This window comes from uncultured Jatrophihabitans sp. (assembly GCF_964252635.1).
In the GTDB taxonomy this organism is placed as follows: Bacteria; Actinomycetota; Actinomycetes; order Mycobacteriales; family Jatrophihabitantaceae; genus Jatrophihabitans.
In genome coordinates this window covers 1-43,853 of sequence record NZ_CAXUNP010000035.1, presented here as the reverse complement: position 1 = coordinate 43,853, position 43,853 = coordinate 1, and the positions used below count along the sequence as shown (strand labels likewise).

The following is a 43,853-nucleotide window of genomic DNA, read 5'->3' as shown; positions in this document are numbered from 1 at the left end:
CCCCCCCCCCCCCCCCCCCCCCCGGGTGTGGCCCGCGCGCTCCGGCGACAGACCGCGGCGAAGCGCGGACAACTCACGGTGGTCAGGCCGGGACGCGTCGAAGCGCGGACAACTCGTGGTGGTGACCTCGTGGTGGTGATCAGGTGGGGATGTCGGACGCGGTGGGCACCACGACGCCGAACAGGTCGGCGATCGCGGCCAGGCTCGCGACCTGCAACGCGCTCGCCGACACCGCCGACTGCCCGTCGGTGCCGGGGAGCTCGCGGGTGGCGGTGGCCCCGGCGACGACGGACGGCGCGTAGCCGAGGCTGAACGCGCCGCGGGCGGTCGAGTCGACGCACATGTGGGTCATGAAGCCGGCGAGCACCAGGTCGCGACCCGGGGCGGCCTGCAACCGGTCGTGCAGGTCGGTGCCGACGAAGGAGTTCGGGTAGTTCTTGACGACCACCGGCTCGCCGTCACGAGGAGCAACCCGCTCGACGATGCGACCGATGTCGTCCTGCACGTCGTACAGCGAGCCGGGCCCGTCGTCGTGCATGACGTGCACGATGGGGATGCCGGCGTCCCGCGCGTTCGAGAGCAGCTCCTCGGCCTGGTCGAGGGCCGCCTGCACGCCCTCGAGCTCCAGGACGCCGCGGGTGTAGGTGTTCTGCAGATCGATCATGATCAGCGTCGACTCGGAGAGCGGGGCCGGTGTCGCCGGCATCCCGCTCATGTTGCGCATCGTCGGGTGTTCGCTCATGCGGGTGTCCCGTCCTCGTGCTGTCGGCGCACAGATTCTCGGTGCAACCGGATCCGGTGCACCCGGCGAACGTTAGTCCCGAGCAGGCTGCGGACCCGCTGCGGTGCGGTCCTCACCGGCGGGACTGCTCCAGGTAGTTCACCATGCGGTTCAGCAGGCCGCTGGCCCGTCCGAGGTCGGCCGACGCGGCAGCCGGGTCGCCGTCCAGCATGCCGTCCAGCTGGGGCCGCAGCGACGGCACGAACGTCTGCGCCAGGTCGGTGCAGATCTCGGCGGCGTCGCGCACCACGCGCGGGTCGACCGACCACACTGCCTCGAAGCGTCGCTCGGCATCGGGCACGCCGTCCTGGCCGGGGTGCTCCCACCCAGCGACGCACGCGGGCAGGTCCCGGGACTCGCAGACCACGGCCCACTCGCGCCGCAGGGGCACGTCAGGGGGGATGGGCACCGTGAGCAGGTCGCCGCCGACCTTGTCGTCCGGCTCGCGGGTGTCGCCGAAGTCGGCGAAGACGACGGCCACGCGCGCGGTACTGGCGAGGTCGCGCCACCGGTCTCGGGACTCCAGGAAGAACGAGGCGTTCTGGAACAGCGTGAACAGCGCGGGTCGCTGGGCGCGGGCGCAGCACTCGTCCTCGACGGCCCGCGTGAGCGCGAGCAGCGTCGCCTTGGACATGGCCTGCGGGGTGAGGTCGGGTCGCCGCCGCATGAGCTGGGCGAAGATCGACGGCTCGGGGTCGTCGGTGCGGGCGCCCGCCCGCTCGATCGCCGCGGGCAGGCCGAGGCCGCTCTCGCGCAACCGGACGACCTGCTGCACGAAGTCGACGTCGCTCGTGGCGTACCGACGGTGCCCTCCGGGCAACCGCGCCGGCTTGGGCAGGCCGTACCGGGTCTCCCAGCTGCGCAGGGTCGGGGCCGGGACCCCGGTGCGGCTCGCCAACTCGGTGATGGACAGCCCGTCATACATATCTGTCCACCACCTTTTCTTGTTCACTTTGCCGAGGTAATCTTCCACTGCGTGCATAACAGAGTGCGCGGCAGGCGGTCAGGGCGCGGTGTCGAGGCACCGACCCCCCCGCGATGGCGCCTTCAACCGCGCTCTGACCGTTTGCACCCCTTATACCCAGCGCGCCCCGCCACCGACGGCGCGGCCGGATCCGGTGTGGACCTCGGCCGCGCCGCGGCTGCTAGCGGGTGACCGTGTAGGAGTAGGTCAGCGCCCTGACCTCCTCGGTCAACGTCGAGTAACCAGCGGGACCGAACGGCTGCGCGATGTCCACGTACAGCGTGCCCGTGTGCCGGCTGCCCACCGCCCCGTGCGGCGTGAAGTGCACGGTGATCGTCGCGTGGCGGCCCGGCGCGATGGTGATCGCGTGGGTCGCCGGCGCAGCCGCTCGTACGGTCGCGAGCAGCGGGTCGCCGGTCGAGCTGGTGACGTCGCCGTCGAAGGCCCGGGCGCGGACCGCGGCCGACATCGTGACCGAACCGGAGGGCTGGCCGTCGGCCGGGACCGGTCCCAGCGGTGATGGGAACGCCGCCCACTGGGTCGAGCCGACCTCGGGTGCCGAGTGCGTCGCGGTCGCCGACCGGCCGGACACGGTCGACTCGGTGTCCGGGTTGTTCGGCGCGTTCAGCGTGGTCGGCGAGTCGAGCGGCATGAGGTCGAACGTGATCGGGTCGGTCGACGAGGACCCGACGGTCAGGCTGCGCACCTGCGTGGGCACCAGCCAGGCCGGTACGACGTCGTCGCTCGCCAGCGGGAAGGGGACGGTCCGGCTGTACGGGTTCGTCTTGTCCGGTGCCTCGCCGGCCACGTCGCTCGCCACCAACGGGTACGTCACCAACGAGTTCGTCCGCCCGTCCACGAAGTAGGTCTGCGGGGTCGGGCTGGTGTTGGTGATGCGGATGGTCGCCGTCGCCGCGTGCCGCTTGCTGACGCGCACGTTGTGCGGCACGGAACCCGACACCGCGGCGCCGTTGAGCACGAACGAGCCGCGGAAGGTCAGCGGCAGCGCCGCGCCGGACGACTGGTTCTGCAGCTCCAGTGTCAGCTGGTAGCGGCCCGGCCGCGGGTTGGCGTGCACCAGCTGCAGGCCGCCGTAGCTGCGGCCGGTCGTGGCCGTGCCCGTCGGGGGCAGGTCGTTGCGGCCGGTCGAGACCGGCTCCCCGCTGGGGTCGGACAGGTGCGCGATGATCTGGTTCGACGGCACCCCGCTGACCGCGACGTTGACGTCGAGGTCCCGCGCGCCCGACGGGACGTCGACCAGGTAGGTGAAGCTCTGCGCCGGGCTGAAGTCACGCCCGTTGGCCTGGTCGAAGGTGCCGCTGAAGGTGGCCGGACGGCGGGTGGTGACGCTCTGCACCGCACGGTCGACGATCGGCACCGTCGTGGTGAGGCCGAAACGGTGCGTGAACACCAGCGAGGATGCGGCGGCCTCGTTCGCGGGGACGGTGGTCGTCACCCGGAACTTCTGCGAGCCGCCTTGCGGGATCGTTGCCGACGCGGGAGACACCGAGCCGGCCGAGGTGGCCGTGAAGTAGGTGGTGCGCAGCGAGATGGGCCCGCTGACCGTCGAGGCGTCCGGGGGTCCGGCGCTCCAGACGATTGCGGTCCAGGTGCCGGGTGCCGGCTGGTGCACGTCGACGTGCCCGTAGTTCCCGGTGCCCTGCGGCAGGGTGTAGGCCGTGAAGGTCTTCTGCGGGTCGAGCAGGCTGGCCCGGACGTACTTGGTGCCGTCGCCCGCGATGCTGACCGCGGCGTCCAGCCGGTCGGTGCCGACCGGCACGGTGAACGTCTTGAGTACGTAGGGCCGCGGCCGACCCAGGGCGTCCTGGAACGTGGGCGCGGTCTTCGGGTCGAAGGCGACGCTCTGCACCTGCCGGCTGCTGACGTGCGACACCTGGCGCACCGCGGCGGTCACCCGCTGCGGGCCGGTGCCCTGGTTCGTCAGGGTGACGGTGTCGGTGACGTGCTTGCCCGGTGCCGTCACGTTCTTCACCTGCGGGGTGCTGGCCGACAGCTCCTGCCCCGCCGGCTGTGCCGTGCGGTAGTCGTGGGCCAGCTGAACGGCCCGGTAGGTGTTCAGCAGGCCCGCGCCCTGCTCGTCGGCGGGCAGGCCGAGGTCGTCGGCGGAGCTGGTCAGGACCGTGCGCACGACGGCGGGCGTGGGGGTCGCACCGTCATGTCCCGCGCGGTAGGCCTGGATGACCAATGCCGCGGCGCCCGCCGTGAGCGGCGCCGACTGGCTCGTGCCGCCGAACACCTGGATGTTGCTGGGGTTGCCGTTGTAATCCGTGCAGTCGACGTACTGCGGATCCCCGCTCGGCAGCGTGGCATTCGAGCACAGCGACCAGCCGAGGTCACCCGGGGCGAGCAGGTCCTGCACCCGGTTGGTCTGCGAGATGCCGCCGGACGACAGCCCCGACACCTGGTTGCTGGTGTACTTCCCGTTCGACAGCGGGAACGCGTAGTTGTCGGTCTGGGCGTAGACGCGTTCGGAGGTGCTCGCGCCGGCGGCGATGACGTTCGGGTCCGTGGATGCGGTGCCCAGCGTGTTGCCCGTACCGGAGTCGCCCGTCGACGCCGTGACCGCGACACCCGCGTCGATGGCGTCCTGGTTGGCGATGCTGATCGGGTCGGTCGCGTTGTCGGGGTAGGGGTTCGAGCCGAACGACTCGTTGAGGACGTTCACGTGGTCGACGTTCACCGCGTAGTCGATGGCCTGGACGATCGTCGACGTCGGCGCGGTCAGCAGGTTGTTGGCGAAGACCTTGAGGGCCACGACGGACGCGCCGGGCGCCATGCCCTCGATGCGGATGTCGCACCCTGCCGGCAGCGGGTGGGCGGGGGTGACGAACGAGGAGATGTCGTAGCTCGTCCGGCCCTGCGCGGCGATGCTGCTGACGTCGCCCATGGCCTCGGCGCCGCTGGTCGGCGAGGTCGTCCCGTCACCGGAGAAGTCCCGGTAGTCCGTCACGACGTGGGAGCCGTCGGCCCGGATGAGGTCGGGCTGGTTGATGTCGGTGCCGTCGGCGATGAAGCCGACCTTGACGCCGCTACCGGTGTAGCCGAGGGACCGGGCGGTGGGGGCGGTGCCCTGGTCGCTGTCGGTGTGGGTGAGTTCGAGCGCCTCGGGCTCGAGCTGCGGCGTGCTGCCGGACGGGCAGTAACGCCCCTGCGGCGTCGCCGCCTTGCTCTTCACCGGCGCGCCGGTCGCCGCCCGCGAGGGAAGGGCGATGGGCAGGTCGGGCACGACGGCGGTGACCGCCGGGTTGCTCCTGAGCGCGGCGAGGCCCCCGGCCGGGACGGTGGCCGCGACGGCGTTGACGGCCCGGTAGGCCTTGGTCGTGCGGCCGCCCAGCTTGCTGATCTGCGCCCGTACCGGTGACTGGTCGGCCTTGACGGCGGCCCGTCGCTTGCCCAGATCCCTCGTGGTGGCCGGGACGTTCTGGTGCTGGCCGAGGATGACGATGACCCGCTCGGGCCTGCCCGAGGGCTTGGCCGGCGCGGCGGTCGCCGCGGGCAGCACAGCTGCCTGGGCGACGGTGGCGAGGGCGACGGTGGTCAGAGCGATCAGGGCTGTGCGCAAGGGTGTTCCGTTCTGCCGGGCGCGTCCCTTACGCGCCACCCAGGCCTTACCTAACCGCTCCCTAGGAGAACCTGGCAAGGGCCCGACGTGCCCGTGTTCGTCGATTCGCTGCCATGCGAACTACGTGCGGTTCAGAGCCCCAGCAGCTGGTCGCGGAGCATGGTGCTCAGCCACTGCTGGTAGCGCCGTGGCGGCCAGCCGCGGTCGACGACGAGCAGGCGGTAGACCTCCGGCGCGAGCAGGGCGTAGACGATGTCCGCTGCCCGAGGCTCGGACAGCCCGTCGCGCAGGGCGTGCCGCCGGGCGAGTGTCCGGGTGAGCTGCCGCTGGCCGCGGCGGCGCTGTTCGGTGATGTTCGACCACAGCTGCGCCACGGAGGCGTCCGATCCCGCCGCGGCGGCGAGCACGTGGAACAGCGCGTTGCCGCGGCGGTTGATGCCGGTGGTGACGGCGACGACGCCCGCGATGATCTGCTCGGGTTCGGCTTCGGCCAGGGACGCGACGACGGCCGGTCGGTCGCGCACGGCGACGTCGCGGTCGTCCCCGCCGATCGACGTGTCCAGCACGGCCTGGAGGATTCCGAGCTTGCTGTCGAACAGGCGGTACGTGGTCGCCGGCGGAACGCCCGAGCGCGCGCTGATCGCCTCGACCGTCGTCGCGACGTAACCGCTCTCGACGAACAACGCCGCCGCGGCGTCGACGACTGCGCGCCGGGCGATCCGGGTGCGCGACTGCTCGCGCGACGACGCGTCGTCGCGCTTGACAGCTGGGTTCCGACGCGCCACATTATTGATAGTAACGCTCTCGTTTCGGAGTTGACCGAAGAGCACAGTGAACGTCGTAAGAAGAGTGAGGTCGACGATGAAGACGATGACCTGCCGGCAGCTCGGTGGACCGTGCGACGAGCTGCACCGCGGCGAGTCCGCCAACGACGTGATCAAGGCTCAGGACCGGCATCTGCGTGATCGCGTGCGGGACGGCGACGACGTTCATCGGCCGGCGCACGAGGACATGAAGAGTCGGTGGCGCAACCCCGTGGGCGGCATGCGCTGGTACCGAACGGCGAAGAAGGACTTCGCGGCACTGCCCGAGGATTGACCGGCGACCGGGACGGGATCGGCCACCCAGGACACGAGGAGAACGGTATGGCGAAGGCGAAAGAGGCGCCCCGGGGTGCGGCGGCGGCGAAGCGCATCGACGCGCTCATCGCGCGGACCGACGACTGGCGTGGGCAGCGTCTCGCCGAGGTGCGGCGCCTCATCCTCGACGCGGTCGACGGCGTCGAGGAGACCTGGAAATGGATGGGCAGCCCCGTCTGGGAGAAGGACGGGATCATCGCTGTCGGTGACGCGCACAAGAGCAAGGTCAAGCTGACGTTCCCGCACGGTGCCCAACTCGCCGACCCGAACGAGGTCTTCAACAACGGTCTCGGTGGCAAGTCCTGGCGATCCATCGACCTGTTCGAGGACAGTGAGCTCGACGTGGCGGCGTTCCAGCAACTGGTTCGCGCCGCGGCCGAATACAACGCAGCGCACTCCACCTCCCGCTGACGACGGCCTGCGGCTCGGGCCGGTCGGATGCGCGGCTTAAGTACCTTGCCAGTTACGTAACCATCTTGGTACGGTCGGGAACGTGGAAGCGGTCCTGCACGCGCTGGCCGATGCAAGTCGGCGGACCATGCTCGAGGCCCTGGCCGACGGACCGGCGACCGCGGGCGAGCTGGCCGCCCTCCTGCCCATAGCCCGGCCCGGCGTCTCACGCCATCTGCGGGTGCTGCGCGAGGCAGGCCTGGTCGAGGCGCGCTCGGAGGCGCAGCGCCGCATCTACGAACTCCGCCCCGATGCGCTCGCCGAGGTGGACGACTGGCTGGCGCGTTGCCGGCGCACCTGGGAGCAGCGGCTGGACGCCCTGCACACCGAGGTCGCCCGCGGCGCCCGCGAACGAAGGAGCAGATCATGAGCGACGACGGACCCGTCACGACCGGCGTTCTGGGCAGCCTGCGCGTGGTGTCTTCCGGCCGGGGCGCGGTGCGTCTGCAGGACCGCTTCGACACCGACATCGACGACCTCTGGTCGGCCCTGACCGATCCGGCACGCCTGGCCCGCTGGCTCGGGCAGGTCGACGGCGACCTCGTCGTCGGCGGTCGGTTCCGGGCTTACTTCCTCGCCAGCGGGTGGGAGGGTTCCGGACGGGTGGTCGCCTGCGAGCAGCCCCGGCACTTCCTGCTCGCGACCCAGGAGGCGGGCGAGCCGGACGAGCACGAGGTCGAGGTCACGCTGACCGCCGACGGACGACAGACCGTCCTGGTCGTCGAGGAACGCGGTATGCCCCGGGACCAGCTCGCCGGCTACGGCGCCGGAACGCACATCCACGTCGAGGACCTGGCGGCCTACCTCGAGGGCCGGGGCCGGTGCGAGGCCCGGCTGCGCTTTGACGAGCTGTTCCCGGCCTACCAGGATCTCGCGACGACCGTCGACTGAGGCACCGGCGTACTCCTCCCGTCCTGATCGAAACGATCCGAAAACTGACCGTTATGGTCAATTAGTGATCGGTATTGACAAGTCTGCGGTGGGCCGCTTGACTCCGAGGCGCAGAAGCGTGCGATAACGCGCGAAAACGGCCAAACGGGGGGACGAAGGAGTCCTGATGCCTCAAGCCAGTGCCGCGTGGCGACGCACCCGACGGACCAGTCTGTTGCTGGTCGTCCTCGCGCTCGCCGCCTCATTCCTGTCGGTCTACCGGGCCGAGGCGGCGCCGGCCGCCGGGAGCTCCGGCCTGCCGGGCCTGCGCGGTGACTACTACACCGCAACCGGCGGAGGCCAGGGCTCGACCGACTGGACCTTCGGTACGTACAAGGCCACGATCGTCGACCCGAACGTGTGGTCCGACGACCTCACGGGCCGGCTGAAGATGCTGACCGGCTCGGACACCAGCGCCGCGATCCGGTGGACGGGCAACCTGGACGTCCCCACGACAGGTACGTACCGGTTCAACTGGTACGGCGACAACGGCCTGCGCCTCTACATCGACGGGCAGGCGGTCATCGACCACTGGATCAACGACTGGAACGTCAACGTCCCCGGCTCGGTGGCGTTGACCGCCGGCCGCCACACCTTCAAGGCCGAGTACTTCCAGGGCGACGGCGGTGCCTTCGCCAACCTGAGCTGGGCTCCGCCCGGGCAGGCCGAGCTCAGCCGCATCCCGGACGCCGACTTCACCCTGCCGGACGGTTTCGTGCCGACCGTCGCGAAGGCGGCGGTGGCCAAGAGCGGCACGACCGTGCGCATGACCTTCGGCAAGCCGCTCGCCTCCTGGCCGGCCGGCGCCACCTCGCACCTGTCATTGGGGTTCCCGGTCCGTTCGGCCTCGATCGACCCGAAGGACCCGTCGACCCTCGTCGTCACGTTGGACGGCACCGTGTACCGCACGTGGTCGGAGCTGACCGCGGCCTACGACGGGACGGGCGGTGCAACCTACGCCGACGGTTCGACGGTGCCGAAGTTCTACGCGTCCGTCACCAACGGATCCACGAAGGACCTCGAGACCAAGTGGGCCAAGGACGTCAACCCCCGCAACCCGCTGCCCGACTACCCGCGGCCCGAACTGACGCGGTCGAAGTGGAAGTCGCTCAACGGCACCTGGGACTTCACCGGCGCCGCGTCCGCCAAGGCGGTGAGGACGGTGCCGGCGCGGACCGCGAAGTTCGCGAAGAAGATCGTCGTCCCGTACCCGATGGAGTCCACGCTGTCGAAGGTGCGCAAGCACTACGACTACTCCTTCTACCGCCGTACGTTCACCGTGCCGCGCGGATGGACGCAGCGGGTGGTCATGAATTTCGGTGCCGTGAACTACCGCGCGACGGTGTGGGTCAACGGCACCCAGGTCGCGACGCACACCGGCGGCTACCTGCCGTTCAGCGTCGACATCACCAAGGCGCTGCATCGCAAGGGGACGCAGACGGTGACGGTCGGCGTCACCAACACCGGCGCACCGCAGCAGCCCCAGGGCAAGCAGAGCCTCGACCCGTCGGGCATCTTCTACACGGCGTCCTCCGGCATCTGGCAGACGGTGTGGCTGGAGCCCGTGTCGGCAAAGCACATCGACCAGGTCGTGTTCACGCCGAAGCTGCCGAACGCACCGAGCACCACCGGGGCATCGGTGACGGCCCGGGTCAACAGTGCGACCTCGCCGTCCGGCACCGTCGTCGTGAAGATCAAGAACCACGGCAAGGTGGTCGCGCAGGGTCGGGGCACGGCCAATAAGGCCTTCAGCATCGCGCTGCCCCATGCGCGACTGTGGAGCCCGAGCGATCCGTTCCTCTACCAGGCCTCGGTGACGCTGCGCGACGGTCGCCGGTCGGACACGGTGGGTTCGTACTTCGGTGAGCGCACGGTCAAGACCGGGCTGGTGAACGGGGTGCCCAAGATCCTGCTCAACGGTTCGCCGACCTTCGTCAACGCGACCCTGGACCAGGGCTTCTGGCCGGACGGTGCCTACACCGCGCCGACCGACGCCGCGCTGAAGTGGGACGTCGCCGAGACCAAGGCCATGGGCTTCGACGCGATCCGCAAGCACATCAAGGTCGAACCGGCTCGGTGGTACTACCACGCCGACCAGCTCGGCATGCTGGTCCTGCAGGACATGCCGTCGATGCAGAGCGACTACACGCCGACTGCGGCGCAGGACATCGCGTTCCGCAACCAGTTGCGGCAGATGGTGCAGTACCTGAAGGGCACCACCTCGATCATCTCCTGGGAGCCGTACAACGAGGGGTGGGGCCTGGACCGCAACGACGTGGGCAACGCGGTCAGCGAGGTGAAGCTCGCGGCGGCCACGGTCTCCCTGGCCGATCCCAGCCGGCTGGTCGACGCGGAGTCCGGCTTCAACTGCTGCGGCAGCGTCAACACCGACACCGGTGCCGGCAACATCGTCGACTGGCACACCTACACCGGTCCCGCGACGCCGAAACCGGACACGGCCCACGATCGTGTCGCCATCGACGGCGAGCACGGTGGGTGGGGCCTGTCCATCCCGCAGCACAGCTGGACGCAGGGCTTCATCAACTACGCGGGGGCCAGCACCAGCGCGGAGTTGACGGACAAGTTCGTGCAGACGCAGACGACCCTGGCGGGTCTGGCCGCGTGCGACCTGTCCGGCGGCGTCTACACCCAGACCACCGATGTCGAGGGTGAGATCAACGGGCTGTGGACCTACGACCGGCGGGTTCCCAAGATGGACATGGCCCGGGTCCGTGCGGTGAACCTGGCCGTGATCAAGGCCGGGATGAGCGCCGGCCACTGCTGAGCCGACGTCGGGGGGCGGTGCTCATCGCGCCGCCCCTCGACGCGCTCCGCGCTTGCCGGCCTGAGCCGCAGTGGGCCGGTAGGCGAGCATCGCCTCGACGCCCGTCTTAAGACCGGCACACGGGATGATCCTGACGTGGCATCTGCGCGAGAACCCGGGTGCGCCCCATTGTTCGTCAGCGACCTCGACTTCACCCTGCTGCGCAGCGACGCCACGCTGAGCGAGCGCACGACCGCAACCGTGAACCGCGTGCTTGCGTCCGGGCAGCAGTTCACGTGCGCCACAGCCCGGTCGTACTCCTCGACGCTGCGCGTCACCGCCGGCCTCGAGCTCACCCTGCCGCTGATCACCTACGGCGGCTCGGTGCTGTACGACCCCGTCGCCGGCGAGGTCACCGACGTCGCCGCCCTTCCGGATGACACCGTCGCTGCAGTCCTGGACGCCACGGCGCGGCATGACCACGTCGAACCCCTGCTGTACGTGATGCTCGACGGCCGCGACCGGGTCTGCTGGCGGGAGGCGCATGCCAACCCGTTCATCGACTCCTTCGCGGCCAGGCGCCGGAACAACCCGCGCCTGATGCCCCTGCCGGACTGGTCGGTGATCGCCGATGCGCCGGTGTTCTACGTGACCCTGATCGGGGAGCGACCCGCCATCGATCAGCTGCGCGTGGACCTCGAACCCCATCTGGCCGACTGCTTCGACACCGTCGGGCCCGACGGCTACCACCGCGACCAGACCTGGTTCGAGATCACGTCAGCGGACGGCACGAAGGCTGCGGCCGCACGTCGGCTACAGGCACGACTCGGTGCCACGCAGCTCGTGGCCTTCGGGGACAACCTCAACGACCTGCCGTTGTTCGCGGCTGCCGACCACAGCTGCGCGGTGGCGAACGCCGTCCCCGAGCTGCGCGCGATCGCCACCGAAGTGATCGCGGACAACGACTCCGACGGTGTGGCGGCGTGGCTCGAGCGGCACGCCCTGATCTGACTCCGGCACCGGTATGTCCCGCCCCGGCTCAGAGCCAGCCGTGGTCACGAGCTCGGTCGGCGGCCTCGAGCCGGTTGTGTACCCCGAGCTTGTGCATCGCCGATGACAGGTAGTTGCGCACGGTCCCCGGGGCCAGGTTGACGGCCTGGGCGATGTCGGTCGCCGTGGCAGTCGGCCGGACGTGACGCAGCACGTCGAGCTCGCGATCGGTCAGGGGACTGTCTCGGGTGTCCAACGCCGTCAGCGCCAGCTCCGGATCGACGTAACGGCCGCCTCGATGGACACGCCGAATCACGTCGGCCAGCGTGGCGGCCGGGACCGTCTTGGACACGAACCCTGCCACCCCGGCGGCCAGCGCCCGCCGGAGCACACCAGGACGGGCGTGGCGAGTGACGATGACGCAACGCAACGTAAGGGCTTGGGCGGCGAGGCGCTCGACGACCTGCACCCCGTCCATGCCGGGCATCTCCAGGTCCAGCAAGGCGACGTCCGGACGATGTTCGCGTACAGCGGCGACGGCGTCGATCCCGTCGGCCGCGGTCCCGACGATGTGCAGGTCCGGCTCCATGCCCAGCAGGCTGACGACGGCGTCACGCATCAATTGCTCGTCCTCGGCCACGACAAGCTTGATCATCGTGTCGCCAGTGACGAGACGGCATTCGCGCGACGCGGCTGGGGTGCTCGTGCGGGCACGGCTGCGACCTCGGCGGGAGCACGGGTGGCCACTGTCGCGCGCACGGCGAAGTACCCGCAGCCGTGGTGGCCGGCGCTCAGACCACCGCCGTGTTCGGCGAGCAACCGTGACAGCCCGGCCAGTCCCGAGCCGCCGGACGACAACGCCGTGCCCGCTTCGGCGCCGTCGTTGACCACGGTGACACTGGCCTCGAAGCAGTGCTCCTCCACCGTGATGGAACACCGCGTGGGGGCCGAGTGCCGCAGTACATTCGTCACGGCTTCGCGCAACGTCCGCGCCAAGGGGTCTCGCGCCCGGTGGGAGACCGATCCCGCGTCGCCGGAGACCGCTACCTCGACCCCGGCCGAGTGGAAGAGCGTTACTGCGCCGGCCAGTTCGTCGGCGAGGTCAGTGGGTCGTCGGCTGCGTGCCAGACCGCGGACGTCGTTCATGGCCGAGCGAGCGACCCGCTGAATCTCGATCAACTCTCTGCGCGCCCGCCCTGCGTCGGAGCGGACGACCCGGTCGGCGAGTTCGGCCTTGAAGGCGACCACTTCGAGCGCATGGCCCAGGATGTCGTGCAGGTCATCGGCGATCCGCGCCCGTTCCCGTGCCTCTGCGGTAGTCAACGCGACCCGGGCAGCGGCCAGTTCGGCCTCGAGGCGGTCGTTCTCGGCGGCCAGTGCGTCTGGGGACATGGCGAACGGCTTCCTAGCTTTCAGCGACGGGGTCGCCCACGGCCCCGCCGGTGCTCGTTCGGACTGCGTGGGCAAGCCGCTGCGACAGACGGCGCGCATCGACGCGGTCGTAGCGTTCGGCGAGCAGCTCCCGGCTGATGTCCTCGTTGACGACCCGCACCACGGCTGCGGCTGCGGCGGCGTGCAAGCGGACCTGCGGGTCGTCCAGGGAGGCCCTCAGCCGGCTTCCGATGACGACGGCCATCTCGCGCTCGACCCGGTCGCACACCATGAGCCAGCTGGAACGCAAAGCAGGTTCGGTGTCTGCGAGTCCCACCATCTGGATCGAGATCAGGTCGTCGGTCGAGCGGCGGACGTCCGGCTCGCGGACGCGCTCGGCGAACTCTGCCGCGAAGTGATCCTCGAGCGACAGGTGCGCCGGCCACCGACGCAGCATGGCCATCAACGCCTCGACGTTCTGCTCGATGATCGGCTCCGCGCAGCTCTCCTTGTTCCGGAAATGCCGCCACAGTGTGCGGACCGACAGGCCCATCGCGTCGGCAATCTGCTCGCCGGTCGTTGCCGTGACGCCCTGCTCCCAGAACAACCGGGCCGCTTCCCGCGAGATGTCCAACAGGAGCCTTCGCCGCCGGCGTTCACTCATCGCGCCGCTCCGACGCTCGGAGACGGGCGTCGGCGGCGTCATCACGGGCTCTGACGTCACACGCCACTTTGGCATTAAGTGACAGAAAGCGTCAAACGGTGACAACTCTCGAGCCCGGTCGCCAAGGGGCGCCGCCGCTCCAGCACGGCCATGAGCGTTCCGCGCGGTAGGCGAGATGACGCCATGGAGCACCGTCTGCGACATCCTGAGAAGATACGAACCGGTTCGTCTCGTGTCAAGACGGCCCGTCTCGTCTTGGGTAGGGTCTGACCATGCCGTCAGAAGGTCCCGACCCCAGCCGCCGGAACGAACGTTCCCGGCGAGCGATCCTCGATGAGGTCGTGAACCTCATCGGCGAGGTGGGCTACGCGCGAGCGTCGGTCGAGGAGCTCGCCCGCCGAGCCGGAGTAGGAAAACAGACGGTTTACCGGTGGTGGCCGTCCATGGGGGCGGTGGTGCTGGAGGCGATCACCGAGCGGTCGGCCTCGGTTGTCCCCTTCGCCGACACCGGCGACCTCGTCGCCGATCTCCGCACCCAGATGATGAGTGTCATCGACCTGTTCACCACCAGGTTCGGCGCGGTCTACCGGGCGTTGATCGCAGCGGCACAATCAGACAACGCGCTCTCGCAGGCGCATCTCGACCAATACATCTTCCCGGCGACCGTTGATTGTCGCCAACGATTCGAGACGGCGATCGAGCGCGGCGAGATACGCGGCGACATCGACATCCAAGCCACGATCGACCTGCTGTACGGCGCCATCTACTACCGATTGGTGTTGCAGACCCGACCCCTCGACCCGGCGCAGATCGATGCAGCGTTGGACATCGTCGTCCGGGGGCTGAAGTAGCCGACGCCACGGGAAGCAATAGCACTCCCTCTGTGAACCGCACGTCCGTCAGGGTCGGTGTCATGTCGACACGTGACGCTCGGGACTACAGCGATCTCGGGCGCGTTGCCAGTCTCGTCATGGCAAAGCTCGAATCCGATCGCACCGGCTACCCCGCCGGCTGAGTCTGCGCACTGCACTCGCCCCTGCCTCGAAGGAAACGTCGTGAAGCCCGTCTCGAAGTCGGAGATCCAGCGTGCGCTGGTCAACGTGACGAAGAGTGAACGAGCCGCTCTCGGCGTTCCCGCTGATTTCACCGACGTGCAGTGGCCGGTGCTCGACTTCTACGGCTGGCGTGACCCCAAGTTCCCGCAGCGCGGCTACCTCGTGCACAGGCAGCAGGACACGCTGGTCGCCATCGCCGTCAGCACCAGCGGCGGCGGGCTCGCGCCGGGACGCAAGGCCATGTGCGGGATCTGTCACGCCGTGGACAACTCACGCGCCGTCGAGCTGTTCACCGCTCGTCGCACCGGGCCCGCCGGACGTGCCGGCAACACCGTCGGTACCTACATCTGCGCCGGTCTCGACTGCTCGATGCAGTTGCGCGACCCGACCAACAAGGTGGGTCGCTCCAGGTTGGACACCGATCAGGACCTCGACGTCATCGCGGCGAAGATGCTCAGCCGCCTCAACGCGTTCCTCGACACCGTCCGGACGAACTGAACCTCACCGGCGGCCGCACCCCGTGGGCGACGCCGAACCCGATCATCACCAGGAGTGGACATGAACCAGGCCATCACCGCACGCGGGCTGCGCCGCACCTACGGACGGGGGCGGGACGCGTTCGAGGCTGTCAGGGGCATCGATCTCGACGTCGGTGACGGTCAGATCTTCGCCCTGCTGGGCACCAACGGGGCGGGCAAGACCTCGACGCTGGACCTGCTCGAAGGCCTGACCACCCCCGACGCCGGGCAGGTGCAGGTCCTCGGCCTCGACCCCAGGCGGGAGCGCCGGCGCGTTCGACCACAGGTCGGGATCATGCTGCAGTCCGGTGGGTTGCCCGGCGAGCTGACGGTCACCGAGACGCTGCAGATGTGGCGCGGTACGTGCACCGACCCGACGACCGTCGATGAGGTGCTCACCGCGACCGAATTGCGACACCGCCGCGACGTGCGCGTCGGTCACCTCTCAGGCGGCGAACAGCGACGCGTGGATCTGGCGTGCGCCCTGCTCGGCCGACCCCGCCTGTTGTTCCTGGACGAACCCACCACTGGACTCGACCCCGAGAGTCGCCGCGCGACGTGGCGGCTGCTCGCCGACCTCAACGCACAGGGCATGACGATGGTGCTCACCACCCACTACCTGGACGAGGCCGAGGCTCTGGCCGACCAGATCGCCATCGTCCACGAGGGCGCCGTCGCCCGCCGCGGCACGTTGCGCGAGATCGTCCGCGATCACCCCGCGACGATCGTCGTCGACAACCCGGGCGCCGGTGCACCGCCGCTGCCGTCCTTCGACGGGGCGACCGTCGACGTCGGTCCGCAGCTCTCGCTCAAGACGCATCAGCTGCAGGCGCACCTGTACGAGCTGCTCATCTGGGCGGAGCACAACCGCGTGCAACTCACCGGGCTGGACGCACGTCACGCCTCCCTTGAATCCGTGTTCCTGGACATTGCCGCCGACCACACCGCCGACCCGCATGACGCCCACGGCCGAGACGCCGCTGCGTCTGCACTGGGCCCGACTGGAGCCAACCGATGACCACCATGCAACGCCCTGCCGAACACCGTCGGCACCCATTGCGGGCGCTGGCGACCGCCGAGTACCGGCAGTTCCGACGCAACACCACGCTGCTCTATCTCGGCACGCTGTTTCCCGTCGGCATTCCGCTGCTGACGTTCTTCGTCGAGCGCCATGCGTCGATGGGTGGTCGGGAGACCAGTGCGTTCGAGCTGTTCGCGCTCATCGCACTGCTGTTGGTGCAGTACTACTCGGTGCTGTCCCTGGTCACCACCCGCCGCGGCGAAGGTGTGTTGAAGCGCCTGCGCACCGGCGAGGCCGCCGACTGGCAGATCCAGGCCGCGCCCACCGTCCCCGGTGCTGTGCTCACCGTGATCGGTGCGGTGATCGTGGCCGCTGTCGTCTACGGCGCTGGTGCTCCGGCTCCGGTCAACCCCGTGGCGTTGGTCCTCGCGGTGGTCGCCGGCCTCGTCATCTTCTCGCTGCTCGCGCTCGCCACCAGCGCCGTCACCAAGAACGCTGAAGCCGCGCAGATCACGTCCATCCCGGTCATCACGCTGGCCGTCATCGGCCTGGCTTCGATCCGCACGGTGCTACCCGACCGTCTCGCGACCGTCGCGGACTGGACACCCTTCGCGGCCGTGTCCGACCTGGTCTCGCTCGGCACGGCCGGAAAGCCCGCGACGGCCGGCAAGTCGTACATCGCCCTGGACTTCGCCGGCACGTTCCACCACTTCGGACGCCCTGTCGCGACGTTGGTGATCTGGGCGATGCTCTCGCTCGTGCTCGCCCGCGTCTACTTCCGTTGGGACATCCGCGACTAGAACACTGCCCCATTCACACCGACGACATCAGGAAGAGGCACGGGCCATGGCAGATCAGTGGCAGTACAAAGTCGCGACCTACAAGCTGAAGTTCAAGGGCTTCGACTACACCGAGATCGAGCGCGATCTCAATGAACACGGCAGTCAGGGGTGGGAGATGCTGAGCACCATCGCCCCCAGCTTCGGTGCCGGCCAGGCGGTCGAGATCGCTGTCGTCCTCAAGCGGCCGACATGAGGTACGTACTCATCGGTGCCGGAGCCGTCGGCAGTGCCCTCGGGGGGCTGCTGGCCCATGACGGGCACGCCGACGTCCTGCTGGTGGGCCGCGGGGACCACGCCCGGTCCATGCTCGACCACGGCCTCACCGTGCGTTGCCCGGACACGACCTTCACGGTGTCCGTGCCGGTGACCACCAGCTCCGACCACGTCGAGTTGTCCGTCGACGACGTCCTGGTCCTGACGACCAAAACCCATCAAGCCGAGGCGGCCCTCACCGAATGGGCCGACGTCCCCGTCCGCGACATCGCCGGTGAGGTGGTCGGAATCGCCGCCGACGTCCTGCCCGTCCTCGTCGCGACGAACGGGGTGGCGAGCGAGCAGATCGCGCTGCGGTACTTCGCCCGGGTGTTCGCGGTCTGCGTCTGGTTCCCGGTCGTCATGATCGAGCCCGGCGAGGTGATCGTTCGAGGCGCACCACTACGCGGGGTCTTCCACGTCGGGCGCTACCCCGGCGTCGATGTCGCGAGCGCCGCAGACACCGAGCTGCTCGACCGTCTCGCCTCGGGTTGGCGCGCGGCCGGCTGCCTCGTCGAACTCCCGACAGCAGTCACACCGTGGAAGTACCGGAAGTTGCTGTCCAACCTCAGCAACATCGTGCAGGCCCTGCTCGGAGATGCGTCGGATGCAGCGGACATCGAGAAGGCCGCCGAGGACGAGGCGCACGACGTTCTGCGGCATGCGCACATCCCTGTCGTCGCTGAGCAGGAGGCCCGATCGGGGTGGCACCCACCCGGGTTGTCCTTCTCCCCCGTCCCGGGAGAACCTGAACAGCTCGGCGGATCCACCTGGCAGTCCCTCGTCCGCGGCACCGGCACGATCGAGACCGATTTCCTGAACGGCGAGATCGTGCTCATCGCACGACAACACGGTCGGGCCGCACCCGTGAACGCCCGACTGACCGTCCTGGCCCGCCGCGCGGCACGACAGCGCATGCGACCCGGAGCCATCACCGCCGACGAGTTGCGTGGTCTCGTCCGTCCTCGACGTCGGACGCAGTACTGGGGGCGCCCGGTGACCGGGTCGACGCAGGCCGAGGACGGCCCAGCGGTGCTGATCGTGGGCGCGGGCCCGACTGGGCTGACGCTCGGCGTCGAGCTGGCGCGTCGTGGTGTGTCGTTCCGCCTGATCGACGCCGCCGGCGGCCCACAAACCGGTTCGCGCGGCAAAGGGGTGCAACCGCGCACCTTGGAGGTCTTCGAGGACCTGGGAATCGCAGCACGCGTCCTCGCCAACGGTCGGTTGGCCATGCCCATCCGGGTCAACGTCAGCGGCGGCCAGGTCATCCTCGGTGGCGCCGAACCGGAGGCGCTGAAGAACCGCCCCGACATCCCGTACACGACAAGCCTCATCACGCCGGAATGGCGCGTGGAGGAGGCGTTGCGGCTGCGGTTGGCCGAACTCGGCGGCCATGTCGAGTTCGGCACCGCACTGACCGGCTTCGAGCAGACGGAGGATGGCGTCTTCGCGACCGTCGTGAACGGCGGGAAGGCCGAGACGGTCCGCGCCGGCTGGCTGATCGGGTGCGACGGCGGCCACAGCACGGTCCGTAAGCAGGCCGGCATCGCGTTCGTGGGGAGACCCGCGAGTCGGTGCGCATGATCGTCGCCGATCTCCACGTCGACAATCTCGACGCCGACGTCTGGCACATGTGGCGCCACGACGACGGCCCGGTGAGTCTGTGCGCGCTGCCCTCCACCGACACGTTCCAGTACCAGGCTGGGATCTCGCCGGGGCAGGACCCTGGGCTCGGCCTCGCGAACCTGCAGACCATCCTCGACCGTCGCAGCGGCCAGTCCGACATCCGCCTTCGCGACGTGGAATCGGTGTCGCTGTGGCGCGCCAACGTCCGTCTGGTCGAGCGGTACCGGGAGGGTCACGTGCTGCTGGCCGGCGACGCGGCCCACATTCATTCGCCCGCCGGCGGCCAGGGCATGAACACCGGCATCCAGGACGCGTACAACCTGGGGTGGAAGCTCGCCGCGGTCATCTCCGGTGCTGCGCCGGCCTTGATCGGCACCTATGGGGACGAGAGGCGGCCGGTCGCGGCCGGCGTACTTGCGCTGTCGGATGAACGGCTGAAGCAGACGCTGGAACAGCACGCCGTCCCCATCAGGCGTGATGTCGACACCACGCAGCTCGGGGTCAATTACCGAGGCAGCCGGCTGGCGCATGACGACCGCGACAGCGTTGCGCTGCTCCGTGCCGGCGACCGCGCCCCCGACGCGACCCACCTCCGGACCATCCGCGGCGAGCGGCGACTGTTCGACCTCCTGCAGGGCGTGGCGTTCACGGTGTTGAGCTTCGCCACCACCACCACCACCGCCGCCCGACTTGTGTCTGCGGACGTGACCGTGCTGCACGTCGTCGACGAACCGACCAAGCCCAACGAGGTCGAGGATGTAGCAGGTCATCTCCGTGACGCCTACCGCGCGACGCCGCACACACTCGTCCTGGTCCGACCCGACGGGTACATAGCCGTGATCTCCGACGCGGGGGACGCGTCGGCGATCACGGGATATCTCTCGGATGTCGCGGGGACCGGGCGGCCGTGGAGCTGAGGACGCCGGGCCCGGCGTGTCAGACTCGGCCGATGAAGGCGGTCGAGGTCATCACCAACCTGCACACCGACGACGTCGAACGGGCTCGGGAGTTCTTCGCGTTCCTCGGGCTCAGCCAGGACGGGATGGACCAGGGCTGGGTGGCCCGTTTCGTTTCGCCGACCTCCGGTGCGTCCGTTCAGGTCGTGACCCGCGACGCGACCGCCCCGGAGGACTCGGTCATGACCGTGAAGGTCGACGATGTGGACGAGGCGTACGCAGAGGCGCAACGCCGCGGGTACGAGATCGTGCATCCGATCAGCGACGAACCATGGGGCATCCGTCGCTTCTTCGTCCGGAACCCCGACGGACACGTGATCAACGTGGCCGCTCACCGCGAGTAGGGCGACCCGGTCCTTTCACGAATGCCAGCGGGCCGGTTGTCGAGTCAGGGCGAGCCAGGCACCACGTCAGCTGGGCATGTCCGCGAAGCGCGAGTACCGGCCCTGGAAGGCTACGGCCACCGTCGCGGTGGGCCCGTTGCGGTGCTTGGCGATGATGAGGTCGGCCTCGCCGGCCCGCTCGGTCTCGGGTTCGTACAGGTCGGGCCGGTGCACGAGCAGCACCATGTCCGAGTCCTGCTCGATGCTGCCGGACTCGCGCAGATCGGACAGCATCGGCTTCTTGTCGGTGCGCTGCTCGGAGCTGCGGTTGAGCTGCGAGAGAACCACCACCGGCACCTCGAGCTCCTTGGCGAGCAGCTTGGTGGCACGGCTGAACTCCGACACCTCCTGCTGGCGGGACTCGACGCGTTTGCCGCTGGTCATCAGCTGCAGGTAGTCGATGACGATGAGCTGTAGATCCTGTCGCTGCTTGAGCCGACGCGCCTTGGCCCGGATCTCCATCATGGTCAGGTTCGGTGAGTCGTCGATGTACAACGGCGCTTCGGCGAGCTCGGACGAACGCCGAGCGAGACGCGTCCAGTCCTGGTCGTTCATGTGCCCGGACCGCATGTTCTGCAACGCGACGCCGGCCTCGGCCGAGAACAGCCGCATCATGATCTCGAGCTTGCCCATCTCCAGGGAGAAGATGGCCGTCGGCTTCTGGTGCTTGACCGCCGCGGAACGCGCGAAGTCCAGGGCGATCGTGGAGTTGTGCGTGGGGATCATGGTGGGTCCGGCGAGATACAGATGATCGTCGTTGTCGACCTGGATGCAGCGCACAGGAACGGACCGGATCCGCCGCACGGCCGTGATGAAACGGCGGCTCGTGCTGGGCCGGATCGCCGTAACCTGTCGTGCTGCCTTCCGGTCGAGCCCGAAGACCCGGTCGTTGGTAGTGAATGCGACCGTGAAACAGGTCGACGACGCCGGCGTGCGGCCGGGCACCGCTTTCGTGCGGAGACTTGCCTTGTAGCCGAGCCCGACCACGAGGTCGCGAACGTCGTACGCCAGGCGCTTGTTGGTAACCGCGAACTCGATGGACCCCGTCGCGGTCGCGTAGCCATCCGTGTCCAGCAGCCCGCGCAACAGAGCGCGACGCTGCTCGACGCCGGCGCGCAGGTACCTGGTCGGGATGTGCTTGTTGCCGAGAACACCCACTGTGCGCAGACGAGCCTGGACCGTGCCGCGAGTGGTGCGGCAGGTCGCGCAGCGATCCCAACCGTTCACCGGGCCGCCACAGTCCGAGCACCGAGGCGCAGCGACCGGTCCCGAGCGGAACCGCACCTTGCCGCCGCACGACTGGCCACAGGTACGGACCTGAGGCAGGGCGGGTTGGAATCGTGCGCCGCACACCTCGCACGATCGTGGCGAGACGATTGAGGCCGGCAGGGACAGCCGGTAACGGAGCGGAGCGCCGGTTGCCACCACATCGATCCCCTCGGCACGGATGAGGTCGAGGATCTGTTCATCGGCGCACGTCAGGGTCGCCGAGGCCGACGTGCCGTCGCCCAGCCACGCACCGAGAAGGTAGGGCGGCACGAGAAGGTCCGCGTCGTCGAGCTGGAGTGGCGCTGCGCATGCGACGGAATGGTTGAGGCGGCGGTCAGCCGTGGGGCAGACGACACTGGCCGCGATCTGCTCCGTGGTACGCACCTGAGGACCCGGCTCGCACCCCACGCTCCGAACGGCCGAACCGGAAGCACGACGCTCCAGCTCGGCCAGGACCTGTAGGCGGAGGTAGACCGGGGTGCGCCAGTCGTAGGCGCGTTGCGGCCCCGCAACGGAGCGTGTCGCGCGGCCCACGCTACCCGCGCTCCACGCTGCTCTCTCGAGCATCGTCCGTGCGTCGGGACCGAACTCGGCAACCAGTTCGCGAACACTGACCAGAGCGTCGTCGCCTGCTGCGGGTACCAGCTCGGCGAGATGAGCGGCCACCTTCGTCCGAACGCCGCAGGTGGGCATCACCGGTGCCGACCGAACGGTGCGGCGGTCGGCACGGGTCTTCGTCAGCCACTGGTGCTCAGCGTCGGCGACGATCACGCTGCCGTCGGAGAACGTGACCTCGTAGCACGGGCGGTCAGACATGACGTCCGTGGTCGCGACCACCCGGGTGGGGCGACCGTCGGCCCCCATGACGTGGTCCCCGACCTGGACGTCGCCCATGGTGGTCCACCCCGTCGGCGTGACAAGTGGCGTGTCGAGGGCAAGGGCCTTGCCGCTACCCGGCCGTCCGGCCACGGTGACCATCTGTCCGGCGTGCAGGCCGTTGGTGATCTCGTCGAGTTGCTGGAAACCGGTCGGGATGCCGGTGCCGATGCCACCGGTCGCCGAGATCCGCTCGATCTCGTCGAGGGTGTTCTCGAGCAGCGACCCGATGTGGACGTAGTCCTCGGCCGTGCGCCGCTCGGTGACGTCGTAGATCTCGACCTGAGCGCGGTCGACGACGTCGTCGATGCTGCCGTCGAGGTCCTCACCGCTGCCGGAGGACGCGTCGTACCCCATCTGCACGATGCGCGTGCCCGCGGTCACCAGCCGCCGCAGGGTGGCCCGGTCGGCCACGATCGCGGCGTAGTACCCGGCGTTCGCCGCAGTGGGCACCATCGAGATCAGCGTGTGCAGGTACGGCGCCCCGCCGACCCGGTTCAGCTGGCCGACACGGGTCAGCTCGGCCGACACCGTGACCGCGTCGGCCGGCTCGCCACGGGTGTAGAGGTCGATGACGGCGTCGTAGATCTGCTGGTGCGCCGGACGGTAGAAGTCACCGGGCCGGATGCGCTCGATGACGTCGGCGATCGCGTCCTTGGACAGCATCATCGCCCCGAGGACCGACTGCTCGGCCTCGATGGCCTGCGGCGGGGTGCGGTCGAACTCGCCGCTGCGCGAGGTGCTCTCGCGCGCATCGCCGACCAGCGTCATGGCCGCCTACCCTCCGGACAATCGTGTGCGATCTGACCGCACGAAGATCTACCGCGCAGGTCTGACAGTTCTGCGCGGCCGACGGGAACGAGGCGGTGTCAGGACCGTATTGCTCCGCGGGCGGCACCACAAATGCACCTGTGGGACACCCGGTGGGCAACTTGTGGAAATCGCCGGGCGGCGTGTGCACACAGGTGTGGACAAGGGTGGGGACAAGTCCCGCTCGGGCCTGCCATACCCCCGGAAACACTGGGCTCCGGCGGTCAGGATCGTGTGGAGAAAAAGATTCTCGACCTGACTTCTGCGGACCTTTCAGGTGTCGTAGAGGTTAATGGCGACGGGGAGGACACCCGGACCTGGTCCGAGAGTCCTCCCCGTGGGCAGGTCGGTTCGACTAGCCGGCGGCCGTGACCGTCACCGGCACCGAGGCGACGACGTCCGGGTGCAGGTCCACCGTCACGGTGTGCGTCCCGGTGGTCTTGATGTGCCCGTCGATCTGGATGCGCTTGCGGTCCAGCGTCGGGCCCCCGGCGTCCTTGACGGCCGAGGCGACGTCGGCCGCAGTGACCGAGCCGAACAGCCGGCCGTCCTTGCCGGCGCGGGCGTCGAGCGACACCGACAGCTTCTCGAGGTCGGTCTTGATCTCGCGGGCGTGGCCCAGGTCGCGGATCTCGCGGGCGTCACGCGACCGCTTGATCTGGACGATCTGCTTCTCGGCGCCCTTGCTCCACAGGATCGCGGCACCACGGGGCACGAGGAAGTTGCGGCCGTAGCCGTCGGCCACCTCGACGATGTCACCGGCCAGTCCGAGGCCGGCGACCTCGCGGGTCAGGATGAGCTTCACGGTGTCCCTCCTCAGCGAGCGGTCGAGGTGTAGGGGAGCAGCGCCATCTCGCGGGCGTTCTTGATCGCCTTGGCGATCTGGCGCTGCTGCTGGGCGGACACGCCCGTGACGCGCCGCGCACGGATCTTGCCGCGGTCGGAGATGAACTTGCGCAGCAGGTTCGTGTCCTTGTAGTCGATGTAGGTGATCTTCGCTGCGGCGAGCGGGTTGCCCTTTTTCTTGGGCTTGCGGATGGGTGGCTTGGGCATGTCTGTGTCTCCAGGACTGATTCGTGAGTGAGGGGAGGTCTAGAAGGGCGGTTCGTCGGAGTAGCCGCCGCCACCGCTGCCGGACGCCGGGGCGGAACCCCACGGGTCGTCCGAGGCGCTGCCGCCGCTGCTGGCACCGCCGCCGGAGTCCGAGCCGGACGAGCCGAAGCCGCCGCCGCCGCCGGAGGACGATCCACGCTGGGTGCGGTTCACCTTCGCGGTGGCGTACTTCAGCGACGGGCCGACCTCCTCGACCTCGAGCTCGACGACGGTGCGCTTCTCGCCCTCGCGGGTCTCGTAGCTGCGCTGCTTGAGCCGGCCCTGCGCAACGACGCGCATACCGCGCTGCAGCGACTCGGCGACGTTCTCGGCCGCCTGGCGCCAGATGGAGCAGCGCAGGAACAGCGCGTCGCCGTCCTTCCACTCGTTGGTGTTGCGGTCGAACTGACGAGGGGTCGACGCGATGGTGAACGAGGCGACCGCCGCACCCGACGGGGTGAAGCGCAGCTCGGGGTCGGCGGTCAGGTTGCCGACGACGGTGATGACTGTTTCGCCGGCCATGATCAGCGCTCGTCGGGGCGGAGGACCTTGGTCCGCAGCACCGATTCGTTGAGGTTGAGCTGGCGGTCGAGCTCCTGCACCGCAGCCGGGTTGGCCTGCAGGTCGACGACGGCGTAGATGCCCTCGGCGTGCTTGTCGATCTCGTAGGACATCCGGCGACGGCCCCACACATCGACCTTGTCGACGCTGCCACCGTCGTTCTTCACGACGGACAGGAACGCATCGAGGGAGGGAGCGATGGTGCGCTCTTCGAGGGTGGGGTCGAGGATGACCATGACTTCGTAATGACGCATGAGTGCGCAAGTCCTCCTGTGGACTGGTCGGCCGCGGACGATCCGCGGCAGGAGGTGTGCGCCGGTCACGGCGGGCGGACGCATCGTGGGAGCGTCGCCCAGGATCGGCGGACGTTTCCACAGTACCGGGCAGGGCTGACCGATCGAAAATCGAGCCGGCCGGTCCCGGTCGGCCCGGGGTCAGCTGTACGGGGTCAGCTGGAGGAAGTCTTGCGGCCCAGCAGGTACAGGCGGGCGTAGATGCCGGCCACCGTGGCCAGGGTGAGCACCGCCAGGATGGCCAGCAGCACCGGCAGGGACCCGGAAGGCGAGCCCGACGAGGACGCGAGGTCGACCGTCTTCTGCGTGCCGCCGTTCTGCGAACCGGCACCGCTGGTCGACGTGGACCCGGAACTGCCACCCACGCCGCCGACCGACAGGTTGCCGTTGGAGCTGTTGCCGGCGACACCGAGCCGGAACCCGCCGTTGCCACCGCTGCCCCCGCCGACGTCGCCAGCGCCTTCGCCACCCGGGACGACCTGCTGCGGGACGCTCACGGCCGGCGGCCTATAGGTCACGCCGGGTGCGGGTGCCTTCGTCGTCGCCTTGCCGCCGCCGCCACCGGAGCCGCCGCTCTTGCCGCCACCGCCACCGCTGCCGCTGCCCGGGTTCAGGTTGGGCACCGAGGTGGGGATGGTCGGCGTGTTCACGCCCGGGATGCTGATCGTCGGCAGGGCGACGCCGCCCACCTTCGGGGCGGCCTTGACGCCAGGCACCTGGATCGACAGCCCGCCCTGGGGCGGGTGCGTCGCGGCCACGATCTTGCCGACGTACTGGTTGCTCGCGTTGAGCGTGATGCCGAGCTTCTTGAGCTGGTTGCCGCTGAAGTCCAACGGCGGCAGCGGGGAGTACTGCCCCAGGATGTTCGCGGACTGGAAGGACCAGGTGAAGGTATAGGTGCGCTTGGCCGAGAAGGTGAAGGTGCGCTTCGTGCTGCCGGACAGGATGGTGTTCTTCGCGCCGCCGGGCAGCCCGGAGAAGTCGGCGCTCACGCGGTACTTGGCGAGCAGGTTGCTGAGCCCGCTGACCAGCCCGCCGAGGCCGGCCTTGTCCAGCCCGGCGGTCGGCGCGCCAGCGGCGGAGAAGCTGACCTTGTCGCCCGGGCGGACGCCGATCACGCTGCCGCCGAGCGGGTTGTCGGCGCTGGCAAGCCCGCTGAGCGACAGCTGGGCGTTCACGGTCTTGGACGAGGCGTTGGCCGGGCCGGCGAAGGCGGCGATGAGGGCCGCGACGAGCCCGACGGCCAGGGCTGCGAGCCAGAGGCGCGTGCGTCCGCCGGCCGCGGCGTGCACATGACGTCCGGACATGGCTGCTCCTCGAACGGCGTGCGACGGCGTGCCGCACGGTACCGGTATCGGCGTGTGCAGGGTATCCACGTCGACGCTGGACGAAACGAACGTTACTGGCGGGTAGCGACGACCGCAAAAGATGCGTCCGGACCCCGACCTATCGTGGGGCCCATGTCGTCCGCCACCTCGACCGGTCCCGCCACCGAGCGCCGCAGCGCCGCGATCGGCGCGCACGTGCCGCCCGAGGACCCGCTCGCCGCGGCCGAGGCCACGGGGGCCGGCGCCGTCCAGTTCTTCCTCACCGACCCGCAGGCCTGGAAGGCGCCCGCCGAGCACCCGCACGCCGAGGCCATCCGCGCCAGCGACCTGCAGGTCTACGTGCACGCTCCGTACCGGATCAACGTCGCCACCACGAACAACCGCATCCGGGTGCCCAGCCGCAAGCTGCTCGCCCAGCACGCTGCCGCAGCCGCCGCGCTCGGGGCGACCGCCATCGTGGTCCACGGCGGCCACCTCGGCGAGCACGACGACCCGGCGGTGGGCGTCGAGAACTGGCGCAAGACCTTCGCCTACGCGCGCAACGACGGCGGGTTCCCGCTGCCCGTCCTCATCGAGAACACCGCCGGCGGCACCAACGCGATGGCCCGCCGCTTCGACCGCCTGGCGCAGCTGTGGGACGCCGTCGGGGAGTTCGGTGCCGGCTTCTGCCTGGACACCTGCCACGCCCACGCGGGAGGTGAGGACCTGTCCGGCATCGTCGACCGCGTCCTGGGCATCACCGGGCGCATCGACCTGGTCCACGCCAACGACAGTCGCGACGCGTTCGACTCCGGTGCCGACCGGCACGCCAACTTCGGCGCCGGACGGATCGACGCAGGCCTCATTGCCGACGTCTGCCGGGCCGCAGGCAGCGACGTGATCGTCGAGACCCCCGGGGGCCCCGACGGTCAGGGCGCCGACATCGCCTACCTGCTCTCGGCGCTCTGAACCGACCCGTCATCGGGTCCGTCGTGCATCTCGACCAGCGGCTCTGCTGAATACAGTCGGCGGTGCCGGTCCGGGGCGCCGTCGAAGATGCCCCCGCCCGGGTCGTCGGAGCCGTCGCTGCGTACGACGTCGAGCCAGGGGCACCACATCTCGCGCACGATCAGGCCCGCCAGCACCAGCAGGAGCACGTCGCGGAGCAGCAGCGCCACGACCAGCCCGCCGTAGCTGACCCCGTGGGCCGGGGCCGAGTAACCGAGCAGCACCGTCAGGGTCAGCATCCACACCGCGATCTCGCTGAACTGCCAGACGAGGTTCAACCGCCAGCGGGGCCGGGCCAGCGCGAGCAGCGGCACGAGCCACAGCGAGTACTGCGGGCTCCACACCTTGGTGGTCAGCAGGAAGGCGAGCACGGACAGGAACGCGAGCTGGGCGAGCCTCGGGCGTTCGGGGGCCAGCAGACCCAGGGCCAGGACGACGCCGAGGGCCAGGACGAGGGCCAGGGTCACCGCCAGCCCCGGCGGCACCCAGGTCGGTGCGTCCTGGTCGCTGAGGGAGGCCACCTTCAGCGTGCGGCCGATCGCCCAGAACGTCGATCGCTCGGTCGGCCGGTCGATGCTGAACTCGTAGAACTCCCACCAGCCCCGGTGGAAGGCCAGCCCGAGCGGCACGTTGACGGCGATCCAGACCAGGCCGGCGGTGACGACGGTCCAGAGCGGGTCCGCGAAGCGGCGCGTCCGTACGGCCAGGATGCCGATGGCGACCAGCAGGAAGACGGGGTACAGCTTGGCCGCCGTGCCGAGACCGATCAGGGCGCCGGCCAGCACCGGTCTTCGCCGGGCCCACGCCCACAGCCCGCCCGACGCGAAGGCCATCGCCAGCAGGTCCCAGTTCGAGAACGCGTGGAAGATCAGCAGGGGGGACAGCGCGAAGATCGCTGCGTCCCAGGGTCTGCGGCGTGCGGTCTGTGCGGTGGTCGCCGTGACGAACAACGCGCACACCGACAGCAGCAGGGCGGTCAGCACGCCGAAGACGACGAGCTCGTCGGGGCCGGAGGTGATCGCGTGCACGCCTCGCGTCAGGTCGGCCGTCAGCCACATGAAGCCGCCGGTGAGCACCGGGTACTCGACGGCCGTGTCGCGGTAGGGGACGGCGCCGATCGAGAGCCGCTCGTCGGTCCACAACGGCACCACGTCGGAGTAGCAGAAGTGCGTGTACTGCTTGTCGCCCGACCACTGCCCCGTCGTGCACGGCGACTTCTGCGCGAACCCGAGCAGCAGGGTCACGATCGTCATGGCCAGCAGCCAGCGCAGCGGCGTCCACCAGGAACGCCGATCGACGGCGGCGTGCCGACCCCAGGCGCCGCCCAGGCCCCGCGCCGCGCGCCACGCCATCGGGTCGCCGCGGCTCGGCAGCCGCGGGGGCGGCTCGTCGACCGCCGTCGTCGTGCCGGCCACGTGGGTCGGCCTCACTCCGTTCGGCCCGGGCCGGCCGCCAGGACCCTGGTTCGCTCGCAAGCTTCGCTCACGGGGTCATCCTGGCACGCTCACCCGCCGGGGCAGGGTTGCAGGACGGCTGGGGTACAGGTGCTCGACGGCGGCGTGGGCGTCGTCGTCGTGCGCGACGGCGGGGGGCTGATGGTGCGGGAGCTCGGGGGCGCGGACGGCGTGCTCGGGAACCCGGTACTGGGCTCGAAGGTCGGCTTGCCGGTGTCCGACGGCGGCGCGGAGATCGTCGGCGGCGGCGTCGGTGCCTGCGTGGTCGGGGCCGGTGTGCCGCCGTCGCTCGCGATGAGCGTCTTGGTCGGCAGCTTCACCTTCTTCGCGCCCTTGAGGTAGTCGTCCATGAACGTCTTCCACGTCTTTCCTGGCAGGTCCGAGCCGTACAGTGGTTTACCGTTCGCGTCGTAGATCGGCTGCGACAGGCCGCTGCCCACCCACACCGCGGCGCTGACCTGCGGGGTGAATCCCACCATCCACGCGTCGCTGTTGTTGACGCTGGCTCCGCTGACGCCCTCGGTACCGGTCTTGGCCGCCGACTGGCGGTCGCCGTCCAACCCGTCGTCGGAGTAGGCGGCGATCGGCTTGAGGGTGAGTGTCACGTCGTTGGCCACCCGCTTGTCGACCGCTTGCTGCGGATCGGCCTTGTGCCGGTAGACGGTGTTGCCGTCGGAGTCGGTGACCTGGGCGACGAGGTACGGGTCGTTGCGGACGCCGCCGTTGGCCAGGGTCGCGTAACCGCTCGCCTGGTCCATCGTCGACACCGGGTAGTCGCCGATGCCGATGCCGAAGCTGGTGGAGCCGTTCTTGTCCTGCAGGGTCTTCTGGCCGTTGCTGTCCTCGACCGAGACGCCGAGGGCGTGGGCGGTGTCGGCGACCTGGTCGGGGCCGGCCTCGGAGGCCAGCAGGTCGAACGTGGTGTTCAGCGAGTACTTCATCGCCTTGCGCACGCTGATCTTCGAGCTGCTGACACTGTCGTCGCCCGGGTCGTTGCAGATCTTGGTGCCCTCGATCTCCAGGCACTTGCTGCCGTTGACCTGGCTGTTGATCGTGTAGTGCGGTTTGCCCTCGGCCTGCTTGATGGTCTGGGTCAGCACGGTGGCGAGCACGTACGGCTTGAACGACGAGCCCGGCGGGCGGTTGCCCCGGCTGGCGTAGTCGTTGAAGTCGATCTTGCCGTCGTTGCCCTTGACGTCCGGTCCGGTACCGCCGTAGTACGCGAGGACGCCGCCGGACGTCGGGTTGATGGCGACCAGCGCGTTCTTGAGGTTGCGCTGCTTCTTGGTGAGGTGCTTGAAGTTCGTCGAGATGGCCGACAACGCCGCGCGCTGGGCCTTCGGGTCGATGGTCGTGCGGATGGTGAGGCCGCGCGCCGAGATCTCACTGGCGCTGATGCCGTGGGCCTGCAACTCGGCCATGACCTGGTTCTTGAGGAGGTACTTCCACCCGGTCGTGCCGATGCCGTTGCCACGCGGCGGCTTGACCGTCGGGAAGCGCAGTGCGTCCTCCTGGGCCTGGGTCAGGTGCTTGGTGTCGACCATGCCGTCGAGGACGTAGCGCCAGCGCTGCTTCGCGGCCGTGAGGTTGACGGCGGGGTCGTAGTAGCCGGGCGCCCGCAGCAACCCGGCGAGCAACGCACCCTGCGCGGTGTTCAGCTTGTCGACGCCGACCCCGAAGTAGGCCTCCGACGCAGCCTGGATGCCGTAGGTGTTGCGGCCGAAGTAGACCGTGTTGAGGTAGAACTCGAGGATCTGGTCCTTGCTGTACTCGCGCGTCAGCTTGACCGCGATCATGAGCTCCTTGAGCTTGCGGCTCAGGGTCTGGGAGTTGCTGAGGTAGGCGTTCTTCACGTACTGCTGCGTGATGCCGGAGCCACCCTGGGTGTTGCCACCACCGATGTCGGACAGCGCCGCCCGCAGCGTGCCCCTGACCGACACGGCGTTCTCGTCGTAGAAGCCACGGTCCTCGGCGGCCAGCACCGCCCAGCGGACCGTGGCGGGCACGTCCTGCAGGTGCACGGTCGTGCGGTCGACCGTGCCGATCTTGGCCAGGGTCGAGCCGTCGGCGTACTGGATCGTGGCAACCTGCGGCAACGGCAGGTCCTCGGGCCGCGGGACGTCGGTGAGCGCGTAGAACAGCACCACCGCGACGACCATCACGCTGGCGAGCGCCCCGAGGCCCCAGGTGCCCAGGATGAGGGTGCGGCGCAGCACCCGACGGCGCATGGGCATGGCCTTGATGCGGGCCTTCTTCGCCCGGCGCCGGTCGAGGTGGCGGTGCCACTTGACGGCGAACCAGTTCGCGCCGTCCTCGTCGAACGGCGGCTTGGCCGGCTTGTGCGGTTTCGGCCGCCGGCCGCCGCCGCCGTGTGTGCCTCCGTGGCGGGGCTCAGACATGGGTCTCCGGGTGGGACGAGGCGCTGGGCACGGCTACGGCGTTCACCGCGGACACGGTAATGGGCCGAGATGGGTAACCATGACGCGTCTCAGCCTCGGCTACGCATCCGCACCGGGCAAATTCTGTGCCCCTGCGGCGCGGGTACGGAGCTCGACGGCGCCCGATCAGCCGGTGGGCGCGGTCTCGGGGTCCGTGTCGCGCGGGTCCGGTGCGCCGGGCGTGTCGCTGGCCTCGGGTGCGGGCCCGCGCATCGACTGCCGCAGCAGCTGGGCGACGTCCAGCACCTGCACGTCCTCGCGCGCCTCGCCCTCACCGATCTTGGCCGCGACCGCGTCGGACAGCATGACCATGCAGAACGGGCACGCGGTCGAGATCACATCCGGGTCGAGGCCGAGCGCCTCGTCGGTGCGTTCGACGTTGACCCGCTTGCCGATCTTCTCCTCCATCCAGAACCGCGCCCCGCCGGCGCCGCAGCAGAAGCCGCGGTCCTTGCAGCGGTGCATCTCCTCCGAGCGGAGCCCCTGGATGGCGCCGAGCACCTCGCGCGGCGGCGTGTAGACCTTGTTGTGCCGCCCCAGGTAGCACGGGTCGTGGTAGGTGACCTTCTTGTCGATGGCCTCCACCGGCACCAGCTTGCCCTCGTCGACGAGCTTGGCGAGCAGCTGCGTGTGGTGCACGACCTCGTAGTGACCGCCGACCTGCGGGTACTCGTTGGCCAGGGTGTTGAAGCAGTGCGGGCAGGTGGCCACGATCTTCAGCGGCTCCGCGCGGGTGATCGAGTTGATGGTCTCGACGTTCTGCATGCCCTGCATCTGGAACAGGAACTCGTTGCCGAGGCGGCGGGCCGGGTCACCGGTGCACGACTCGGACTCACCGAGCACGGCGAACTCGACGCCCGCGGTGTGCAGCAGCTCGGCGAAGGCCACGGTGACCTTCTTCGAGCGGTCCTCGAGGGCACCGGCGCAACCCACCCAGAACAGGTACTCGACCTCGGGGTCGAGCTTGCTGCCGGGCTCGGCGACGCGCACGTCGAACGAGAGGTCGGAGAACCACTCGCTGCGTCCGCTGTTGGCCATGCCCCACGGGTTGCCCTTGTTCTCGATGTTGCGCAGCATCACGCCGGCCTCGGACGGGAACGAGGACTCGATGAGCACCTGGTAGCGGCGCATGTCGACGATGTGGTCGATGTGCTCGATGTCGACGGGGCACTGCTCGACGCAGGCGCCGCACGTGGTGCACGACCAGAGCACGTCGGGGTCGATCACGCCGCCGCTGGCCGCGTCGCCCACCAGGGGCCGGGTCGCCTGCTCTACGCCGGAACCCTGCACGCGCTCGAACCCGGACTCGGGCACGCCGTGGCCGGGCTCGACTCCCTCGTCGGTGAAGTCGGGCTCGTGGGCCTTCGTCGAGCTCTCGGACTCGGCCTGCCCGTCCGCGGGGACCGACTTGCCACCGATGATGTACGGCGCCTTGGCGAACAGGTGGTCGCGCAGGTTCATGATCACGAGCTTCGGCGACAGCGGCTTGCCGGTGTTCCAGGCCGGGCACTGCGACTGGCAACGACCGCACTCGGTGCAGGTGGCGAAGTCGAGGTAGCCCTTCCAGGTGAAGTCCTCGATCTTGCCCTTGCCGAACAGGGTGTCCTCGGACAGGTTCTCGGCGTCCATGAAATCGATCGGCTTGCCGTCGTCGTCGGTGACCGGCAGCAGGGCGCCCAGGGCGTCGGGCTCGCGCTTGGTGAGGACGTTGAGCGGCGCCGTGCCGATGTGGAGGTGCTTGGAGTACACGACCAGCACGGTGAAGGCGAAGATGACGGCCATCTGCGCCACGATCCAGAAGGTCTCGAAGCCCGTGAGGTAGGAGCCCGACGGCAGCGCCTTGCCGATGGCCCAGGACACGAACGGGGCCTTCGAATCACCCCACGGGAAGTGACCGGAGGCCGACTGCGCGCCGCGGTACATGAACAGGGTCAGCACGACCAGGAAGATGAAGCCGAGCACCAGCCACGCCGGGCCGGTGTGCGAGCCGTAGAACCGGCTCTCGCGCTTCTTGCGCTCGGGAGCGTTGCGCAACCGGTTGATCGCGAAGTAGACGATGCCGAGCAGCACGGCGAGGCCGAAGAAGTCCTCGAGGAAACCCAGCCAGCGGGCGTGGCCGAAGATCGGGAAGGCGAAGTCGCGGCTGACGACGAGCGCGCCGTAGGCCTCGATGATGGTCAGGCCCAGGACGATGAAGCCCCAGAACGTCAGGAAGTGGGCGACGCCCGGGACGTTCCACTTGAGCAGCTTCTTCTGCCCGAAGACCTCGACGACCTGGTCGCGCGCCCGCTCCTCGATGCCCTCGAGCCGGGTCTTGTCGGCCTTGCCTGAACGGATCAGCGTGACCAGCCACGCGATGCGGCGGCCGGCGATGGCCGCGGTGATCACCAGCATGGCGATCGCGAGCCCGATCCGGACCCAGCCCGGGTCGTGGTACTGCCAGTCGACGAACCAGTTCTCCGCCATGACGTCGTGCTGCACCGGCGTTCTCCTTGCGGCTCCGTGGCTGCGGGGACGACCGTGACGTCCACCGGACTGACCTGAGACTATGCGTGACTACCGACAGGTAACCACTTGATGGCCGGGGTGTGTCCGGTCCCACCCGATGGCCCGCACGACGAGAGGACCGCCATGCCGAGGAAGCCTCCGCCGTCGTCGCGTGTCCCCGCCGCGGTGGGCGCGATCCCCGTCGTGGGCGGGATCGCCCGCACCGCCGACCAGCAGGCCCGCTGGATGCAGGACATGCTGGAACAGAACGCCCGACTCGTGGGGCAGTTCCCGGAGACGATGAGGTCGTTCAACGACGCGCTCGAACGCTTCAACCAGACCGTCGGTCGGCTGGACGCCGCGGTCACCCGGTTCGAGACCACGAGCCGGACGCTGACCGGGCCGCTGGAGAAGGCCGCCGGCGCCCTCGACCCGAGGGTGCTGCGGGAGATGCCGGAGACGCTCGAGACGTTGCGGCGTGAGACCGTGCCCGCCCTGCGTGCCGCCGCGGACACGCAACGTCAGGTCGCGGTGCTGGGGGCGACCGTCGACCGGATCGTCTCGGTGATCTCCGAGCTCCCCGGCGCGGGGCTGCTGCGCCGCAGACCGGCGGACTGACCGGGCGCGCTGATAACGATCCGGCTCGGCGCCTGGGCTGTGCGACCCTTGCATGTTATGAGCACGGTCGCCCACGATCGGGCAGCCAGCGCGGCGACGTCGTCGCCGCCGGTCGAGCGACCCGATCGTGCTGGGCGCCGGGCGGTGTGGCGGGTCGACCGGAGCCGGTCCGCCCCGTTGTGGCCCGTGCTCGTCGCGGCGCTGAACGCTCTGTGTTTCTGGATCGCGCGCCCGAGCGTCGGCGACCTGCAGGCCGCACTGAGCCGGGCCTCGGGTGCCACGCACGGCGTCGGTCTCGGGTACTGGTTCGCCTGGTTCGGCGGGGGATCGACGCCGGGCAACTACTCGGTCGTCACCCCCTACCTGTCGGCGCTGCTGGGCGCTCTCGGCGCGGGCGCGCTGGCGACCGTCGCCATCACGGTGCTGGCGCGTCGGGCCGCCCTCGGCACCAGCCACATCGCGGCCGCCACGTGGGTGGCCACGGTCGCGGCCGGGCTGAACCTGTGGAGCGGGCGCATCCCGTTCGCCGTCGGCACGGCCGCCGCCCTGATCGGCCTCATCGGCGTGCGCGAGCGTCGCGGCTGGCTGGCCCTGGTCGGCATGGTCCTCGCGGCGCTCTGCTCCCCGGTCACGGGCGCGTTCCTGCTGTTCGTCCTCGGCGCGGCGTTCCTGGTCGAACCGTCCTACCGGCGACTGATCTTCTGGCTGTGCGCCGCCTGCGGGCTGGCCCTGATCGGGATCGCGCTGTTCTTCGGCACGCCCGGGCCGCAGGGGTATCCCGCCCAGTCCGCGTTCTTCGCCGCGGCGACTGCGCTGTTCATGCTGATCGCCCGGCCGGCACCTGCGGTGCGAGTGGCGTTGTGGTGCACGGCGATCGCCGCGCCATTGGTGTTCGCGGTCCCGAACGGGCTCGGGTCGAATCTGAGCCGCCTGCCCTGGCTGTGCCTGCCCGCCGCGGTGGCCGCGACGGCGGCGGCGCGCCCTCGCCTCGTCGCCCTGGCGCTCACGCCCGCCCTGGCGTGCGCCGCCTACGCGACCACTGCCGACCTGGTGCACTCCCGCAGCCCGGCGGCAGCGGCGTCCTACTACCAACCGCTGATCAGCCAGCTGGACCGGGTGTCGGGCCGGGCCAACTACCGGCTCGAGGTCGTGCAGGACCCCCAGGTCCACACCGCGGCGTACGCCCTGCTCGGGCACGCCGCCCTCGCCGGCGGTTACGAGACCCAGGAGCAGCACAAGCTGAACAGGATCCTGGAGGACAAGGCCCATCTGAACGCGACGAGCTACAAGGTCTGGATCGACAACAACGCCGTGGGCTACGTCGCCTACAACGTCAACGACGACACGGATGCGCCCGAGTACGCGTTGGTGAAGGCCGGCGGCCTGCCGTACCTGCGCGAGGTCAGCAGGCAGGGCGACTGGGTGCTGTACCGCGTCCTGCACCCGACGCCCATCGTCGCGCCGCCCCAACGGCTCGTCCACGCCGGCCAGGCCACGATGGTCATCTCCGTGCCCTGCGCCTGCACCTTCCCGGTCCGGGTGCGCTATTCGAAGTTCCTCACCGCCGAGATCGCGGGCCAGCCCGGCAGCGCGGCGCGGGTGCGTGACGACGGCCTGGGGTGGACGACGGTGATCACGCGGCGCCCGGGCACCTACACCCTGCGCGGCGACGTCACCCGCCCCCTGCGCTGACCCTCCGCCCCGCCCGGTCGGCGTGAATGGCCGTTCCGGCCGGGTGCAGGGGGCCGCAACGGACCGTCATCGCACGGCCAGCTCGCGGGTGCGCGCCGTCAGCCAGGCCTCGACGTCCCGGGTGAACTCCTGCGGTCGACGGCGCACCAGTCCGGGGCGACGGCTGATGGTGGCGAAGCCGGCCGTCATCAACGCGGACTGCCGACGGGTCGTCGCGTCACGATCGCCCGGGCTGTTCCAGTGGTGCTCGTCGCTGTCGATCTCCAGGACGGCGCGCAGCGCGCGCCACAGGAAGTCCACGATCAGCGTCCTTCCGTCGGGCAACCTGATCGGCACGTTCTGCTCGAAATCCGGGAACGCAGAGCGACGGAGGATGGTCGCCGCCCGACCTTCGGGGGCCGACCACGCTCCCCGGTCCGCGTCGAGCAGGGCCTGGCGCAGGTGAGCGCTGTGCCGCCGCGGGCCTTCCGCGAGCTCGACCCGGAGCTGCTCCAGGCTGCACAAGCCGAGGCGGGACGCCTCACTCACCAGTGCCCGCACGTCGTCGAGGTACTGCCTCTCGGCCGCGAGGTCGGCGACGCACCGACTCAGGTCGGCGCGGCGTGGGCCGGGCACCGCGGCCGGAGACGGCATCCGGGTGGTCCGCCGGACTCGTACCCAGCCGGTGGGACGGACCCGGCAGGACGGCGGGACAAGGACCAGCATCCGGTCCGGGCGGGTCACGCACCGCAGTCCGAGGTCGGCGAGCGCCGCGCCCGACGTCAGCAGGGCGTCGGACCCGGCGAACGCCAGCGCGGCGTCCTGCCGGTCGGCCCACGTCAGGGTGTGGCCGGTCAGGTAGGTGTGGGGCAGCACGCGGTGCCACCGACGGGTTTCGAGCCGGTGGGCGATCGCGTGTCGCGTGAAGCCCAGGGCTAGGGCTTGGTCGCGACCGAGGATGCGTGGCACGCCGTCCGGTCCGGGCAGGTGGTCCGGCAGCAGGTCGGGCGTTTCCGCGTCGTGTTTGGGCACGGGCCGATGGTGGCGGTGCCGGGTCGCTCGTGCCCGGCGGCCTTCGTCGGGCTGTGGACGGGTGCCAGAGCGTCCACAGTCGGCGCGCCCGTCCGCCGTGATCGGCCGTGGCGGCCGGCCAGGGGCGGCTGGCAAAGCTGCGCGCTGCAGGATGACGGGCCGTTCCGGCCGGTGCCGGGCGGCTGGAACGGGCGTTCATCTCGTGCAGCCTCGGCTCGTGGCCCAGGTCACACGCCCAGCGGGAACTTGAGCGCCCCTGACTCAGTTCTTTTGACATGAGCCCGTGCGACCGAGCACGCTCGCCAGTGCGGCGCTGAACCACAAACGGGACAGAACCACACGGAACGATCACCCAGACGAAGGAGCATCACCCATGGCACGAGCGGTCGGCATCGACCTCGGAACCACCAACTCTGCCGTAGCCGTCCTCAGCGGCGGCGACCCGGAGGTCATTGCGAACGCCGAAGGATCCCGCACGACGCCCAGCGTCGTCGCGTTCGCCAAGAACGGCGAGGTCCTGGTCGGCGAGGTCGCCAAGCGTCAGGCAGTGACCAACGTCGATCGCACGATCCGTTCGGTCAAGCGCCACATCGGCGAGGGCGACTGGTCGGTCAAGATCGACGGCAAGGACTACACCGCCCAGGAGATCAGCGCGCGCGTGCTGCAGAAGATCAAGCGCGACGCCGAGGCCTACCTCGGTGAGGACGTCACCGACGCGGTGATCACCGTTCCCGCGTACTTCAGCGACGCCCAGCGCCAGGCCACCAAGGAGGCCGGCACCATCGCGGGTCTCAACGTCCTGCGCATCGTCAACGAGCCCACCGCGGCGGCGCTGGCCTACGGCCTGGACAAGGGCGACTCCGAGCAGACGATCCTCGTCTTCGACCTCGGTGGCGGCACCTTCGACGTGTCGCTGCTGGAGATCGGCGACGGCGTGATCGAGGTCAAGGCCACCAACGGCGACAACCACCTCGGTGGCGACGACTGGGACCAGCGCATCGTCGACTGGCTGGTCGACAAGTTCAAGAGCGGTCACGGCATCGACCTGACCAAGGACAAGATGGCCATGCAGCGCCTGCGTGAGGCGGCCGAGAAGGCGAAGATCGAGCTGTCCAGCTCGAACTCCACCGGCATCAACCTGCCCTACATCACCCAGGACGCCGAGAAGAACCCGCTGTTCCTGGACGAGACGCTCTCCCGCGCCGAGTTCCAGAAGATCACCGGCGATCTGCTCGAGCGCACCAAGGCCCCGTTCCAGAACGTCATCAAGGACGCCGGCATCAGCGTCAACCAGATCGACCACGTCGTGCTCGTGGGTGGGTCCACCCGCATGCCGGCCGTGTCCGAGCTGGTCAAGGAGCTCACCGGCGGCAAGGAGCCGAACAAGGGCGTCAACCCGGACGAGGTCGTCGCCGTCGGCGCCGCCCTGCAGGCCGGCGTGCTCAAGGGCGAGGTCAAGGACGTCCTGCTGCTCGATGTCACCCCGCTCTCGCTGGGCATCGAGACCAAGGGCGGCATCATGACCAAGCTCATCGAGCGGAACACGACGATCCCGACCAAGCGCTCGGAGATCTTCACGACCGCCGACGACAACCAGGGCTCGGTGCAGATCCAGGTCTATCAGGGCGAGCGCGACATCGCGGCGTACAACAAGAAGCTCGGCATGTTCGAGCTGACCGGCCTGCCGCCGGCGCCGCGCGGCGTCCCGCAGATCGAGGTCAGCTTCGACATCGACGCCAACGGCATCGTCAACGTGCACGCCAAGGACCTTGCGACCAACAAGGAGCAGGGCATGACGATCACCGGGGGCTCGGGCCTGTCGAAGGACGAGATCGACCGGATGATGAAGGACGCCGAGGCGCACGCCGAGGAGGACAAGAAGCGTCGTGACGACGCGGAGATCCGCAACGGTGCCGAGGGCCTGCAGTTCACGACCGAGAAGTTTCTGGCCGACAACGGCGACAAGCTGCCCGACGACAAGCGCGCCGAGCTGCAGGATGCGGTCGACGAGCTGAAGAAGACCCTCGAGGGAGCCGACTACGACGCCATCAAGGCGGCGCAGGACAAGGTCAGCACCATCGCCTCCGACGCGGGTGGCGCCATGTACGCCGCCGCGCAGGCCGCCGGTGAGGGTGCCGAGGGCGCCGCTCCGGGCGCGGACGGACCGGACTTCACCAAGACCGCTCAGGCCGAGGACGACACCGTCGTCGACGCCGAGGTCGTGGACGAGGGCCCTGACGGAGACGACAAGTGAGTACCCCACCCGATCAGCGCGAGCCCGAGGAGCCACCCATCCGCTTCACGGACAATCGCAAGATCAACCGCGACGCGGCGGAGGGCGAACCGGTCGTCGAGCAGGAGGAGGGGCCCACCGTGGCCGCGAGCCTGCTGGACGAGCGCACCGCCGATCTGCAGCGCCTGCAGGCCGAGTACGCGAACTACCGCAAGCGGGCCGAGCGTGATCGTCTTCTCGCCGGCGACGCGGCGGTGGCGCGGGTGCTCAACGACCTGCTGCCCGTCGTCGACGACCTCGACCGGGCCGCGGCGCACGGCGACCTGACCGGCCCGTTGAAGGCCGTCGCCGACAAGCTCGAGGGCGTCACGTCCAAGCTGGGCCTGACGGCCTTCGGCGAGGTGGGCGACCCGTTCGATCCGTCGCGCCACGAGGCCGTGCTGCACGACGAGAGCAGCGAGGTCAGCGTGCCGACGTGCACGACGATCATGCGGCCCGGCTACACGGTCGGCGACCGTCTGCTGCGCCCGGCCATGGTCGGGGTCAGCGACCCGGCGTCGCCGGGCACCGGCAGCGCCGAAGGAGCCGCCGAGGACGTGTTCGACCAGGCGGCCGAGCCCGTCAACGAACCGGCCGACGGTGACCGACCACCGATCAGCTGACCGACGCCGGACGGGCGGTCCGGGATACTTCCCGGCCGCCCGTCCGACCCGCACGATCAGTCCGGCCCGACCGTCGATCCGGCCCACGAGGAAGCGAGGTGACGCATGAGCACCAAGGACTACATCGAGAAGGACTACTACGAGGCGCTCGGCGTCGCCAAGGACGCGTCGCCGGCCGACATCAAGAAGACCTACCGCAAGCTGGCGCGTGACCTGCACCCCGACAAGAACCCGGGTGACGCGAAGGCCGAGGCCAAGTTCAAGGAGGTCTCCGAGGCCTACGGGGTGCTCTCCGACGCCGAGAAGCGCAAGGAGTACGACGAAGCGCGCACGCTGTTCGCCGGTGGTGGTGGCGGCGGGTTCCCCGGTGCCGGGTACGGCGGCATGCGCAACGGTGGCCGCGGGGCCGGGTCCTTCGACATGTCCGACCTGTTCGGCGGCTCGAACGGCAGCAATCTCGGGGACCTGTTCGACGGTCTCTTCGGCCCCAACTCCAGCGCGTCGCGGGGCGGTCGCAGCACCACCGCCGGTCCGCGTCGCGGTCAGGACGTGAACGCCGAGATGAGCCTCGACTTCGACGAGGCCGTCCGCGGCACGACCCTGCCGCTCAAGCTGTCCTCCCCAGGCGTGTGCGACACCTGCCACGGCAACGGCGCCCGCCCCGGTACGAGCCCACGGACCTGTCCGACGTGCGGCGGCTCGGGTTCGGTGATGTCGAACCAGGGCGGCTTCGGTTTCAGCGAGCCCTGCCGCGACTGCCGCGGGACCGGCCAGCTCATCGACGACCCGTGCCCCGAGTGCCGTGGCAGCGGGTCGACGATCAAGACCCGCACCATCACGGTGCGCATCCCGTCGGGTATCCGCGACGGCGCCCGCATCCGCCTGAGCGGCAAGGGATCGCCCGGCGCGAACGGCGGCCCGGCCGGCGACCTCTACGTCACGGTCCACGTGCGTCCCGGCGACCTGTTCGGCCGCACCGGCGACGACCTCACGCTGACCGTGCCGCTCACCTTCGCCGAGGCCACGCTGGGCACCACGCTGCGCGTACCGACGATGGACGGCTCGGTGGCTCTCAAGGTGGCACCGGGAACCCCGACCGGACGCACGCTGCGAGTGCGCGGGCGCGGCGTGCCGACCAGGTCCGGTGCCGGGGACCTGCTGGTCACCGTGGAGGTCGCGGTGCCCCAGAAGCTCAGCGACGACGCGAAGAGCGCCCTCGAGGCGTTCGCCGCGGCCTCGCCCGACGACCCGCGCCCGCAGATCACCGCCGCAGTCCGCGCCGCACAGACCCGGGGAGTCGACCATGGCTGACCGGACCCGGATCCCCGGCGAGTTCGCGGAGGACGCCCCGGTGTTCGTCATCTCGGTCGCCGCCGAGCTCGCCGGCATGCACGCCCAGACGCTGCGTCAGTACGACCGGCTCGGGCTCGTCACGCCCGGCCGCACGGTGGGCGGCGGGCGGCGCTACTCCGCGCGGGACGTCGCCCTGCTGCGCGAGGTGCAGCGGCTGTCGCAGGACGAGGGCGTCAACCTGGCCGGCATCAAGCGGATCATCGAACTCGAATCGCACGTCGACGCGCTGCGCCAGCGGGTCGCCGAGCTCGCCGCCGAGCTGGACCACGCCCACGCCGAGCTGGTGGCGCGCAACGGGCCGTCGACCGCCCTCGTGGTCTGGCGCCCGCGCCGCTGACCGGCGGCGCCGCGGCGGTTCAGGTCAGCAGGGCGCGCAGCTTCGGGGCGAGCGCCTCGGCGATCGCGGCGTACCCCTTGTCGTTCGGGTCGGCGTCGCTGGCCATGTAGGACGGGTGGCCCCGGATGGGGTCCGAGACGGCCAGGTAGGTGCCCCCGGCCGCGTCGACGGAGCGCTTGACGGCAGCGGTCACCGGCGCGAGATCCGACGGTGCGTCGCTGTCGCCCCAGAACGGGGCCACGGCAACGAGCGTCGCCTTCGGCAGCAACTCATGCAGGCGCGCGAACAACGCCTTCGTCCGGCTCTGCAACGTCGGCACGTAGTCGGCGGTGTCGTTGCGGCCCCCGGCCACCACCACGACGTCCGGGCGCGCGGCCACCACGTCGTCGATGCGGTCGTCGTAGGCACCGCCGCTCGACGACGCCTTGGCGTAGCCGCTGCCGTCGACGCCGAAGTTCCGCTCGGTGGCGCCCAGGTCCTTGGCCAGCAAGGTGGTGAAGCGCTTGGACCTCGCCGAGGCCCCGATGCCGGCGGTCCAGTCGTCACCGAGGAAGGCCACGGTCCGCGCCCCTGCCGACCCGCTCCGCGACGACGACCCGGAGGCGCTCCCGCCGGAGGGGGTGGACACGCCCACGCTGTCGACCGGCAACACGGTGCCGGCATCGCGCACGTGGTCCTTCTTCGTCACCATGTACCCGGCGGCCACGAACACGGCCAGCGCGAGCAGGACGACGAGCCAGGACGAGAGACGCTGCACACGGCGATAGTAGAGATGACAGGCTGTGCGACGTGCCATTCGATGTCTTGTTCGTCTGTACGGGGAACATCTGCCGGTCTCCGATGGCCGAACGGCTCTTCCTCGCGCGTGTCGCGGCTGACGCTCCGGTCCGGGCCGGGAGCGCGGGCACGTCCGGTCTCGTCGGCCATGCGATGGACCGGCCGTCGGCGCTCGTCCTGCGCGAACTGGGGGCCGACGGCGACCGGCACCAGGCCCGCAGGCTCACCGCGTCGATGGCCGAGAGCGCGCACCTGGTGCTGACCGCGGAGTCCGACCACCGCGCCGCCGTCCTGCGCCTGGCCCCCATGGCGTTCCGCCGCACGTTCACGCTGCGCGAGTTCGCACGACTCGGCGCGTCGTCGGCAGCCTCGGCACCCTCGCCCACGGCAGACGACCTGCGTGTGCGGGTCGGTGAGATCGCCGGGTTGCGCGGCTTCACCCCGCCGGTCGCACCGGGGGCCGACGAGATCGGTGACCCGTTCGGCGCCCCGACCGACGTGGTCCGGCGCGTCGGCGCTCAGATCAGCGAAGCGGTCGACGCGGCAATCCTGGCGTTGGGCCTCGGCGCGCGCTGACGCGCGCCGGTGTCAGTTCGACCCGGACGGGCTGGAGGTTCCGTACTGCGAGGGCTGTCCGCTGCTGCCGTTGGGTGCCCCGGGCGGGGACCAGACGCCCGGGTCCGTGGGCGCCCCGTTGCGCGACGAGACGGCGCCGGCGGGATGCCCGGGGCGGTCGAGGTCCAGCGACGTGCCGCGGCCCGGCTCGTCCTGCTCGCTGGCCCCGTTGGCCGACCGCGCGACGTCGGACGAGGAGGTGTCCGGGGCCGCGTCGCTGTCGTCGCGGGGTTCGGAGAAGAAGTCCAGCTCGCTGTCGGCGCCGGTGCCGGCGTCGTCCGGTGCGGCCTGGCCGGCCGCCACGCCGGTGGCCGCGCGGGTCAGCCGCTTCGGGCGCTCGCCTGCGGCGCCGGGCGTCGAGGACGTGTTCGAGGTGTAGTAGTAGCCGTACTCGTAGCTGTACGAGCCGCGCCCACGGGTGACCGCGTTGAGGACCACACCGACCGGCCGCCGGCCCACCTTCTCCAGGGCGTCGATCGAGCGCTCGGCCTGCTCGCGGGTCGTCTTGCCGCCACGGCACACGAGCAGCGTGGCGTCGGCCAGCGTGGCCACCGTGGCGCCGTCGGTGACGGGCAGCAGCGGCGGCGTGTCGATGATGACGAAATCGACGTGGCTGGCGACACGCTCGATGATCTCGCGGGCGTGGTCGGTGATCAGCAGCTCGCTGGGGT

The 43,853-nt window shown here is 70.0% G+C and carries 40 protein-coding genes and 1 pseudogene; 22 read left to right on the top strand and 19 right to left on the bottom strand.

The features are described 5' to 3' along the window. Nucleotides 1-139 precede the first annotated feature (139 nt). The 4 genes from ACFFCA_RS14850 to ACFFCA_RS14835 all read right to left on the bottom strand — a co-directional run bounded on the left by ACFFCA_RS14850 (nt 140) and on the right by ACFFCA_RS14835 (nt 6,113). On the bottom strand, nt 140-742 hold the full coding sequence (locus ACFFCA_RS14850) for a cysteine hydrolase family protein (protein WP_375486109.1): 603 nt from the start codon (nt 740-742) through the stop codon (nt 140-142). A 112-nt stretch (nt 743-854) separates the two neighbouring features. Beyond that, the gene (locus ACFFCA_RS14845) at nt 855-1,706 is read right to left on the bottom strand and encodes a DICT sensory domain-containing protein (protein ID WP_375486107.1); all 852 of its coding nucleotides are present in this window, start codon (nt 1,704-1,706) and stop codon (nt 855-857) included. 220 nt (nt 1,707-1,926) lie between these two features. Continuing rightward, nucleotides 1,927-5,328 carry a S8 family serine peptidase gene (locus ACFFCA_RS14840; RefSeq protein ID WP_375486105.1) on the bottom strand — a complete coding sequence of 1,134 codons (3,402 nt, stop codon included), beginning with the start codon at nt 5,326-5,328 and terminating at the stop codon, nt 1,927-1,929. 131 nt (nt 5,329-5,459) lie between these two features. After that, nucleotides 5,460-6,113 carry a TetR/AcrR family transcriptional regulator gene (locus tag ACFFCA_RS14835; protein ID WP_375486103.1) on the bottom strand — a complete coding sequence of 218 codons (654 nt, stop codon included), beginning with the start codon at nt 6,111-6,113 and terminating at the stop codon, nt 5,460-5,462. A gap of 76 nt (nt 6,114-6,189) precedes the next feature. On the opposite strand from ACFFCA_RS14835, the gene ACFFCA_RS14830 reads away from it, so the two are divergent. The 6 genes from ACFFCA_RS14830 (at nt 6,190) to ACFFCA_RS14805 (ending at nt 11,622) form a co-directional block, all read left to right on the top strand. Continuing rightward, the gene (locus ACFFCA_RS14830) at nt 6,190-6,426 is read left to right on the top strand and encodes a hypothetical protein (RefSeq protein WP_375486101.1); all 237 of its coding nucleotides are present in this window, start codon (nt 6,190-6,192) and stop codon (nt 6,424-6,426) included. Between the two features lie 47 nt (nt 6,427-6,473). Beyond that, nucleotides 6,474-6,878 (top strand): DUF1801 domain-containing protein, encoded by a 405-nt coding sequence (locus tag ACFFCA_RS14825; protein WP_375486099.1) that lies wholly within the window; start codon nt 6,474-6,476, stop codon nt 6,876-6,878. 82 nt (nt 6,879-6,960) lie between these two features. Next, nucleotides 6,961-7,287: an ArsR/SmtB family transcription factor gene (locus tag ACFFCA_RS14820; RefSeq protein ID WP_375486097.1), complete on the top strand. Its 327-nt coding sequence runs from the start codon at nt 6,961-6,963 to the stop codon at nt 7,285-7,287. Then, complete coding sequence (locus ACFFCA_RS14815; RefSeq protein ID WP_375486095.1) at nt 7,284-7,808, top strand: SRPBCC family protein; 525 nt, start codon at nt 7,284-7,286, stop codon at nt 7,806-7,808. The genes ACFFCA_RS14820 and ACFFCA_RS14815 overlap by 4 nt, the downstream gene beginning before the upstream one ends. 166 nt (nt 7,809-7,974) lie before the next feature. Further along, nucleotides 7,975-10,632 carry a PA14 domain-containing protein gene (locus ACFFCA_RS14810; RefSeq protein WP_375486093.1) on the top strand — a complete coding sequence of 886 codons (2,658 nt, stop codon included), beginning with the start codon at nt 7,975-7,977 and terminating at the stop codon, nt 10,630-10,632. 135 nt (nt 10,633-10,767) lie between these two features. Continuing rightward, complete coding sequence (locus ACFFCA_RS14805; RefSeq protein WP_375486091.1) at nt 10,768-11,622, top strand: HAD-IIB family hydrolase; 855 nt, start codon at nt 10,768-10,770, stop codon at nt 11,620-11,622. Between the two features lie 28 nt (nt 11,623-11,650). Here ACFFCA_RS14805 and ACFFCA_RS14800 read toward each other — a convergent pair whose 3' ends face one another. From ACFFCA_RS14800 to ACFFCA_RS14790, 3 genes are read right to left on the bottom strand one after another with little or no spacing between them, the layout of a single operon-like run. After that, a complete protein-coding gene (locus tag ACFFCA_RS14800) occupies nt 11,651-12,256 on the bottom strand; it encodes a DNA-binding response regulator (protein ID WP_375486089.1) in 606 nt (201 codons plus the stop codon). Further along, on the bottom strand, nt 12,253-12,993 hold the full coding sequence (locus ACFFCA_RS14795) for a sensor histidine kinase (protein ID WP_375486087.1): 741 nt from the start codon (nt 12,991-12,993) through the stop codon (nt 12,253-12,255). The genes ACFFCA_RS14800 and ACFFCA_RS14795 overlap by 4 nt, the downstream gene beginning before the upstream one ends. Nucleotides 12,994-13,006: 13 nt before the next feature. Further along, nucleotides 13,007-13,840: a TetR/AcrR family transcriptional regulator gene (locus ACFFCA_RS14790; RefSeq protein ID WP_375486086.1), complete on the bottom strand. Its 834-nt coding sequence runs from the start codon at nt 13,838-13,840 to the stop codon at nt 13,007-13,009. 68 nt (nt 13,841-13,908) lie between these two features. Here ACFFCA_RS14790 and ACFFCA_RS14785 point away from each other — a divergent pair, with 68 nt between their 5' ends. From ACFFCA_RS14785 to ACFFCA_RS14750, 8 genes are all read left to right on the top strand, one after another. Continuing rightward, entirely contained in the window at nt 13,909-14,487 is a 579-nt protein-coding gene (locus ACFFCA_RS14785; protein ID WP_375486084.1) for a TetR/AcrR family transcriptional regulator, read from the top strand. Between the two features lie 204 nt (nt 14,488-14,691). Continuing rightward, nucleotides 14,692-15,189: an FBP domain-containing protein gene (locus ACFFCA_RS14780; RefSeq protein ID WP_375486082.1), complete on the top strand. Its 498-nt coding sequence runs from the start codon at nt 14,692-14,694 to the stop codon at nt 15,187-15,189. 60 nt (nt 15,190-15,249) lie between these two features. After that, complete coding sequence (locus ACFFCA_RS14775) at nt 15,250-16,227, top strand: ABC transporter ATP-binding protein (protein WP_375486080.1); 978 nt, start codon at nt 15,250-15,252, stop codon at nt 16,225-16,227. After that, nucleotides 16,224-17,030 (top strand): ABC transporter permease, encoded by an 807-nt coding sequence (locus ACFFCA_RS14770; RefSeq protein ID WP_375486078.1) that lies wholly within the window; start codon nt 16,224-16,226, stop codon nt 17,028-17,030. Before ACFFCA_RS14775 ends, ACFFCA_RS14770 begins: the two co-directional genes overlap by 4 nt. A 46-nt stretch (nt 17,031-17,076) precedes the next feature. Further along, entirely contained in the window at nt 17,077-17,265 is a 189-nt protein-coding gene (locus tag ACFFCA_RS14765) for a DUF4177 domain-containing protein (protein WP_375486076.1), read from the top strand. Next, nucleotides 17,262-18,908, top strand: coding sequence for an FAD-dependent monooxygenase (locus ACFFCA_RS14760; RefSeq protein WP_375486074.1), 1,647 nt, complete (start codon nt 17,262-17,264; stop codon nt 18,906-18,908). Before ACFFCA_RS14765 ends, ACFFCA_RS14760 begins: the two co-directional genes overlap by 4 nt. Continuing rightward, complete coding sequence (locus ACFFCA_RS14755; protein WP_375486113.1) at nt 18,905-19,867, top strand: FAD-dependent monooxygenase; 963 nt, start codon at nt 18,905-18,907, stop codon at nt 19,865-19,867. The genes ACFFCA_RS14760 and ACFFCA_RS14755 overlap by 4 nt, the downstream gene beginning before the upstream one ends. A 32-nt stretch (nt 19,868-19,899) precedes the next feature. Further along, nucleotides 19,900-20,250 carry a VOC family protein gene (locus ACFFCA_RS14750; RefSeq protein ID WP_375486073.1) on the top strand — a complete coding sequence of 117 codons (351 nt, stop codon included), beginning with the start codon at nt 19,900-19,902 and terminating at the stop codon, nt 20,248-20,250. Nucleotides 20,251-20,316: 66 nt separating this feature from the next. Here the strand turns inward: ACFFCA_RS14750 and dnaB are convergent, their stop codons facing one another. The 6 genes from dnaB to ACFFCA_RS14720 all read right to left on the bottom strand — a co-directional run bounded on the left by dnaB (nt 20,317) and on the right by ACFFCA_RS14720 (nt 26,497). Next, on the bottom strand, nt 20,317-23,205 hold the full coding sequence (gene dnaB / locus ACFFCA_RS14745) for a replicative DNA helicase (protein ID WP_375486071.1): 2,889 nt from the start codon (nt 23,203-23,205) through the stop codon (nt 20,317-20,319). Nucleotides 23,206-23,599: 394 nt separating this feature from the next. Then, nucleotides 23,600-24,049 carry a 50S ribosomal protein L9 gene (gene rplI / locus ACFFCA_RS14740; protein WP_375486069.1) on the bottom strand — a complete coding sequence of 150 codons (450 nt, stop codon included), beginning with the start codon at nt 24,047-24,049 and terminating at the stop codon, nt 23,600-23,602. 11 nt (nt 24,050-24,060) lie between these two features. Beyond that, complete coding sequence (rpsR, locus tag ACFFCA_RS14735) at nt 24,061-24,297, bottom strand: 30S ribosomal protein S18 (RefSeq protein WP_375486067.1); 237 nt, start codon at nt 24,295-24,297, stop codon at nt 24,061-24,063. A 39-nt stretch (nt 24,298-24,336) separates the two neighbouring features. After that, nucleotides 24,337-24,858: a single-stranded DNA-binding protein gene (locus ACFFCA_RS14730; protein WP_375486065.1), complete on the bottom strand. Its 522-nt coding sequence runs from the start codon at nt 24,856-24,858 to the stop codon at nt 24,337-24,339. A gap of 2 nt (nt 24,859-24,860) precedes the next feature. After that, nucleotides 24,861-25,151 (bottom strand): 30S ribosomal protein S6, encoded by a 291-nt coding sequence (rpsF, locus tag ACFFCA_RS14725; protein ID WP_375486064.1) that lies wholly within the window; start codon nt 25,149-25,151, stop codon nt 24,861-24,863. A 194-nt stretch (nt 25,152-25,345) separates the two neighbouring features. Next, nucleotides 25,346-26,497, bottom strand: coding sequence for a hypothetical protein (locus ACFFCA_RS14720; protein WP_375486062.1), 1,152 nt, complete (start codon nt 26,495-26,497; stop codon nt 25,346-25,348). Nucleotides 26,498-26,650: 153 nt separating this feature from the next. Here ACFFCA_RS14720 and ACFFCA_RS14715 point away from each other — a divergent pair, with 153 nt between their 5' ends. Further along, the gene (locus ACFFCA_RS14715) at nt 26,651-27,466 is read left to right on the top strand and encodes a deoxyribonuclease IV (RefSeq protein WP_375486060.1); all 816 of its coding nucleotides are present in this window, start codon (nt 26,651-26,653) and stop codon (nt 27,464-27,466) included. Here ACFFCA_RS14715 and ACFFCA_RS14710 read toward each other — a convergent pair. From ACFFCA_RS14710 to ACFFCA_RS14700, 3 genes are all read right to left on the bottom strand, one after another. Beyond that, nucleotides 27,445-28,920, bottom strand: coding sequence for a glycosyltransferase family 87 protein (locus ACFFCA_RS14710; protein WP_375486058.1), 1,476 nt, complete (start codon nt 28,918-28,920; stop codon nt 27,445-27,447). The genes ACFFCA_RS14715 and ACFFCA_RS14710 overlap by 22 nt on opposite strands. A gap of 89 nt (nt 28,921-29,009) precedes the next feature. Beyond that, nucleotides 29,010-31,358: a transglycosylase domain-containing protein gene (locus ACFFCA_RS14705; protein WP_375486056.1), complete on the bottom strand. Its 2,349-nt coding sequence runs from the start codon at nt 31,356-31,358 to the stop codon at nt 29,010-29,012. Nucleotides 31,359-31,523: 165 nt separating this feature from the next. After that, nucleotides 31,524-33,863: a (Fe-S)-binding protein gene (locus ACFFCA_RS14700; RefSeq protein WP_375486111.1), complete on the bottom strand. Its 2,340-nt coding sequence runs from the start codon at nt 33,861-33,863 to the stop codon at nt 31,524-31,526. Between the two features lie 165 nt (nt 33,864-34,028). Here ACFFCA_RS14700 and ACFFCA_RS14695 point away from each other — a divergent pair, with 165 nt between their 5' ends. Continuing rightward, nucleotides 34,029-34,502 (top strand): hypothetical protein, encoded by a 474-nt coding sequence (locus ACFFCA_RS14695; protein ID WP_375486054.1) that lies wholly within the window; start codon nt 34,029-34,031, stop codon nt 34,500-34,502. Between the two features lie 57 nt (nt 34,503-34,559). Beyond that, the gene (locus ACFFCA_RS14690) at nt 34,560-36,194 is read left to right on the top strand and encodes a hypothetical protein (protein WP_375486053.1); all 1,635 of its coding nucleotides are present in this window, start codon (nt 34,560-34,562) and stop codon (nt 36,192-36,194) included. A 66-nt stretch (nt 36,195-36,260) separates the two neighbouring features. On the opposite strand, the gene ACFFCA_RS14685 is transcribed toward ACFFCA_RS14690, so the two are convergent. Then, nucleotides 36,261-37,205, bottom strand: coding sequence for a hypothetical protein (locus ACFFCA_RS14685; protein ID WP_375486051.1), 945 nt, complete (start codon nt 37,203-37,205; stop codon nt 36,261-36,263). 373 nt (nt 37,206-37,578) lie between these two features. On the opposite strand from ACFFCA_RS14685, the gene dnaK reads away from it, so the two are divergent. The 4 genes from dnaK (at nt 37,579) to ACFFCA_RS14665 (ending at nt 41,790) form a co-directional block, all read left to right on the top strand. Then, complete coding sequence (gene dnaK, locus ACFFCA_RS14680) at nt 37,579-39,459, top strand: molecular chaperone DnaK (protein ID WP_375486050.1); 1,881 nt, start codon at nt 37,579-37,581, stop codon at nt 39,457-39,459. Further along, nucleotides 39,456-40,100: a nucleotide exchange factor GrpE gene (grpE, locus tag ACFFCA_RS14675; RefSeq protein WP_375486048.1), complete on the top strand. Its 645-nt coding sequence runs from the start codon at nt 39,456-39,458 to the stop codon at nt 40,098-40,100. The genes dnaK and grpE overlap by 4 nt, the downstream gene beginning before the upstream one ends. A 105-nt stretch (nt 40,101-40,205) precedes the next feature. Next, the gene (dnaJ, locus tag ACFFCA_RS14670; protein WP_375486046.1) at nt 40,206-41,411 is read left to right on the top strand and encodes a molecular chaperone DnaJ; all 1,206 of its coding nucleotides are present in this window, start codon (nt 40,206-40,208) and stop codon (nt 41,409-41,411) included. Beyond that, a complete protein-coding gene (locus tag ACFFCA_RS14665) occupies nt 41,404-41,790 on the top strand; it encodes a heat shock protein transcriptional repressor HspR (protein ID WP_375486044.1) in 387 nt (128 codons plus the stop codon). Before dnaJ ends, ACFFCA_RS14665 begins: the two co-directional genes overlap by 8 nt. A gap of 19 nt (nt 41,791-41,809) precedes the next feature. Here the strand turns inward: ACFFCA_RS14665 and ACFFCA_RS14660 are convergent, their stop codons facing one another. Then, nucleotides 41,810-42,547 (bottom strand): SGNH/GDSL hydrolase family protein, encoded by a 738-nt coding sequence (locus ACFFCA_RS14660; RefSeq protein ID WP_375486042.1) that lies wholly within the window; start codon nt 42,545-42,547, stop codon nt 41,810-41,812. A gap of 32 nt (nt 42,548-42,579) precedes the next feature. Here ACFFCA_RS14660 and ACFFCA_RS14655 point away from each other — a divergent pair, with 32 nt between their 5' ends. Then, nucleotides 42,580-43,143 (top strand): hypothetical protein, encoded by a 564-nt coding sequence (locus tag ACFFCA_RS14655; RefSeq protein ID WP_375486041.1) that lies wholly within the window; start codon nt 42,580-42,582, stop codon nt 43,141-43,143. Between the two features lie 12 nt (nt 43,144-43,155). On the opposite strand, the pseudogene ACFFCA_RS14650 reads toward ACFFCA_RS14655, so the two are convergent. Continuing rightward, a pseudogene (locus ACFFCA_RS14650) lies at nt 43,156-43,853 on the bottom strand (hypothetical protein); the annotation flags it as partial.

What these genes read in the sequence shown, in the direction of transcription:
- ACFFCA_RS14770 (WP_375486078.1), top strand. Translation starts at nt 16,224, where the DNA reads ATGACCACCATGCAACGCCCTGCCGAACACCGTCGGCACCCATTGCGG.
- ACFFCA_RS14785 (WP_375486084.1), top strand. Translation starts at nt 13,909, where the DNA reads ATGCCGTCAGAAGGTCCCGACCCCAGCCGCCGGAACGAACGTTCCCGG.
- ACFFCA_RS14695 (WP_375486054.1), top strand. Translation starts at nt 34,029, where the DNA reads ATGCCGAGGAAGCCTCCGCCGTCGTCGCGTGTCCCCGCCGCGGTGGGC.
- dnaK (WP_375486050.1), top strand. Translation starts at nt 37,579, where the DNA reads ATGGCACGAGCGGTCGGCATCGACCTCGGAACCACCAACTCTGCCGTA.
- dnaB (WP_375486071.1), bottom strand. Translation starts at nt 23,205, where the DNA reads ATGACGCTGGTCGGCGATGCGCGCGAGAGCACCTCGCGCAGCGGCGAG.
- ACFFCA_RS14750 (WP_375486073.1), top strand. Translation starts at nt 19,900, where the DNA reads ATGAAGGCGGTCGAGGTCATCACCAACCTGCACACCGACGACGTCGAA.
- ACFFCA_RS14705 (WP_375486056.1), bottom strand. Translation starts at nt 31,358, where the DNA reads ATGTCTGAGCCCCGCCACGGAGGCACACACGGCGGCGGCGGCCGGCGG.
- ACFFCA_RS14760 (WP_375486074.1), top strand. Translation starts at nt 17,262, where the DNA reads ATGAGGTACGTACTCATCGGTGCCGGAGCCGTCGGCAGTGCCCTCGGG.
- ACFFCA_RS14765 (WP_375486076.1), top strand. Translation starts at nt 17,077, where the DNA reads ATGGCAGATCAGTGGCAGTACAAAGTCGCGACCTACAAGCTGAAGTTC.
- rpsF (WP_375486064.1), bottom strand. Translation starts at nt 25,151, where the DNA reads ATGCGTCATTACGAAGTCATGGTCATCCTCGACCCCACCCTCGAAGAG.
- ACFFCA_RS14720 (WP_375486062.1), bottom strand. Translation starts at nt 26,497, where the DNA reads ATGTCCGGACGTCATGTGCACGCCGCGGCCGGCGGACGCACGCGCCTC.
- ACFFCA_RS14790 (WP_375486086.1), bottom strand. Translation starts at nt 13,840, where the DNA reads ATGTCGCAGACGGTGCTCCATGGCGTCATCTCGCCTACCGCGCGGAAC.
- ACFFCA_RS14690 (WP_375486053.1), top strand. Translation starts at nt 34,560, where the DNA reads ATGAGCACGGTCGCCCACGATCGGGCAGCCAGCGCGGCGACGTCGTCG.
- ACFFCA_RS14775 (WP_375486080.1), top strand. Translation starts at nt 15,250, where the DNA reads ATGAACCAGGCCATCACCGCACGCGGGCTGCGCCGCACCTACGGACGG.
- ACFFCA_RS14830 (WP_375486101.1), top strand. Translation starts at nt 6,190, where the DNA reads ATGAAGACGATGACCTGCCGGCAGCTCGGTGGACCGTGCGACGAGCTG.
- ACFFCA_RS14715 (WP_375486060.1), top strand. Translation starts at nt 26,651, where the DNA reads ATGTCGTCCGCCACCTCGACCGGTCCCGCCACCGAGCGCCGCAGCGCC.
- ACFFCA_RS14845 (WP_375486107.1), bottom strand. Translation starts at nt 1,706, where the DNA reads ATGTATGACGGGCTGTCCATCACCGAGTTGGCGAGCCGCACCGGGGTC.
- ACFFCA_RS14810 (WP_375486093.1), top strand. Translation starts at nt 7,975, where the DNA reads ATGCCTCAAGCCAGTGCCGCGTGGCGACGCACCCGACGGACCAGTCTG.
- ACFFCA_RS14665 (WP_375486044.1), top strand. Translation starts at nt 41,404, where the DNA reads ATGGCTGACCGGACCCGGATCCCCGGCGAGTTCGCGGAGGACGCCCCG.
- ACFFCA_RS14795 (WP_375486087.1), bottom strand. Translation starts at nt 12,993, where the DNA reads ATGTCCCCAGACGCACTGGCCGCCGAGAACGACCGCCTCGAGGCCGAA.
- ACFFCA_RS14850 (WP_375486109.1), bottom strand. Translation starts at nt 742, where the DNA reads ATGAGCGAACACCCGACGATGCGCAACATGAGCGGGATGCCGGCGACA.
- dnaJ (WP_375486046.1), top strand. Translation starts at nt 40,206, where the DNA reads ATGAGCACCAAGGACTACATCGAGAAGGACTACTACGAGGCGCTCGGC.
- ACFFCA_RS14815 (WP_375486095.1), top strand. Translation starts at nt 7,284, where the DNA reads ATGAGCGACGACGGACCCGTCACGACCGGCGTTCTGGGCAGCCTGCGC.
- rpsR (WP_375486067.1), bottom strand. Translation starts at nt 24,297, where the DNA reads ATGCCCAAGCCACCCATCCGCAAGCCCAAGAAAAAGGGCAACCCGCTC.
- ACFFCA_RS14755 (WP_375486113.1), top strand. Translation starts at nt 18,905, where the DNA reads ATGATCGTCGCCGATCTCCACGTCGACAATCTCGACGCCGACGTCTGG.
- ACFFCA_RS14825 (WP_375486099.1), top strand. Translation starts at nt 6,474, where the DNA reads ATGGCGAAGGCGAAAGAGGCGCCCCGGGGTGCGGCGGCGGCGAAGCGC.
- ACFFCA_RS14800 (WP_375486089.1), bottom strand. Translation starts at nt 12,256, where the DNA reads ATGATCAAGCTTGTCGTGGCCGAGGACGAGCAATTGATGCGTGACGCC.
- ACFFCA_RS14730 (WP_375486065.1), bottom strand. Translation starts at nt 24,858, where the DNA reads ATGGCCGGCGAAACAGTCATCACCGTCGTCGGCAACCTGACCGCCGAC.
- ACFFCA_RS14700 (WP_375486111.1), bottom strand. Translation starts at nt 33,863, where the DNA reads ATGGCGGAGAACTGGTTCGTCGACTGGCAGTACCACGACCCGGGCTGG.